Source organism: Occultella kanbiaonis (assembly GCF_009708215.1).
Lineage (GTDB): Bacteria > Actinomycetota > Actinomycetes > Actinomycetales > Beutenbergiaceae > Occultella > Occultella kanbiaonis.
In genome coordinates, this window is the sequence record NZ_CP046175.1 from 4,109,695 (window position 1) to 4,166,542 (window position 56,848).

Sequence of the window (56,848 nt, forward strand, 5' to 3'; positions counted from 1 at the left end):
CACGACGTCAGTGTCGGCGCCGAGCGCCCGACCGATCGCCACCGGTACCCGGACCGAGACGGCCGCGGTGAGCACCCCGACGGCGACCAGGAGCCAGGCGATCCGGATGGCGCGGGCCCGGCCAGCGCCCCGGAACAGGGCGAGGACCGCCGCCGCGAGCACTGTTCCGGACGCGATCAGCGGCAGCACGGTCGCGGCGGTGCCGTCCAGGAACGGCACACTGGTCGGCGACGCGGGCCAAGCGAGCAGGGTGAGCCACGCGGGCCCCGGGTCTGACGCGAACGCGACCCCGGGGTCGGCGAAGATGAGGCGCCATCCGCCGTCGCCGGCCGTGGCAAGCGCGTGGGAGAGCAACGGCCCGAGTACCACCAGGGCAGGCAGTGCCACGAACACCAGGCGCTTGCGGCCGACGGCGAGCCGCTTGCGGCGGCCCAGTGCGAGCGCGAGCAGGGCGAGCGCGAGGATACCTGCGGGCAGCAGCACCGGTGCGCCCGCGCACGCGACCGTGAATGCGAGCCCCGCCGCGGCGGCGGCGCCGAGCGACCCGATGTTGGAGGTCCGGGTGATCACCGTGGCGGCCTCGGGCTCGTCGTCCGGCACGTAGTCACCGCTGGTGTTCGACACGATCACCGGCAGGTCGTCGGAGTCCCAGTCGTCGAGCCGGGAACTCGAGGGCCGGGCGGGCCCGTCGGTGGACGACCCCGCCTCGCTCGTCACATCGGAGTCGTCCTCCGCCGTCGCCGATCGATCGGTCGGTCCGTCGGGGGCGGATGCCCTTTCCGTGGCCGTGCTGTCCTCGGCACCGTCGGCCTCGGTCGCGGGCCCGGCGTCCTCGGCGGGTTCGGCCCCCGGATCGGCGACCTCGGGATCCGCGAGGGCCGCTAGCCGGGCGCGCTTCGCCTCCCCGGACAGGACGCCGTCACGTTCGCTCGAGCGAGGCGACACCCGCTGCGCGCCGACCATGCCCGAGATGACCACGTCCCGGCGGTCCAGGCCGAGCGCCCGCATCACGCCGAGGGCAACGAACGGCAGGGCCAGGTGGGCGATCACCGCACCGAGGCGACCGTGGCCGAGCGCGAGCAGCAACGGCGGTCCGAGCGCCCACGCGAGCGCGGCCCAGGCCCGCAGCAGCACCGAGCGGGAGGCGGTACCGGCGGCGAACCAGCCGCCGAGCGCGGCCAGCGGCATCGCCGCCACAAGCAGCGCGGCGATGCTGATCCGCATCGGCGTGCCGAGTGGTCCGCCGGTCACGAGCGAGAGCAGGCCGAGGAGCCCCAGGAACGGGTCCGGCGGACCCGGGTGGCCGTCGCCGGTGCCGATCCACGGTGCCAGTGCGGCGTCCCAGACCTGCGCGAACGTCCCGTCGACGGGCAACAGCGCGCCTCCGGTGAGCGCGCCGGAGAAGGCGACCGGCGCCATGGTCAGCAGGCTGAGCGCAACCACCACCACGAGCACCGTGCCGAGCGTGAGCCGGCGTCGCAGCGCCACGGCGGCGCGTTCGGCCATCTCCAACTCGCTGGGGGCGCGGGCCGCGCGTCGCTCGGCCACGGCCTGTCGTCGACGGTCCCGGCGCAGTCGCCAGACGTCCCACCAGGAGGCCTGCAGCGGTCGCAGGCGCCGGTACGGGAGCTTTCGGGTCGCGCCGCCCCGACGGCGCGCGGCGGAGACCGCACGCGTGTGGGCGAGCACGCCGAGGGCGAGGAACTCCTCCCCGGCCAGCTCGAGCTCCTTCGTCGCGACCCTCCAGATCGCCCGCACCGGTGCGGCGACGATCGCGGCGATCGCCACGAGCGGCACCAGCACAGCCGGGACCTGGGTGAGGCGGACGTGCAGGATCGCCCGCCGTCGGGCACGGAACGAACGCCGCGGCTCCTGGGCGCGTGGCTCCTCGGTGCGCGATCCGTCGACCTCCCGGAGCCCGAAGTATCCGGATCGGGCATGCCGCACGACCGCTCGCGGCACCACGACAACCCGGTGGCCGGCGAGGCGGGCCCGGCGGGACAGGTCCCGCCCGTCCAGGAACGGTCCGAGAGCCGGGTCCGGGCCTCGCAGTGCTCGCCACAGCGTCGCATCGATCAGCATGCCCGCCGTGCCGACGGCGTAGACGTCCTCGCGTCCGTCATGCTGACCCTGGTCGATCTCGCCGTCCTCGATGCCGGTGAACCGCTGGCCGTCGAACGTGGCGCTGACGCCCACCGAGATCAGCCGGTCCGGTTCGTCCCAGTCGACCTGCTTGGCGCCGGCGATCGCGATCGCCCGGCTCCCTTCGACGGCGCCGAGGAGCTCGGCCAGCGCGACGGGCTCGGGCGCCGAGTCGTCGTGCAGCAGCCAGAGCCAGCGTCTGGTCCGCCCGTCGGATGCGTCGTCGGCGACCGGGTCGAACCCGCCCTCCGTCAGAGCGCGGCGCACCGCCGCACCGAAGGTCCGTGCCCCGGGCACCGGGACGACGGTGACGTCCTCGGGTGGCAGTCCGGCATCCGTCGCGAGCTGGCGCAGTTCGCTCTCCCGCGGCTTCTGCCCGAGTGCGGCGATCAGGAGGTGCTCGGGCGCAGTCGTCTGGGCGGCGAGCGCTGCGAGCGTGGTGGGTAGGTAGGGCGAGTCTGCCGCGCCCACCACCACGGCGAGCGTGTTCCAGGTGTGGGCGGAGTGAGTCTCAGCGGCGGTTGCCTTCATACGGCTTTCACTCGGCGAGCGCCGAGGCCCGCTCAAATCGCTCGGCGCTTGAGCTTGCGACGCTCACGCTCGGACAGGCCACCCCAGATGCCGAACCGCTCGTCATGCTCGAGGGCGTACTCCAAGCATTCCACCCGGACCTCGCATGACACGCAGACCCGCTTGGCCTCACGGGTGGACCCGCCCTTCTCGGGAAAGAATGCTTCCGGGTCGGTCTGCGCGCAGAGCGCCCGCTCCTGCCAGGACAGCGCGCCGTCATCGTCGACGTAGCCATCCACCGGGAACGCGAGCTCCATGCGTGGGGCCGGGACCGGCTGCGGAATTCCGTTGGTGAGAGGTCCCTCTCCCAGAATGTTCCACACGGCTTACCCCAATCGTCGTACATGCCCCTTGCTCGGACACCCCGGGAACGAGGCGCTTGCAATGAATTACACGCGTGTAACCCGCCTGAGTCAAGCCGAGAGCGGATTTTGATGGCGGTCACCGGCGTGTCGTGCACGGCCTACCCTCGCAGGTATGGCGCACGATACCCCCCTCGACTCCGTCCGCGATCTGGTCGCGTTCTGGCAGGCCACCGACCCGACCTCGCCGCGGCTGACTTGGTACGGCCCGGACTCCGATCGGGTGGAACTCTCGGGGCGGGTCCTCGCCAACTGGGTCATCAAGGCGACGAATCTGCTCACCGAGGAGGCGGACGCCGGGCCGCGTGTCCTCGTCGGGGTTGACCTGCCCGTGCACTGGCGCGGGATCATCTGGTCCCTGGCGGCCCTGCATGCCGGTGCGTCCGTGCATCTCACGGTTGGCGACGCCGCCGGTCCACTCCCCCGCTCCAAGGGCGCCCCGCCGGTGCTCGACGCGGTGGTCACCGCCGACCCGGAACGCGCCCGTGAACGAGTTCGCGCAGGTGGGAGCGTCATCGCGGTCGCTCTGCCGGCGCTGGCGAGGTCCTTCGACGGACCGCTCGGTCCCGGTGTGATCGACGGTGCCGCGGACCTGATGACGTACCCGGACGTGCTCACGCAGCCCGCGGAGTCCGATCCCGAGGGTCCCGCCATCGACGGCGCGAGCCACGCCGACCTGCTCACCTGGGCGAGGCGAGCAGCAGCCGACGTCACCGGTCCCGGAGCCGTCCGTCCGCCGTCGGAGGCTCCCATCGTTTCGACGGCGACCGGTCCGCGTGCGCTGGTGGCATCGTCCGACCCACGAGGGGCTCTGGCCACGTCGTTGGCCGCGTGGGCGGAACACGGCTCGGTCGTGCTCGTCGGGGACCCTCGCTCCGCGGCCGACCTCGCGCACCTCGCACAGGTCGAGGGCACCACCTCCTGACGCGTGCAGGCCGGGCGTGTCGCTCAGGGCACCCCGGCCTGGGCGACGCGCCCGGTGCCCGAGAGCCGTACCGTGCCCTCGTCCGCGGCCACGAACACGCACTGCCCACGAGCGACCGTCACGCCGTCGGGATCGGCGTCGGACGTCACGGAGAGCTCGCCGTCCAGGCCGAGCAGCAGGCGTGGCCCACGGCCCGGGAACCGGCGCTCGTGCTGACCGTCGAGGGTGGCCACAGAGAGTTCGAAGTCGTCGACCGGCGCGTAGTACACGCCGGTGCACTCGTCGAACATCTCGGGGGCGATCCGGATCGGTGGAGCGGCGACCCAGTCGATGGTCTCGAGGACCTCGGGGATGTCGACGCGCTTGGTGGTCAGGCCCGCCCGCAGCACGTTGTCGGAGTTCGCCATGAGCTCGACGGCGAAGCCGCTGAGATAGGCGTGCACGCCGCCGGCCGGTACGAACATCGCCTCGCCCGGGTGCAGCGTCACGGGGTTGAGCAGCAGGGCCGCCACGGTGCCCGGGTCCCCGGGATAGGCGGAGGCGAGGTGGGTCACGATGGTGTCGGTGCGCGCGGACGGCGACCGCCCGCTGCGCAGGCGGGCGGCACACGCGGCCGCAGCCGCCTCGACGGCCGACGCGCCGCCGTCGGCGCCGCTGACGAGCAGGTGCGTGAACGCGGCCCGCACGCCGGACGCCGTCGGGCTGGCCTGGAGATGGCCGAGCATCTCGCGGGCGAGCGGGGCGTCCAGACCGTCGAGGAGTTCCGCGGCCCGGCGCGGTGCCCGGAACCCGCTGACCGCCTCGAAGTTCGTGAGCGCGTAGACGAGTTCGGGCTTGTGGTTCGCGTCGGTGTAGTTGCGCAGCAGCGGGTCGACGCCGGCGGACTCCTCCCGTTCGTGGCCCGCCCGTGCCTGGCGCAGATCGGGGTGCACCTGGAGCGAGAGGGGGCGCACCGGTGCGATCAGCTTGAGCAGGTACGGCAGGGTCGGGCCGAACCGGGCGACGACGTCGGCCCCGAGGAGTCGCTCGGGGTCACCGGCCAGGTAGGTCGGTAGTTCGCCGTCGTCGTCGAGCATCGACGGCGCGGACGGGTGGGCGCCGAACCAGTGCTCGGCGACCGGCTGCTCGGTGGGCGTGGAGCCCAGGAACCTCGGGATCACCATGGCCGAGCCCCAGGCATAGTCGCGAGGCGACCCGACGAGCACCCTCACGCGGGGCGCTCGGCGACGACCACCAGCCCGGTGCCCGTGGTCGGACGGAGCCGCTGCAGCCAGCGGAACGGGGCGGTGGCGGTCTGGATCGCGAGCCCGATCAGTCGCTTGCGCGGCTGGTTCGTGCGCCCGCTGGCGGCGGTCAGGTCCTCGACGGAGGCGTCCTTGTATTCGCCGGCGAGCTTCTTGGAGTCCATTCGGTTGCGCACCGCCTCGAGCGCGTATCCGAGCGGCCAGGCGTACACCGTGACCTGCGGCCGGACCATGCCGACCTTCGTGAGCAGCGCGCTCATCTCCTCGGGCGAGTAGCGGCGGAAGTGTCCGGACATGGTGTCCATCGGCCCGAACCGGTCCTGGAACGCCGGCACCGAGAGCATGATCCGCCCACCGGGCTTGACGTGCTCCACCCAGGTGCGCAGCGCGGCCTCGTCCTCGTCGATGTGCTCGAGCACCTCGAACGCGCATACCAGGTCGTAGGTCTGCCCGGCCGGGGCGGACTGGTCCGTCCCGTTGATGACCGTGCCACCGCGCGGGCTGATGACACCGTTGGCGCTCGCGTAGGAGGTGGCATCGGGCTCCACCGCGACGTACGTCGTCAGCGGTGCGATCCGGGCGCCGAAGGCGCCGAGACCGCAGCCGATCTCAAGGACGGTCCGGGGCTTGAGGTCGCGCAGCAGTCGCGAGACGACGTCCCAGCGCAGCAGCGCACGGGGCGCCAGGGGCGGATCCCCCTGCACATCGGATCGGGTCGAAGGGTTCTGCGTCACGGAGCCTCCAGGTTGGTCGTGGTCGCGTCCACGGACGCGGTCCGCAGTGCTGGGGAACACGGTAGCGCCCGGGGCTGGATGCGACCGCACGTCGGCGTCACCGACGCGCCGGACCCGCGATCCCCTGGATCAGCCGAAGTGGCTCTCGCAGGCGATGCCGTCGTTGTCACCGTCCAGTCGGTGCACATCCCCGAGGCCGAGGCGAATGTAGTGGTTGAACGTGGTCTGGGCGTCGGCGCGGCTGGCGAAGTCGGGGCAGTCCAGGTCCGGGGTACGGGGCCGGACCGGGTAGCCGGTCGACGGCGGCGGGGTCGGCGCCGGTGCGGGGGCGGGCGCCCGGCGCACGCCGAGGGTGTCCCGACCGTCGGCGTTCCAGTCCCCGACCAGGACGGCGTCGCCGGTCCTGCCGTAGGTGAAGACGCGGTTGGCGGTGGCGCTGCTGAGGCTGTCCGAGAGGTAGTAGGCGTTCGCCCGGCGCACGGCGAGGGTGTCGCGACCGTCGCCGTTCCAGTCCCCGACCAGAACGGCATCGGCGGTCCGGCCGTAGGCGAGCACCCGATCGGCGGCGCCGCCGCTCAGTGTGTCCTTGAAGTGGTAGATGTTCCCGCGTCGGACGGCGAGCGTGTCGACGCCGTCTCCGTTCCAGTCCCCGACGAGCACGACGTCGTTCGGCCGGCCGTAGGCGACGACACGGTCCGCCGGACCGCTGCTCAGGGAGTCCTTGAAGAAGTAGAGGTTCCCGCGACGCACCGCGAGCGTGTCGACGCCGTCTCCGTTCCAGTCCCCGACGAGCACCACGTCGTTCGGCCGGCCGTAACCGACCACACGGTCGGCGTTCCCCGAGGAGAGCGAGTTCCGGAAGTAGTACAGGTTCCCGCGGCGCAGCACGAGTGAGTCGCGGGAGTCTCCGTTCCAGTCCCCGACGTACGTGCGGTCGCCGACCGCGCCGTATCCGAACGCGATGTTCGCGGTTCCGGAGAACGAGTCGTTGAGGTAGTAGAGGTTCCCGCGTCCGCCCACCTCGAGGCCCTTGGCCCACGCGGACGGCGTGAGCGCGGCCTGGCCGACCAGCAGGATCGAGAGTGCGGTGAGGACAGCGAGGAACCTGCGCATCGTGGGACTCCGGGCGGTGGACGGCGGCGGTGCCGCAGAAGTGGGGGGACGATTGCCGACGCTAGTTCCCGGTCACCCTGTGCGTCGGCGTTCGATCAGTGATCCACGTCACTTCAGTCGCTGCTCCGGCCATCGCCGACGACGATGCGGTCCACGCCCACCCAGGCCTCGGGCTCGGTGATCCTTCGGCCATCGACGAGGACCCGGATCCCGGGCAGGTCCGCCGGCGTCAGGTCGGCGTACTCGCGGTGGTCCGCCTGGATGATCGCCGCGTCCACGGGCGTGCCGAACTCGTAGGCCGTGAACCCGTGACCGGCGAGTTCGGCGGCCGTGTAGAGCGGGTCATGGACCAGCACCGTCGCGCCGGCCTCGGTCAGTGCGGTCACCGTCGGGAACACCCCGGAGAACGCGGTCTCCTTCACCCCGCCCCGGTACGCCGCGCCCAGCACGGCGACCGTGCGGCCCTCGAGCCCGCCGAGCGCACCGCCGGCCAGTCCGACCGTGTACGCCGGCATGGCCGTGTTCGCCTCCCGCGCCGCGCGGACCACGGTGGCGTCGGGGTCCGTCCACAGGTAGAGCCGCGGGTAGACCGGGATGCAGTGTCCGCCGACCGCGATCCCGGGCCGGTGGATGTGGGAGTAGGGCTGCGAGTTCGACGCTTCGATCACCGAGTAGATGTCGATGCCGTGGGCGGCGGCGAACCGGCCGAACTGGTTGGCGAGCCCGATATTGACGTCCCGATAGGTGGTCTCGGCGAGCTTCGCGAGTTCCGCGGCCTCCACGCTGCCGAGGTCCCACACCCCGTTCGGCCGGTCGAGGTCGGGACGCTCGTCGAACTCGAGCACCGCCTCGTAGAACTCGCGCGCGGCCGCGGCACCCGCCTCCGACAGCCCGCCGATCAGCTTCGGGTACTTGCGCAGATCGGCGAAGACCCGCCCGGTGAGGACACGTTCGGGCGAGAACACGAGGTGGAAGTCCGTTCCCTCGGTGAGGCCGGAGATGCGCTCGAGCATCGGCTTCCACCTGGTCCGGGTCGTGCCGACCGGCAGCGTCGTCTCGTAGGACACCAGGGTTGCGGCGGTGAGATGCTCACCGATCGAGGTGGTCGCGGAGTCCATCCAGCCGAAGTCCGGCTCAGCACTCGCCTCGTCGACGAACAGCGGCACGACGACGACGACGGCGTCCGCCCCCGGCACGGCGTCCGCGTAGTCCGTGGTCGCCCGGAGCCGCCCGGCCGGGACGAGCTCGGCGAGCTTCTCGGCCAGGTGTGCCTCCCCGGGGAACGGCTCCTCGCCACGGTTCACGGTCGCCACGACGTCCGCGTTCACGTCGACGCCGACCACCTCGTGGCCGGTCTCGGCGAACTGCACGGCGAGCGGGAGGCCGATCTTGCCGAGTGCCACAACTGCGATCTTCACGGCGGTCCTTCGGGTGTCTTGACGGGGTGGGTGCTGCGGATCCGACGGTACACGCGCGCCGGGGAGCTCAGCGCAGCAGGACCGAGGCGGCCATGAGGCGCAGCGGCGCCTCCGTCGCCAGGAGCTGGGCGAGGTCGCGTGTGATCAGCGTGTCCGGGCGTCCGTGCCGGCGGCGCGCCCTGGCCAGCCCGATCAGCGTGGCCGGCTCCGTGTCCGGCGCCAGGATCGCGTCCAGGAGTCGCCGGTCGGCGAGCGAGAGGACGCTCTCCGCACCGGGTGCGGCGATCAGCAGCTTGCGCGCCACCTTGGCGAGCGAGCGGCGTTCCTTGTCGGTCCAGAAGCTCGGATCCGGCCGGTTGTGCACGGCGCCGAAGAGGTGGATACGCACGAACTTCACGCACGCCGAGCGGCGCCGTTCGAGGGAGAGGTTCTCGAACCAGGGCAACGCGAGAAGGTGGCGCAGGAATCGCAGCTCGGTCGCGATCGGCCGGGCCGCGTAGGTGACCCGGTCCTCGGCGTCCTCACCGATCCGGTACGCCGGCCCGGCGCGGTCGAAGACGATCCGGCCCTCGAACCACAGCCGGGTCACGAAGGCGACGTCGCCGCCGACCTGTGCGCCCTCCTCGAGGCGTAGGCCGAGCCGGCCGAGCGCCTCGGTACGGACGACGCCGAGCGGCGCGCTGCGGTAGCAGAGCCGGTCCTTGATCGGGTCGAGCGGTCCGCGCCCCAGGGGCGGGTGGGCGGGGTGCGCACGAGCCTACGGTCGCCACCCAGTTCAAGGCGCGCCATCACCGCGTCCGCGCCGGACCGTTCCGCCCGCCAGAACCAGGACGAGAGGGCCCCGGGCATGAGCGTGTCGTCCGAGCCCATGATGCAGACGTAGGGAGCCGTCGCGGCATCCATGCCTGCGTTGAACGGTCCCGAGGCGCTCCGGAACTCGTCGTGGTGCTCGAGGAACCGGACCTGGTCGCGGGTGTCTGGCGTCCAGCAGCGGGCGGATCTCCGCGGCGGAGATGTTGTGACAGACCACCGTGACCCGGGCACCCTCGGCGTTGTGCTCGAGGACCGAACGCACGGCCCGCGCGATAGGGCGTTCGGTGTTGTGCACGGCGATGACGACGTCGACCCCGGGGCGCGCCTCCGGCTCGTGCTGCGCCTCGCCCGCAGTCTCGGGAGCACCCTCAGCCACGGCCGAGGTCCCGGGCCTGGCGGTAGGTGGCGACGTACGCCGCGCCGACCCGTTCGGGGGCGAACCGGTCTCCGACCGTCGCCGCGACGTCGGAGGCGTTGAGGTGTCGGGTTGCCCGCTCGGTCGCGATGACCGCGTCCGCATACGCCCCGGCGCTCTGATCGGCCACCACCGCACCGACACCGTCCTGGATGTACTCGGCCTGTCCCCCGTTCGCGCCGACCACGACCGGGCGGCCGTGCACCAGTGCCTCCGCGGCCGAGACGCAGAAGTTCTCCGCCCGGGTCGGCAGGAAGAACAGATCCGCGGCGTCCAGCGCCGCCGAGACCCCGGCGGTGTCGGTGCCGCCGGCGAGCGTGAGCAGGTGCGCCACCTTCTTCTTCCGGGCGTGCTTCGCCACCGCCTCGCGGAGTTCGCCGTCGCCGACCCAGGTCAGGTGGGCCGGGTGTGACCGCCGGGCAAGCTCGGCCAGAACCTCGACTGCGAGGAGCGGGTCCTTGCGCTCGACGAGCCCGCCGACCGCGACCAGGCGCATCGGAGTTCGTGGCCGCATCGGACGGGCGGTGAGGTGCGCACGTGGCGGCACGATGCACGGCACCACCTCTGTGGGTCGGCCCGCGCCCCGGGTCCTTCGGATCGGGGCGGCGAGGAACTCGCACACGGCAGTGACGACGTCGGGCAGGCCGAGCATCGGCCGCAGCGCCGGCAGCGCCGCACGGGCGGCGAGCGGCAGCGTCTCCGGCGAGGTCAGCGCGGACCAGTGCTCGGTGTGCACCCAGGGCGCGTCCGGTCGGGTCCCCACCAGGGGTGGGAATGCCGCGAACGGCAGCAGGGTCGAGAACGCCATGGTGTGGACCACGTCGGCGCCCTCCAGCAGCACCGGCAGGGAACGCGCCACCGTGGCGATGTCCAGCGGGGACGTCGTGCTCATCGGGACCCGGCGGATCCGGATGCCGTCCCGGACAAGGGTGCGGACGCCGTCGTCCTGGTGCCGCGGCACCAGGTGGACCACGTCCACCGCGTCGACCTCCGGTCGGGCGGCGATCGCCCGCACGTCCTTCTCCACGAAGGTGCCGCTGCTCGGGGCGACCTCCGTGGGGTACCAGGTCGTGAGCACCACTGTCCGCATGAGGAGAAGTTATCCGATCCCCCGCGGATCGCCCGGTCGGCAGCCCGCGCACGAGCGCGGCTCGAGCGTTCGTCCGCCGAGCACGGCACCGCACCTAGACTCGGGATTCATGAGGATCCTGAGCGTCGTGGGCGCCCGGCCGCAGTTCGTGAAGCTGGCGCCGATCGCTGCGGAGTGTGCTCGGCGTGGTGAGGATCACGTGATCGTGCACACCGGTCAGCACTACGACCCGATGCTCTCGGACGTGTTCTTCAGCGAGCTCGGCATCCCCGCTCCGGAGGTGCACCTCGGGATCGGCAGCGGCAGCCACGGCGCGCAGACCGCGGCGATGCTGGCCGGCCTTGAGACCGTGATCGGCGAGCACTCCCCCGACTGGGTGCTCGTCTACGGCGACACGAACTCCACCCTTGCCGGGGCCCTCGCCGCGGTGAAGCAGCACGTGCGGGTGGCCCACCTCGAGGCCGGACTCCGCTCGTTCAACAGGGTGATGCCCGAGGAGCACAACCGGGTCCTGACCGATCACGCCGCGGACCTCCTGCTCGCCCCGACCGAGGTCGCCGCCGAGCACCTGGCGGCCGAAGGGCTGGCCGGGCGCACCGTGGTCGTGGGGGACGTGATGACCGACGTCCTGCTCACGATCGCGCAGGCGGTGCGGGGCGAGCGCCCACGCGTCCTCGACGAACTCGGACTCGTGCCCGGTGGCTATTCCGTCGCAACGATCCACCGTGCGGAGAACACCGACGATCCGATGCGGTTGGCTGCGATCGTCGAGGGACTCGCCGCGGTGGACCACCCGGTCGTCCTGCTCGCCCATCCACGCCTGCGCGCCCGAGCGGACGCCGCCGGGCTGGACCTCGACGCCAGCGGCCTGCTGGTGCGCACACCGCTGTCCTACCGGGAGCTGGTGACGGCGGTGCTGTCCGCGCGCGGTGTCATCACGGACTCCGGTGGGCTGCAGAAGGAGGCGTTCGAGCTGCGGGTGCCGTGCACCACCGTGCGGACCGAGACTGAGTGGGTCGAGACGGTCCAGCTGGGCTGGAACGTCCTGGTCGGCCCGGAGGGCATCGCCGCTGCCGCGAGCCGTCGCCGGCCCGCGCCCACCGATGCGCGGCCGTACGGGGACGGGCACGCGGCGAAGGAGGTCCTGGACGCACTCAGCCGCGCTCGAGCAGAGCGCTGACCGGCCCGCTCCAGCCGGTCATCCCCACGTCCGCGGAGAGGTCCCGGGCCACCGCGTGCGAGGCGAGCTTCCATCGCCGTACCCGGGCCGCGTCGAGCGCGTCCAGGGTCTCGGTCAGCGCCTGGGCGGTGAAGTCGGAGGTCACCTCGCCGACTCCGTGCCGGCGGACCAGGGCGGCCATCTCCGGTGACGGCCCGATGATGACACCGAGCCGCCCCTGGATGAAGTCGAAGAGCTTGTTCGGCAGCGTCCAGAGGTAGTTGAACGTGATCGGCGGCAGGACGAACACGCCGACGTCGTAGTCGGTCAGCGTCCGCACCAGGCGTTCGTAGGGCACCGGGTCATGGATGCGGACGCGTTCGGTCCGCGCCGCCTGTTCGCGCAGTTCGGCGAGGTAGGCGGGGTCGTTGGGCATCAGATACAGGTCGAGGGTGACCGACACGGACGTGTTCACGACGGCGTCGATCATGAGGCCGAGGTTCCGGTTCCGACGGGCGTTCCCCGAGTGCACGAGCCGGATCGGCTCGTGCACCTTCGTGGGCTCGGTGTCCAGGAACGGGGTCGCGTTCGGCACCACGCCCACCTCGAGGCCGAACTCGCGGCGGTACTCCTCGGCGAGGCCCGCACCCACCGTGGTCAGGCTTGCGCACCGCGGCAGGAAGGTCCGGCAGATCCAGCGGTAGTACGGGGCCACGAACGTGCGCCAGCGCCGCGACTCCTCGTTCTCGCGGGGCGCGTACTCGTGCAGGTCCGCGTGCACCCCGGCGCGTGGGCGTAGCCACAGGGCCAGTGGGACCGTGTCCGCGTCGTCGGCCAGGATCGCGTCGAAGGCGTGCACCGGCAGCACCGCGCGCAGGTGCGCGACGACGGCGTTGCCCCAGTACACGCTGGAATAGCGGCGCACGATCAGCCCGAGGCGGTCCTTGTGCCAGGCGATCAGGTCCGCGGGGATCTCGTGGTGGGCCACCACACCGTCCGGCGCCGGGCCGTAGCCGACGGTGGTCACGTCGTAGTCGGGGGCGAACAGCGCCACCTGCTTGCGCACCCGGGCGTCCTGCGCGATCGGGGAGAACGCCAGGATGAGCAGGCTCGGCCGGCTCGGCCCGGTTCCCCCGCTCATCGCACCCTCGCCAGGATCTGCCGGTACAACCCGAGCAGCCGCGCGGCCTCGTGCTCCCAAGTCAGCTCGGCGGCGGCGGCCCGGGCGGCGGCCCGGTAGGACTCGGGGTCGGCGAGCACCTCGGTCATCGTGGCGGCGAGATCACGGCCGTCCTCGGTCGCGAAGACCCGTCCGACGCCGTACCGCAGCACGATCTCTCGGGTGTCCGGCAGGTCCGCAGCCGCGATGGGGAGTCCCGCGTGGATCGACTCGAAGAGCTTGTTCGGCAGCGAGTAGTAGTAGCTGAGGCAGCTCGGGCGCACGTACACCACGGACAGGTCCGCGTCGGCCAGCGTCGCCGCCACGTCCGCGGAATCGACCCTGCCGACGAAGTGGACCCGCTCGGTCAGGCCGGCGGCGTCGACCCGCGCGCGCAGCGGTTCGACGTAGTTCGGCTCACCGTAGCCGAGCAGCACCAGGTGCACGTCGGAGGCCATGTGGGTCAGGGCGTCCACGGTCTCCTCGATGCCACGGTTCGTGGTCAGCCGACCCCCGTAGGCGATCACCTTCGCCGCTGCGGTGAGGCCAGCGAGCTGCCGGAGCCGCCCGGTGCCGGTGCTGATCGGCGCGGTCGCGGCCGGTGGGATGTTCCGGACCAGGGTGGGCGGGGTGAGCAGGCCGTAGGTGCGCTGCAGCCATCTGGCGATGTTCGGCGAGACGGTGATCACCCCTGCTGCCCGGCGGATGCCGCACCGCTCGATCAGGTGCTCGACGTAGGGCGCGACCGGGCGGGGCCGCACGTTGCGATGGCGCCACAGCTCGTGCGCGTCGTAGACGATCCGCGCACCGGTGCGGGACCGAACGGCCAGCGCGGGCGCGAGGGTGTTGCCGTCGTTGGCGTGGACCAGGTCCGGGCGCCAGTGCGAGGCGGCCCGCACCGCGCCCGCCCAGTACACGGCCAGGCTGACCGTCCGGTACGTGCGCAGCCACAGGTCGAACAGCCCGGAGACGGCGCGGGCCCGGACGCTCCCACCCGACGCCGCACCCTCGGCCGGACCGCCCGGGGTGACCGGACCGCCCGGGGTGACCGAGGCGGCCGACCCGGCCCCCGCCGTCGGCGCCGTCCCTGCGGACCTGGGGTCTGCCGTCGGGCGTGCCGGTGCCGACCCGGCGCCCGCTCGCGACCCGACGGCCGCGACCCGGCGCCGCACCCACCGATACGCCGACGCGAGCCATGGGGCGGACCTGGCCAGTTCGAACTCGGGGAGGCGCTCCAGGTAGACGCCGGAGTCGAGCCGCTGCGTCCCGACCGGGAACCCGGACCGGGCGCGGGCGACGGCGAAGATCCGGACCTGCGCACCCGCAGCGCTCAGCGTGGCCGCGGTCTTGAGCACCCGGGTGTCCGCGTGCGCGTCGTTGTAGACGAGCACGGCGACGCGGGCCGGGCGCCCACCCACGCGCAGGTCGATGCCGGGCTCGCTCACTCCGGCAGCTCCCCGGTCAGGCCCGCGAGTGCCGCCTGCTCGGCGAAGTCGGGCTCGGCCGCCACCACCTGACCGAACGTGCCGTGGGCCACGAGGCGCCCGTCCCGCATGAAGCACACCTGGTCGCTGTGCCGGATCGTGGCGAGCCGGTGGGCCACGACGACCATGGTGACGTCCCCGCGGAGCTCGGCGATCGCTGATGTCACGGCGGCCTCCGTTGAGGTGTCCAGGGCGCTCGTGGCCTCGTCCATGATCAGCACGAGCGGGTCGTTGTAGAGCGCGCGGGCGATGCCGATGCGTTGACGCTGCCCACCGGACAGGTTCAGCCCACGCTCCCCGATGCGGGCGTCGATGCCGCCGTCGCGGGCCTCGATCGTCTCGAGCATCTGCGCCCGTTCCAGGGCCCGGCGCACCCGCTCGCGGTCCACCTGCTCCGGCACCCAGGTCAGGGCCACGTTCTGCGCCACCGTGGAGTCGAACAGGGACACCTCCTGGGGCACGTAGCCGACTCGCGAGCGCCACTCGTCGAGGACGTCCGGCATCGGCGCGTCCCCCACGAGCAACCGCCCGGCACTCGGCTCGAGCAGCCCGAGGATCAGGTCCACGAGGGTGGACTTCCCGGATCCGGAGGCCCCCACCAGCGCGAGCGAGGTGCCGAACGGCAACCGCAGGTCCACCTCGCGGACCGCCTCGGTGCCACCGGGGTAGGTGAAGGACACCCCCTCGAGCGTCAGCGCCCGGGCGTCGGCCGGGATCGGGCCGGCGGCGGCCGCCGCGGGACGGTCCCGGCGCCTGGCGGCACCCTTGCGGATCTCGTCGAGGACCTGCTGCGCGAACGGCATCGAGGCCCCGGTCTGGGCCATGATCGACTGGAACCGCGTCAGCGACGGCACGATCCGGAACCCGGCGACGCCGAACAGTGCCACGGCGCCGAGGGCCCCGTTGACGCCGCCCTGCAGGTAGCCGACGCCCGCCCCGATGGCGAGACCACCGATGAGCCCGGCCTCGAGCACGTACCGCGGGACCACCCCGAGGAAGGACATGTTCGCGCGGGCCTGCGAGCTCTTCAGCCGCACGCCGCGCACGACCTCGGCGACCTCGGGACCCTTGCCGCGCAGGGTGATCTCCTTGAGCGAGTGCACCATCTCGCTGACCAGGCGCACCGAGCGCGTCGAGTAGGAGCGGTTCACCCGGCCGGCCTCGACCGCCTTGCGCAGCACCCACAGGTACAGGAACGCGCCGATGACTCCGAAGTAGGCGATCGCGACGGCGGCGATCAGCGGTTCGGCGACGATCAGCACGATCAGCACGGCGGCGAACGTGAAGATCTCACCGGACAGCATCGCGGCCGGGATCAGCACCCCGGAGACCGTGGTGGCCACCCCGACGTCGGTCGAGCGCACCAGGTCGGTGGAGTTGCGGCCGAGCCGCTCGGTCCACGGGGACTCGAAGAACGCGTTCAGGAGTTGGCTGCCGAGGTCCTGCTCGAACCTGGCGAACCGCCGCGTCGCGAACCACTGCAGCGTGATCGCGAGCACGCTCTTGGTGATGATCAGCGCGCCGACCACGATCAGCATGTTCCGGAAGTCCGCCGGTTCGCTGAGCGTCCCGAGGACCGGCAGCGTGAGCGGTGCCCCGGAGAGCATCGGGGCCATGGTGAGCGCGAGCAGCCCGAGGGCCAGGACGTCCAGGATCGACAGGGCGGCCGAGAGCACCGCGAAGGTGACCACGAACCGGCCGCTGCCGGCGGGTAGCACGGCGAGCAGGGCGCGCACCATGCGCCACAACGCACTCATCGCGCGCGCTCCCTCCCGTGTGTGCCGTGCGCCGGCGGTCGACCGGGCCACCCGTGGCCGGGTGCGCTCAGCCTAGTCACGGGGCGGCCGCCGCCAGCACGACGGCGGCGCCGCGCCGGCCGGCCGCGTCGAGCGAGCGGTTCTCGAGCACCCACTCGTGCAGGCGGCGCTCCTGCGCGGCGTCCCGGTCGGTGGTCAGCGCCGCCACCATCGCCGCGGCGACCGGACCCGGGGCGTACTCCGCGACCCGGCCCATCCGGTGGTCGGTGAGGATCGCGCCCGCCGGGCCGGGCCCGGTGTACACGACCGGGGTGCCGCACGCGAGCGCCGCGAAGACCTTGGTGGGGATCGCGAAGTCGTAGCCCTGGCCGGGCCGCAGGCTCACGACGGCGGAGCGCGCCCCGCGTAGCCACGTCGCCGTCTCCGCCGGGCTCGCCGGGGGCACGAACAGCACCGGCGCGTCCTCGCCGGCATCGCCGCCGGGCAGTGCGGCCGCGAGCTCGCGCAGCCTCGGCCAGGCGCTGCCCTGGCCGAGGAACACCAGCCGGGCACCGGGGACCTGTTCGCGGACCCGGGTCATCGCGCGCACGAAGATGTCGGCGCCCTGCCACTCCGACGCGGTACCGGCGTACAGCAGGTACGGGGCGCCGTCGGGTTCGCTGTGCCGGGGACCGGCCGGGGTGAACGTGTCGGTGTCCACCCCGTTGCCCGTGGTCACCACGCTCCGAGCGCCGAGGGCACGGACCCGCTCGGTGACGCCGTCGGAGACCGAGAGCACGGCCGCGGCACCGGCGAGCGCGAACGACTCCAGCCGACGGACCACGGCGACCACGGGCGCGGGTGCGCCGGTGGAGGCTGCCGCGTCGGACCAGACGTCCGCGCCGTTGTAGACATAGGGCAATCGCCGCAGCGCGCACACCAGCCGCACCACGGCGCCGGTCGTGGGCGGCGGCTCGACCACGACGACGTCCGGCCGTCGGGTCAGCAGCAGCCGCACCGCCAACGGCACATCGAAGCTCAGGTACTGGAGGTAGCCGCGCACGTACCCGTCACCGTCCCGCAGCACGGGGCGGCGGGAGATCCGGATCGAGGGGTGCGTCGTCGGCGGCGCCCCGGTCGGCTCGGAGACCGTCAGGACGTCCACCCGGGCGCCGGCCGCGTGCAGGGCGTTCGCGAGCGCCGCGAGCCGGAACGAGGCGGCTGCCGCCTCGGGACTGAAGATCCGGGACACCATCGTGACCCGCCTCGGTCGCGGCGTGGGTGATCCGGGCGCGCGGTCGTCCTCCACCGGCTCAGCCGAGGGTCACGGTCCGGCCGGTGCGGGCCGATTCGAGGGCGGCCTCCGCGACCGCGACGGTCGCCAGTCCCTGCCTCATGGTGACGATGTCCGCCGGCTTGCCGAGGATCGCGTCGCGGAACGCCTCGTGCTCGGTCCGCAGAGGCTCCGGCTTGTCGATCGCGTACCGGATCACGTCACCCTCGGACACCCCACGGAACTGGGCCACATCGGCCCAGCGCGTCGGGATGTTCCCGTTCGCGTGGAAGGTGAGGTCGGCCAGCAGCGTGTCGGCCACGAACGTCCCCTTGTCCCCGGTGACGACGGTCAGCCGTTCCTTCATCGGCGAGAGCCAGTTCACCAGGTGGTTCGTCACGGTCCCGTCCGCCAGCAGCCCTGTGATCGCGACCAGGTCCTCGTGCTCGCGGCCGCTCTTGAACGCCGTCCGCGCCGCCACCGACGTGTACGCCTGCTGCGCCACCCAGGCCGTCAGGTCGATGTCGTGGGTGCCGAGGTCCTTGACCACGCCGACGTCGGCGATCCGGGCCGGGAACGGCCCCTGCCGTCGGGTCGCGATCTGATAGACGTCGCCCAGCTCGCCCGCCTCGAGGCGCGCACGCAGCGACTGCAGCGCCGGGTTGTACCGCTCGATGTGCCCGACCGCACCCACCAGGCCCGCACCCTCGAACGCGTCTGCCAGCGCCCGGGCACCCTCGGTGTCCTTGGCGAGCGGCTTCTCGATCAGCGCGTGCACGCCGGCCCCGGCCAGCGCCAGGCCGGCCTCGGTGTGGAACTGCGTGGGCACCGCCACCATCGCGTAGTCGATGCCGGCGTCGATCAGCGCTTGGACGTCAGGCAGGACCGGCAGTGCACCGGCGACATTGTGCGGGTCGCCGCCCGGATCGGCGACGGCCACCAGGTCGACGCCGTCGAGGGAACGCAGCACCCGGGCGTGGTGCCGGCCCATCATGCCGAGGCCGATGAGGCCAGCGCGCAGGTTCGCCATCACGCGCCCGCCTTCGCGACGGTGTTCACAGCGGTGACGATCCGGTCCAGGTCCTGCCGGGAGAGCGAGGGGTGCACCGGGAGCGAGATGACCTCGCGCGCCGCCCTCTCCGTCTCCGGCAGGTCGAGGCCGGGGGCGTAGCCCCGGAGGGACTCGAGGCGGTGGTTCGGGATCGGGTAGTAGACGCCGCAGCCGACGGCGTGCTCCTCGCGCAGCGCGGTGGCGAACGCGTCCCGGTCACCGGGCACCCGGATCGTGTACTGGTGGTAGACGTGCGTGGCACCCTCGGCCACGGCCGGGGTCAGCACGCCCTCGAGGTTCTCGTCCAGGAACGCGGCATTGGCCTGGCGCGCCCTCGTCCAGCCGCCGACCTTCGTCAGCTGCACCCGTCCGATGGCGGCGTGGATGTCCGTCATCCGGGCGTTGAACCCGATGACCTCGTTCGCGTACTGCTTCTGCATGCCCTGGTTGCGCAGCAGCCGGACGTTGCGGGCGATCTCGTCCGTGGCGCACGAGACCATGCCGCCCTCGCCGGAGGTCATGTTCTTCGTCGGGTACAGGGAGAACATCCCGAAGTCGCCGAACGAGCCGACCGGGGCTCCGTTCAGGGTGGCGCCGTGGGCCTGCGCGGCGTCCTCGAAGAGGCGCAGGCCGCGGGAGTCGGCGATCGCGCGCAGCTCGGTCATCGCGGCCGGGTGGCCGTACAGGTGGACCGGCATGATGCCCTTGGTCCGCTCGGTGATCGCGGCCCGGACGCCGGCCGGGTCGAGATTGAAGTACGTGCCCTCGATGTCGGCGAACACGGGGGTGGCCCCGGTGAGCGCCACCGAGTTCCCGGTTGCGGCGAAGGTGAACGAGGGCACGATGACCTCGTCGCCCGGCCCGACCCCGGCGGCCAGCAGACCCAGGTGCAGGCCGGACGTGCCGGAGTTGACGGCCACGCAGGTGCGACCGGCGACGAGCTCGGCCGCGAACTCCGCCTCGAAGGCGGCCACCTCGGGGCCCTGCGCGATCATGCCGCTGCGCAGCACACGGTCCACCGCGGCCCGTTCCTCGTCGCCGATGATCGGTCGTGCGGCAGGGATCAGGTCTTCGGTCACGGGGTCTCCTCAGCATCGTGGTCACGTTCGAGGGCCAGCCCACCGTCGGTCTCGACATAGGTCTCACCCGAACTCGGGCAGCGCCAGTGGCCGCCACCCTCGTCCTCCAGCGGCACCCCGGCACGGCCGACCCATCTCAGCCACCGGGCCGGGACGCCGGCCACCAGGGCGAAGTCCGGCACGTCCCTGGTCACGACGGCGCCCGCGGCCACGGTGGCCCATCGGCCAACCGTCACCGGGGCGATGCACACCGCGCGCGCACCCACCGAGCTCCCCTGCCGCAGCGTGACTCCGACGGCCTCCCAGTCCGCACCGGTCTTCAGGGACCCGTCGGGGTTCACGGCGCGCGGGAACTCGTCATTGGTGAGCACCGCGGCCGGGCCGACGAAGACGCCGTCCTCGAGCACGGCCGGCTCGTAGACGAGCGCGTAGTTCTGGAGCTTGCAGTTGTTGCCGAGGCTCACCCCCGGGCCGACGTACGCGCCGCGCCCGACGACGCAGCCGGTGCCCAGCACGGCGCCCTCGCGAACCTGCGCGAGGTGCCACACGGACGTGCCCTCCCCCAGGAACGCACGCGGGTCGACGTCGGCGGTGTCGCTGATGCGCACTCCCATGCCCGGCTCCTCGCGCTCTCGTCGTCGCCGCGGCCCTGCGCCGCTGGAGGCAGGTTATCGCCCCGTCACCACGGTTGGATCCTCCTCACGCCGTGGCACGCTGCCCCAGCCGGCACTGCCACAATGTGCGCATGACCACGAACGACGACGCCTGGCTCGTGGTGCCGTTGTACAACGAGGCCACCGTGATCGGCGACGTGATCAGGGCGGCCCTGCCCACGTTCGCCAACATCGTCTGTGTGGACGACGGCTCCACGGACTCCTCCGCGGCCGCGGCCCGCGCGGCCGGCGCGCTCGTGGTCCATCACGCCACGAACCTCGGCCAGGGTGCCGCCCTGCAGACCGGCATCGCCTACGTGGTCACGCAGACCGACGCCTCCTATCTGGTCACCTTCGACGCGGATGGCCAGCACCAGGTCTCCGACGCCGAGGCGATGGTGGCGATGGCCCGCGAGGAGGACCTCGCGATCGTGTTCGGCTCCCGGTTCCTCGACGATCGCACGAAGGCCGGCCTCCTGAAGAAGGTCATCCTCAAGACGGCCGTGTGGGTGACGAACCAGAGCACCGGGCTGCGCCTGACCGACGCCCACAACGGCCTGCGGGTGATCCGCCGGGACGCGGCCGCGCGGGTGAACCTCGTCCAGAACCGGATGGCGCACGCCAGCGAGATCGTGCTGCAACTGGGCCGGACGAGGCTGCCCTGGCGCGAGTACCCCGTGCACGTGCTGTACACGGAATACTCCAAGGGCAAGGGCCAGTCGGTGCTGAACTCGGTCAACATCCTCGTCGACCTGGTCTTCAAGTGAGGAGGTGGGCGCCATGGAGAAGATCTGGATCCAGCTGATCCTGCTCGTCGGCATCGCCGCGGTCGCGGTGACCCTCACCCGATCCACGGCGGACGCCCGGCATCAGGCGGTCCGGCGGGTGCTGCTCGTCGGCTTCGTGCTGGCCACTGCCGCGGCGATCATCTACCCGTCGTTCCTGAGCCAGCTGGCCCGGCTGGTCGGGGTCGGCCGGGGCACCGACCTCGTGCTCTACGCCCTCGTCATCGCGTTCCTGTCCTATGTGGCCACGATGTACCGGCGGATGAAGCTGATGGACCGGCAGATCACGGCGCTGACCCGCGAGATCGCCCTCGCCGAGGTCCGCCTCGAACAGGCCGGCTACCCGACCAACCGGCCGCCCGCCAAGGAAGCAGGGTCGGCGCCCGCCGAGACCGACCCCTCCGAGCGGCGGCCCTGAGCGCGTGCCCACCACCAACGCACTCCTCGCGCTGGCAGTGTTCGGATTCGGGATCCTGCTGCTGTACGCGCCCGGCGTCCTCACCCTGCGCCTGGTCGGGCTGCGTGGCCTTGCCCTGGCCGCCCTCGCGCCCCCGGTCACGATCGCGGCCCTGTCCCTGACGGCGATCCTGACCCGGTTCGCCGGCAAGGAGTGGGGCTTGGTCCCGGCCGCGATCGGCCTCGCCGCCACCTTCGGCGCAGCCCTGGTGCTGCGTGCGCTCGGCGTCGTGCTCACCCCCGAGCCGGTGCCCGCCGCTCGGCGGTTCCAGACCATCCTGGTCGTCTGCCTGGCGGCCGGCCTGGTCCTCGCGGTGGTGCCGGTGGCCGTCGGCGCGGGCGGGGTGGACTCGCTGCTGCAGCGGTGGGACGCCGTCTATCACCTGAGCGCGCTGCGGCTCATCGACGAGTCCGGGTCGGCGTCGTCGCTGACCGTCGGCGCCCTCTCCTACGGGACCGGCCAGGCGCATCTCTACCCCGCCGGGTGGCACGCCTTCGCCTCCCTGCTGCCGCTGTCCAGCCCGACGGCGGTGCTGAACCTGGCGGGGACTCTCACCGCTGGTCCGGCGTGGGTGTTGGGCTGCGCGGCGCTGGCGCGCCGCGTGTGGCCGCAACTGCCGCCGGCGCCGGCGTTGGCGGGGCTCGCCGCCGGGCTGATCACGGCCACCCCGATGAGCCTGTGGGTCGGGTGGGGGCACCTGCCGAACGCGGCCGCGCTGGCCATGACCCCGGGTGTGCTCGCGTTCGGGATCGGGGTACTGGAGCGCGCCGGAGCTTCGGCCACGGCGCGTCTCGGCGCCGGCGACGGTCCGGCCGGTCCGCCAAGTGCCGCCGGCGGCTGGCAGCAGCACGCGGCCGGCGTGGTGGTCCTCGCGGCCTGCGCCGTCGGCCTGGGGCTGACCCACCCGAACGCCTTCCTCGCACTCGCGGTCCTGGCGCTGCCGGTGGCCGTGGTCGTCGTGGCGCGGATCTCCCGGTTGGCCTGGGCCGCCGGCCGGCGCCCGTTCGCCGTCGGGCTGCCCGTGGTGGTGGCGGTGCTCGTCGTGGGTGGCGCGGTCGCGTTCGTGAACTCGCCGCTGGCCGGTGCGGTGACAGGCTACGTGGGTGACGAGCCCGACGGCGCGGGCGCCGCCGTCGGGGCCGTCCTGGTGGGCTGGTACGAGCTGTGGCCGCACGTGGTGACCGCGGCGGTGGTGATCGCGGCACCCTACGGCGCGGTGCTCGCGTGGCGTCGCGGCGCCCCGTGGGCGGCGGGCTCGCTCGCCGTGGTGTGGCTGCTGTACGTCGACGCGGCCATGGGCGGACCGACCGGGATCTCCTCACTCTGGTACACCAGCCCGGCGCGCCTGAGCGTGGTCACGGCGATGGTGACCGTGGTGCTGGCCGTCGGCGCCCTCGTGCGTGCGGGCGCGGCGGCTGCCCGCCGATGGCCGGCCGGACGCGGCCGGGCCGTCGCGGCCGCTGCCCTCGTCGTGCTGCTCGCCGTGGCCATGGTCGCCTCGTCCGTCTACAAGGCCGAGCGCACCGCGAAGCTGTACGACCCGGCCGCCACCGGCGCGCCCCGGTTCGTGACCGCCGCCGAGCTCCAGATGCTCGCCGACCTGGACCTGGAGCCGGGTGGGGCCGTGCTCGGCAGCCCGTTCTCCGGTGCCCCGCTGCTGTACGGGCTGCGCGGGGTGCCGGTGGTGTTCCCGATCGCCGGGCAGGTGTGGTCCCCGGCCCAGCAGACGCTCATGGACGGCCTCGACGACCTCTCCGACCCGGAGGTCTGCGCGGCGATGCAGGAGCTCGGCGTGCGGTACCTGTACCAGGACTCCCGCCCCTATCAGGCGTCGGGCGACTACCGGGCGCTGGACGACCTCGAGGTGCCCGGCGCGGAGGTGGTCGCGGAGGCGGACACCGCCCGGATCCTGCGACTGCCGGACTGCAACGACATGTGACCCAGGTCTCCGGCCTGCACAAAACCTCCCCCGGAACGGCGCGGCCGGTCCGCCGGTCCGGCGCCGGGAATCCGTACGATCGTTGATCGATGCCAACCACCGAGAACTCCCCGCGCCCTGCTCACGGCCGACGCCGCGCGCCGCGCCACAGCCGCCGCCTGCAGCGGACCCACGTCCTTCGTGGTGTGCTGCTCACGCTCATCGGCGTGGTCGCGTTCACCGGCACCGGAGCGGCCCTGGCCTACAACTCGCTGCAGCGCAACATCGACCAGCACGACCTCGACGAGATCCTCGGCGAGGACCGCGAGAGCCCGACGGCGGCGGAGCCGGGTGACCCGGCCGAGGGCCAGGCGTACAATCTGCTGGTGCTCGGCTCGGACACCCGCACGGGCGACAACGCCGACTACGGAGAGGCGGAGGGGCAGCGCTCCGACACCACGCTCGTGGTACACATCTCCGCGGACCGGTCCCGGGTGGACGTGGTCTCCATCCCGCGTGACATGATCGTGGATGTCCCGAGCTGCCCGCTCCCGGACGGCTCCGAGTCCGCTGCCGCCGACGACGCCCGCTTCAACTCCGCGTTCGCCTACGGCGGTCAGACCGGTGACACCGCGTACGCCGCCGCGTGCGCGATCCTGACCGTGGAGGAGATGACCGGCCTGTTCATCGACGACTTCGTCGTGGTGGACATGGAGGGCTTCAAGGACATGGTGGACGCCATCGGTGGCGTCGACATGTGCTTCGAGGAGGACATCGTCTCCCCGGAGGCCGGCCTGGACCTGACCGCCGGGTGCCACACCCTCGACGGCGAGACGGCGCTCGCCGTGGCCCGGGCTCGCAAGGGCGTCGACGACGGCAGCGACATCAGCCGGATCGGCCGCCAGCAGGAACTCCTGACAGCCATGGTCGAGCAGGTGATGGCGAAGAACCTGCTCACCGACTCCAGCGGCCTGTTCCAGTTCCTGCAGGCCGCCACCGCGTCGCTGAGCACCAGTGACGGCATCGGCAACATCACCTCGATGGCCGGCCTCGCGTACTCGCTGAACGGCGTCGGCATCGACAACTTCACGTTCGCCACCGTGCCGTTCGACTGGTCCGGGAACGTGGTGCTGCAGAACGCCGACTCCGAGGCGCTCTGGGAGTCGGTGGTGGCCGACCAGCCGCTGGTGCTGCCGCCCGACCCCGAGGCGACCGACGGCACCGAGACCGACGGCACCGAGACCGACGGCACCGAGACCGACGGTGCCACCGGGAACGGGGTCGACGACGGCGAGCCCGACCCCGGTCAGGGCTGACCGTACGTCCATCCCGGAGCACCGGATCGGGACCCGCGAGTTCCGGCACGCCCACCGCGCCCTCCCGATGAGACGATGGAAGCGATGAATCGGCAGACCAGCAGGCCTCGCGCCCGGCACGCCGCGCCACCGGATCGGCGCCGCACCGACCTCGGCCCTGCCCGGAGCCCGGCCGGCGCCCGGACCGCGGCCCGTGCCGGCGGGACCGAGCACCACGACCTCGCCGGGGTGCGCCATGCCCGCAGGCGCCGGCGGCCGCGCCGGCACATCGCGCCCCTGGCCGGCCTCGCAGTGGCGCTGTTCGCCGTCAGCGGCGCGGGCCTGGCGTATCAGGACCTGGACCGCAACATCGGTGGGACGGACATCGAGCCGCTGCTGGGCACCGACCGACCGGAACCGGCACCCCCGGTCGACGGCTCGGCCGGCACCGCCGTCAATCTGCTCCTGATCGGCTCGGACGACCGGTCCGGGGAGAACACGGCGATCGGTGGCCCGAACGTCGAGTCCGGGATCCGTTCGGACACCGTGATCGTCGCGCACATCTCCGCGGACCGGTCCCGGGTGGAGCTGATCTCGATCCCTCGGGACTCCTGGGTGGACATCCCCTCCTGTGACCTTCCCGATGGTTCGACGACCGCGCCGACCACCGGGAAGTTCAACAAGGCCTTCCACCAGGGTGGGCAGACCGGCGACGTCGGCTACGCCGCCGCCTGCACGATCCGGACCATCGAGTCCCTCACCGACGTCCGCATCGACGGCTTCATCGCCGTGGACTTCGGCGGGTTCGTGGACATGGTCGACGCCATCGGCGGCGTCCCGATGTGCATCCCCGAGGACATGGACGACCCGTACGCCCAGCTCGAGCTCAGCGCCGGCGAGCAGGTGCTCAACGGGACGCAGGCGCTCGGGTACGCCCGCGCACGCAAGACGATCGGCGACGGCAGCGACATCGGGCGGATCGCCCGGCAACAGGCCCTGCTTGGTGCCACGGTCCGCCAGGTCCTGAACCAGAACGTGCTGACCGACGCACCGCGGTTGTACGGGTTCCTCGACGCGGCGACGGCGTCCCTGACCACCAGCTCGAACTACGCGTCCATCTCCGCCATGTCCGGACTCGCGTACTCGCTGCGTGACCTGGGCAGCGAGGACATCGCGTTCGTGACCGTGCCGAACGTGGACCGCGGTGACGGGGCGAACGTGCTCTGGACCGACGCGGCCGACGAGATGTGGGCAGCGATCGCCGCCGACCAACCGCTGACCGTCACGGGAGCCGACGACGACACCGCCGACGCCGGTGGCGCCCCCGAGCCGGCCGACCCGCCCGCCAACGGCGCGGCGACGGATCCGACCGAACCTGCGACCGACGCCGCGTCCTCCCCGGCGGCGGCCGACCCCGGCCCTACCCTCGATGGAACCACCGCCGACGACGGGAGTACCCAGTGCGGGTGAGCCGAGACGAGCCGTTCGACAACGAACGCGAGCCCGAGCCGGCCTCCGTCGACCCGTTCGCCGACGCGCCGAGGCGCCCCGCCCCGGGCCGCAAGCCGGCCCGCGGGTCGAGCCGGGCCCGTACCGGCGGTTCGGCGCAGGCCGTGCCTGCGACCGGCGGACCGGAGCGCACGAGCGCACGGTCCACAGCTACGTCGGCCCCCGAGCGCACCGTCCGCCGCACGCCGTCGGGCGCCGCGAGGCCGGCCGCCGTGCGGCCGGCCGTCAAAGCCCCCGCCGAGGAGGCCGGCGCGCCGCCGAGCTTCGCGCCCGGCTCCGGCGAGCGCACGGACCGGGCCCGCGGCACCGGGCCTCGCCCGGCCGCGAACGCGACCCGCGTGATGCCGGCGCAGGGCGAGCAGGCCACGCCCCCGGCGCGTCGTCCGCAGCGCCCGGCCGGCGACCAACCCCGTCGCCCGCCGGGCAGCACCCGTCCTCCGGACGGACCGACGGCCCGGACGGAGCCCAGGGCCCGCAGGCCGAGACGGCGTGGCCGCCGCATCGCGGCCCTGCTCGCGGTCCTGCTCATCCTCGTGCTGGCCTGGCCCGTCGGCCTGCTGGTCTGGGCGAACGGGAAGATCCAGCACACCGACGCCCTCGGTTCCAGCACCCTGACCACCGCCGGCACCACCTACCTCCTGGCCGGCTCGGACTCCCGCGCCGACGGTCAGGTCGCGGACGCGACCGAAGGTCAGCGCGCCGACACGATGATCCTGATCACGGTGCCGCCGAGCGGCGCGACCTCGATGATCTCGCTCCCGCGGGACACCTACGTCGAGATCCCCGGCTACGGCGCGAACAAGCTCAATGCGGCATTCTCCTTCGGCGGCCCGGAACTGCTGGTCGCCACCGTGGAGGGCCTGACCGGCATCGAGGTCGACCACTACGTGGAGATCGGGATGGGCGGGGTCGCGAACATCGTGGACGCCGTCGGCGGCGTCGAGCTGTGCCTCGACTACGACGTGAGCGACGCGGACAGCGGCCTGGAGTGGACCGCCGGCTGCCACGTCGTCGACGGCGCGACCGCGCTCGCGTTCGCCCGGATGCGCAAGGCGGACCCGCTCGGCGACATCGGCCGGACCCAGCGCCAACAGCAGGTGATCCAGGCCGTGACCTCCGCCGTCGCACAGCCCTCGCTGGTGTTCCAGCCCGGCGAACAGGTGCGCCTGGCCGACGAGGGCCTCGCCGCCCTAGTCGTGGACGAGGACACCGGCATCATCGACATGGCCCGGATGGCGCTCGCGTTCCGGGCGGCGACCGGCCCCGACGGCGTCCGCGGCGCGCCGCCGATCTCCGACCTCGCATACCGGCCGGGCGGGATCGGCGAGGCCGTCCTGCTCGACCCGGACCGGGTGGACGCGTTCTTCACCGCGGTCGCCGACGGCACGGTCACCACGGCGGACCTGAACCAATAGCGAGCCGGACCGGCGCGCCGGGACGCACGCACTGTGGTTCGCTGGTCGCCATGACGCACGTGAACGATCCCGCCGTCGTGCGGCGGTTGCTGACCACTCCCGGCCGCTGGGCGGTCGTCGGACTGTCCTCCAACACCACGCGCGCCGCATACGGCGTCGCCCGCTATCTCCAGCAGAACCTCGGGCAGCAGATCGTGCCCGTGCACCCGAAGGCGGAGACCGTTCACGGCGAGCGCGGCTACGCCACGCTCGCGGAGGTACCGGGCGACCTCGACGTCGTCGACGTGTTCGTGAATGCCACGCTCGCCGGTGAGGTGGTGGACCAGGCCATCGCCCGCGGGGCCAAGGCGGTCTGGCTGCAGCTGGACGTCATCGACCAGGCCGCGGCGCATCGTGCCGCCGAGGTCGGGCTGGACGTCGTGATGGACACCTGCCCGGCGATCGAGGGTCCGCTGCTCGGGTTGGGCTGACGGCCTGATCTGCCAGCACTGCACGAGGTCTCGACCAGACCCTGGTGGTCCGGGACTCCAGCGCACCACCACCGGCCTGACCGGATCCTCCGCGGCGGGCCGGGTGTGCGTCCCGCAGCAGGCACCTCGCTATCGTGGAGCCATGTCCCACACCACACCCCGGTCCCGGATCGCCGCCCTGCTGCTCGCACTGCTCGCGGCGGTCGGAACCGGCGTGCTCAGCGGCTGCGACGCGATCTCGGGTGCCGCCGGGGACGCCGTCGAGCGTGCCATCGAGGAGGCCGTTGACGGCCTCGACCTCAGCGACGGCCTTCCCGAGGGCTTCCCCGCGGAGGTCGCCGTGGTCGAGGGCCCGACCCGCGGCGCCGCCAGCACCGACGCCGACGGCGTGACCACCTGGGTGGCCCTGGTGACGGCGGCCGAGTCCGGCACGATCGCGCGCAGCACGCTGGAGGACGCGGGCTTCGAGGTCGACAACGTGGTCACCCACGACGCCGGGCTCATCGCCCAGCTCAGCTCGGACGCCTACGACGTGAAGCTGATCGCCTCGGACACCCGGGTCGTCTACGTGGTGACGCCGGTCGCCTGATCGCGTCAGCCTCGCGCGAGTTCGAGCAGGACCAAGCCCTCGATGACGGGCCCCGCGACCGCGAGGTACATCAGCCCCAGGAACAGCGTGTACAGCACGACGAACGCCGCGCTGCTGCGCAGCCGGCCGGGCTCGCGCAGGTGCGTGGCCACCTTGCGCACCAGTGACGGCGGGTGCCGCACGTCCCAGCTGTTGAGCCGCACGTACCGCCCGAGGTACATCCCGAACGAGACCGCGAGCAGGATCGCCACCACGATCAGCCTTGGCGCGGCGGCCTGCAGTGGCGCCGCCACGTCCCCGTAGACGAGCAGCACGAACAGCAGCTGGGCCAGGAACACGTTGAGCACCGTGTTCAGCACCCCGGACATGGCGAGCGTGATCACCTGCACCACGTCGAACCACATCGGCACGCTCTCCTGCTCGCGTCGGTGGGACATGTTCAGCTCGGTGATGAGGTAGCCGGCGTTCGGCAGCAGGAGCAGCCAGACCACTCCGAGGATCACACCGACGGTCAGCGCGAGCCAGACCTGCGCCAGCGCCAGGACCGGCACCACGAACACGAGCACGCCCATCAGCAGCACCGGTGCGACCGAGAGCATCACGTTCCACAGCATCGGCGTGTAGAGCCGCGCCCGGAACATCGGGCCGCGCAGGAGGATCAGGGCGAGCGCGAACGCGTTCATGCCCGCGACCCCGATGAGCAGGCTGGTCAGCACGGGCGCCCTGTTCCTCTGACCGGGCCGGCCGGCTCAGGCCCCGAATCCGGTGCGCTGCGTGCGCGAGGCGCGCAGCCGCGCACCCTTGTCCAGGGCGGCCTGACGCAACCCCTCCTGGAAGGTGACCATCTTCTCGCGGAGCGCGGCGGCGCCGTCGTCGGCGCCCGCGGCGAGGATCCGGACGGCGAGCAGCCCGGCGTTGCGGGCCCCGCCGACGGACACGGTCGCCACCGGCACGCCGGCCGGCATCTGCACGATGGACAGCAGCGAGTCCATCCCGTCCAGGTGCTTGAGCGGCACCGGCACCCCGATCACGGGCAACGGCGTGACGGAGGCGAGCATGCCCGGCAGGTGGGCCGCTCCCCCGGCGCCGGCGATGATCACGCCGACCCCGCGCCCGGCGGCCTCCTGGCCGAACGCGATCATGTCCTGCGGCATCCGGTGCGCGGAGATCACGTCCACCTCGGGTTCGAGGCCGAACTCCGCGAGCGCGTCGGCGGCGTCCTTCATCACGGGCCAGTCCGAATCGGAGCCCATCACCACGGCGACGGTGTTCATGCGGGGGTCCCTCCCAGGATCGTGGTTGCGGCGCGGGCCCGACGGCGGACCTCGGCCAGGTCCGTGCCGGTCACCGTCACGTGGCCCAGTTTGCGGCCCGGGCGGACCGACTTGCCGTAGAGGTGGACCTTGGCGTCCGGGAAGGCAGCCATCAGGTCCGGGTAGGCCGAGGCCGGGTCCGCGAGTTCGGAGCCGAGCAGGTTCACCATGACCGACCACGGCGCGGTGGCGCTGGTGTCCCCGAGGGGCAGGTCGAGCACGGCCCGCAGGTGCTGCTCGAACTGGCTGGTCACGGAGCCGTCGAGGCTGAAGTGGCCGCTGTTGTGCGGGCGCATCGCGAGCTCGTTGACGAGCAGCACGCCGTCGGCGGCCTCGAACATCTCGACGGCGAGTACCCCGGTCACGTCCAGGCCGTCGGCGATCGTGCGGGCGATGTCCAGCGCATCCTCGGCCACGTGCACGGGCAGATCCGGTGCCGGGGCGATCACCTCGGCGCACACCCCGTTCGCCTGGACGGTCTCGACCACCGGCCAGGCGGCCACCTGCCCGCTCGGCCGCCGCGCGACGAGCGCGGCCAGCTCCCGGCGGAAGGCGACGCGCTCCTCGACGAGGATCTGCCCGTGGTCGGAGTCGAACCAGTGCGCGGCCTCGGCGGCGTCGTGCACCACCAGCACGCCCTTGCCGTCGTAGCCGCCGACCGGGACCTTCGCGATCACGGGCCAGCCGACGCGGTCTCCGAACGCGGTCAGCTCCTCCGGCGTGGCCACCGCCGCCCACCGCGGGCACGGCACCCCGAGCTCGGTGAGCCGGGTGCGCATCACGATCTTGTCCTGGGCGTGCCGGAGCGCACCGGGGCCGGGCTGGACGTTCACGCCGTCGGCGATCAGGCGGGTGAGGAGGTCCTGCGGCACGTGCTCGTGCTCGAACGTCAGCACGTCGGCGCCCGCGGCGACCGCGGCGACCGCCTCGAGGTCCCCCGCCGCGCCCACCGGAGCGTCCGGGATGACCTGCGCCGCCGCGCCGTCGGCCGCCTCGACGAGCGCGCGCAGATGGATCTGCAGCGCCCCGGCCGGCTCGGCCATCATGCGTGCCAACTGCCCGCCCCCGACGACGGCTACCACTGGTCCCATGGGGGTCCAGCGTAATGGCGGGTATCCTCGACTCGTGACCCCGTCCCCATCCGTGGCTCCGAACGAGACGCCCCGAGCCGTGCCGATGTGGCGCGACCGGGCTCGTCTGTGGGCCTGGTTCACGGAGATGATGCGGTTCGGGACCGTCGGGCTGGTCGCCTTCGTGGTCGACACCGGGCTGTTCAACCTGCTCCGGTTCGGCCCCGGCGAGCTGCTCGGGCACAAGCCCCTGACGGCGAAGGTCATCTCCGTCACGGTCGCGGTGCTGGTCGCGTGGCTGGGCAACCGGTACTGGACGTTCGCCGCCAAGCGCAGCCGCGAGACCGCCGCGGCGCGCAGCCGCGAGCTCATGCAGTTCGCCCTCGTGAACGTGGCCGGGATGGCCATCGGCGTCGGCTGCCTGGCCGTCTCGCACTACTTGCTCGGCTTCACCTCGCCGCTCGCGGACAACATCTCCGCGAACGGGGTCGGCCTCGTGCTCGGCACGATCTTCCGGTACCTCGCCTACCGGTACTGGGTGTTCACGAGCGTGACGGACACGGGCGCTCCGGAGGCCCCCGTGGACGCGCGCACCGGGTCCGCGCAAGCCGACCTCCCGCGCTGACACGGACCCTCACCCGTGAGCCAGAACCTCCCACGCCGAGACAGAGGTTCACGTCTGAGACAGAGGGGTACAACGTTCTGACTCGGGCATGACCTTCTGTCTCGCCGGCCGCGGATACCGGGCGTCAGCGCCGGCGGCGCCGGCGGCCGACCACCACGAGCGCGCCAGGCGGCAGCACGACGTCCGGGTCGAGCCGCGGCGGCACCGCGTTCAGGAAGATCGCGAAGATCGGCGGGCGCCGCTGGGCGAGCTCGAGCCGGCCGCCGTCGGCGGTGACGAGCGTGCGGGCCAGCCCGAGCCCGAGGCCGGTGCCCTTGCCGGAGGTGACGTGCCGGTCGAAGATCTTCGGCGCCAACTCGTCGCTGACCCCCGGGCCGTCGTCGGCCACCTCGATCACCACCCCGGTCTCGGAGCCGTCCCGGGTCGGGCGGACCCGGACCTCGGTGGTGCCGGCACCGTACTTGAGCGAGTTCTCCAGCAGGGTCGAGAGCACCTGGGCGAGCGCGCCCGGGGTGGCGAGCACGGCAGCCGCGCCCGGGTCGCCGAACGTGAGCGGGCGCCTGGCCCGCTTGAAGGTCGGCCCCCACTCCTCCTGCTGTTGGGCGAAGACGTCGGCGACGTGCAGGGCCTCGGTGGTGCCGCCGTCGGCCTTGCGGGCGGACTTGAGCAGGTCGTCCACGACGTGAACCAAGCGCTCCACCTGGTCGAGCGAGATCCGCGCCTCCTCCCGCACCTCCTCGTCCTCGGAGAGCATCTGGATCTCCTCGAGGCGCATCGAGAGCGCGGTGAGCGGCGTCCGCAACTGGTGACTGACGTTCGCGGCGAACTGGCGCTCGGCGGCGATCCGGCCGGCGAGCCGGTCGCTGGTGCGGCTGAGCTCGGCGGCGACCAGGTCGATCTCCTCGACGCCGGACGTCTCCATCCGGGGGCGCACCTGCCCGGACCCGATCTGCTCGGCGGAGGCGGCCAGGTAGATCAGCGGAGCGGCGAGCCGGCGGGCCGACCACACCGCCACGAGCGCGGCCACGCCGAACGCGATCACGGAGGCGGCGAGCACCAGCATCACCACCTGAGCGCCGCGCCAGAACAACGAAGAGGCGGCGATCGCGATCTCCACCTGAGCGCCCGAGGGGGTGTTCTGCGAGACCGAGTACGTGTTGCCGTCGATCTCCGGGCCGGCGCTGAAGACGGTACCGTCCACGTCCGTGACCGTGATCCGCACGGCCGGGATCCCGGATTCGTCGTCCACGACGACCCAGCGCTCCAGCATCTCGTCGTCGAGCGGGGTCTCGAACGCGATCCGGGTCTCCACCGCACGCGAGACCGACTGGGTCCGCAGCCTCATATTCTGGTCGATGCTCTCTCGGACCATCAGGACCCCGAAGATCGACATCGGGACACCGAGGAGGAGCACCGCGACGGTGACCGCCGCGATGGTCGCGGTCAGGACACGTCTTCGCAGGTCAGTGCTCCCCGTTCTCGAATCGGAAGCCCATGCCCCGCACGGTGGAGATGTACCGGGGGGCGTTGGCGTCGTCGCCGAGCTTGCGGCGCAGCCAGGACACGTGCATGTCCAGGGTCTTCGTGGAACCGGTCGGGTCCGAGGCCCAGACCTCGCGCATCAGCGAGTCCCGGGAGACCACCGCGCCGGCCTCCCGCACGAGCACCCGGAGCAGCTCGAACTCCTTGGCCGTCAGCTGGAGCTCCCGCTCGCCCTGGAAGGCCCGGTGCGCGGCGATGTCGACCCGGACGTCCTGGGAGGCGATCTCGTCCTCCTCGCCGCCCTCGCTCCCGGCCCGGCGCAGCAGCGCCCGCACCCGGGCGAGCAGCTCGGCCAGCCGGAACGGCTTGGTCACGTAGTCGTCGGCACCGGCATCGAGGCCCACCACCAGGTCGACCTCGTCGGCGCGCGCGGTGAGCACCAGGATCGGTGTCGTCAGACCCTGGTTGCGGACCCACCGGGCCACGTCGAGTCCGTCCATGTCGGGCAGGCCGAGGTCGAGGACGAACAGGTCGGCCTGGGCCGCCTCGTCGATCGCTCCGCGTCCGGTGCCGTGCACGGAGACCGTGTAGCCCTCGCGAGTCAGAGCCCTCGCCAACGGCTCGGCAATGGCCGGGTCATCTTCTGCTAATAGAACTCGGGTCACTCGCCCATGCTAATGCCACGAACTGGCGAAGCGCTCATTGTGCCTCCTCGGATGTGGCGTGCCGTGCCAGCCGGACCGGCCTGACCTCACCCAGCCCGTGCACGTCCACGGGCTGCAACTCCTCGAACGAGAACATCGACGCGCCGTCCATGCCCTCCAACAGCGCGGCGCTGACGTCATCCATCAGGATCGAGGCGGGCCCGGCGAGGTCGCTGAGCCGGGAGGCGAGGTTCACGACCGGGCCGAACACGTCCCCGGACCGGGACAGCACCCGACCCCACACCACCGAGCCCCGGATCGGCAGGCCGCGCGCGTCCATCACGTCGATCAGGCCGGTCGCGACCATCGCGCCGGTCTCGAGGTCGTCGGCGACGAACAGCACGGCGTCCCCGATCGTCTTGACCACCCGCGCCCCGTGCGCCGCGATGACGTCGCGGGCCCCGGACTCGAACACCTGCATCAGCGACGAGAGCTCGGTGGGCGCGAGCCGGGCCGCGCGGGAGGTGTAGGAGATGATGTCGATGAAGCCGATCGCGCGCTCCAGTGGGAGCCGGTCGGTGGTGGCGGTGTCCTTGCTGAGGGCGACGTCCTTGTCCATCCGGGCCAGCAGCGCCGCGAGCTGACGGCGCCACACGTAGCCCAGCTGGTCGCGTAGCACCGGGCCGATCACCGCCAGCCGGTCGAGCACCACGAGGCGGGCACTGGTGTCGTCGAGGTGGTACCGGTGCCGGGCATCGGCGACGAGCGACTCGACCTGCCACAGCACCAGGCGGTCCATCGAGTGGCCCTGCGCCCGGACCAGGTCCTGCGCGGTGTCCAGGTTCACGGCGTCGGTGAGGACCAGGTTCACGATCGCCTTGAGACCGTCGACGTCCACCTGGGTGAAGTGCTTGACGCCCTCCGGCACGTCGGCGAATCCGAGGGAGCGCCAGTAGACCCGCAGCACCTGGGTGGGGATCCCGACGGCTGCCGCCATCTCCTCGACGTCCAGCGTCGGCGGACCGCCCAGCAGCCGTTCCTCCTGGTCGCGGATCGTCGATCGCTCCGCGCGCGGCTCGGTGGACTCAGTCACGACTCGAGGTTATCGCCTCACCCCAGGCGTACATGCGCGACGTCCCCGGCGTGCACGTGCCGCGCTCCGGCGTCGGTGCGCACCACGAGCGCGCCGTCGTCCGCGAGGCCGGTCGCCTCGCCGTGGATGGCCGGCCCGGTGGGCAGGTCCACGCGCACCTCGGCGCCGAGGCTGACCACGTGAGGCCCGACGGCGGAGCGTGGGTCCGCGGTGATCGCCGGGTCGGCGAGCACGCGCGCGAGCGACGCGACGATCCGCGCGGCGAGCGTCTGCGCGTCGGTCTCGATGCCGACCTCGGCGAGGGTCCCGGCCCAGGGCACCGGTAGCGACGCACCGGCGAGGTTCACACCGATGCCGAGCACCACGCCGGAGCCGTCCGGGAGTACCTCCGCGAGCAGCCCCCCGACCTTGCGGAGCCGGTGCCAGTCAGGCAGGTCCTGCCCGCCTCCCGTATGCACCAGGTCGTTCGGCCACTTCAGGGCGAGTCGGGCATCGGGCGGGCCGCCGGCCGCCGGCTCGCCGGCCACTGGCTCCGCCGCCGGCACCGCCCGCAGCACCGCGACACCGGCGAGCAGCGGCAGCCACGACCACTGCTCACGGGGCCGGTCCGGGCGCAGCACCACCGAGAACGTGAGCGCCGTGTGGGCATCGGTGTCCCAGCTCCGGCCGGTCCGGCCACGGCCGCCACGCTGGTGCCGGGCCAGGATCCCGGACAGGTGCGGCCAGGCGTCCGGCTCGGCCGTCGCGGCGCGGAGCAGGTCGGCGTTCGTGGAACCGGTCGACTCGACGACCATCAGTCGCGGTGCACTCATGCCTGCAGCCTGCCAGTCCGGGTGCTTGGACGCAGGGGCGGCCGATCCAGCACCGCGCGCGGCCCACTTGCTCGGCTCGCGGCGCCGACCGCGTACCTCGAGCCGTGACCGAGGACCCGCGGATGTGCGAGGTCATTGCGGCAGGTCCGATCTCACCGCGCGAGTGCGATCCGATGGTGCTAGACCCGATCCATGAGCGCACATTCGACGCTCGAGGACGTCCACCCGCTGGACGCAGGGCCCAGATCCGTGCTGATGCGCCGGATCGGCACGGCGGCACTGACGCTGGTCCTGCTCGCCGCACTGGGTGGGTTCCTCGGCGACCGCGAGTCGACCACGTCCGCACAGGCACGGGGCTACACGCTCACGGTGACCACCGCAGCGGCCGCGCGGCCGGGTCAGGACGTGCCGTGGCGCGTCCAGGTGCACAGTCCCGAGGGCTTCGGCCCGGAGCTCACCATCGCCGTGACGGCTGCCTACCTCGAGATCTACGAGACGCAGGGGTTCCACCCCGAGCCCGGCGCGACCACGCGGGACGGTGAGTGGCTCTACCTGACCTTCGATTCGCCGTCGGGCACGACATTCGTGCTCGACTACGACGCCTACATCCAGCCGAACGCGACCGTCGGCCGCAGCGGCGCGGTAGCGCTCGTCACCGGCGACGCCCGCGTCGCCGAGGTGCCGATCCGCACCGTCCTGTTCCCCTGAAGCCTCGTTCCGCTCTCTCACCCCAAGGAGCCGCCCGAGATGGACATCGTGATCCGCGCCGCCGTCGTCTTCCTGTTCCTGTGGTTCATCACCCGGGTGGTGGGTCGCTCGACGCTCGGCGAGTTGAGCTCGTTCCAGCTCATCGTGTTCATCACCATGGGCGACCTCGTACAGCAGGCCGTGACCCAGCAGGACTACTCGGTGACCGCAGCGGTGCTCGCCGTGGGGACATTCGCGATTCTCACGATCGCGATCTCCTGGGCGAACGCACGCTGGCGGCCGGCCGCACGCCTGACCCACGGGCTCCCCGTCGTGGTGTTCGCCGACGGTGAGCCAGCGCTGCCGGTGATGCGGCGGGAGCGACTCAGCCTCGACGACTTCATGGCCGCCGCGCGCGGCCAGGGCATCACGTCGTTCGCGCAGATCCGGCTCGCCGTTCTCGAGACGAACGGCCAGCTCTCGTTCATCACGACTCAGGGACCCGAGGCCGGCGCACCAGAGGAGCCGAAGCCAGGCTGAGGCCGTCCACCCGCGCCCGGCTTGTAGGAAAGCCACAACCAACCCGGCACCCGCCACGTCGACTCCCCGAACCGCATTGGCGAACTGCGACAACTACAGTGCCTGATGTGACTTCTTCCGACGCCCCCGATCTGACCACCACCGCCGGCAAGATCGCCGATCTCGACGCACGCAACGAGCAGGGACCGCGATCCCTGGCGGCAGTCGCGTCCGACAAGCAGGCGGCCCGGGGCAAACGGTCCGCGCGGGAACGCATCGAGGGCCTGCTCGACGAGGGCAGCTTCGTCGAGCTGGACGCCTTCGCGACCCACCGCTCCAGCAACTTCGGACTCGACAAGAAGAAGATCCCGGGCGACGGCGTCGTGGTCGGGTACGGCACCATCGACGGCCGGCAGGTGTGCATCTACTCCCAGGACTTCTCCGTCTTCGGCGGGTCCCTCGGCGAGGTGCACGGACAGAAGATCACGAAGGTGATGGACCTCGCCCTGCGCACCGGGGTACCGCTGATCGGGATCTCCGACGGCGGTGGCGCCCGGATCCAGGAGGGCGTCGCCGCGCTGACCCAGTTCGCCGAGATCTTCCGCCGCAACGTCGCGGCATCCGGGGTGATCCCACAGATCTCCCTGATCCTCGGCCCGAGTGCCGGCGGCGCCGTGTACTCCCCCGCGCTCACCGACTTCATCGTGATGGCGGACCAGACCTCGAACATGTTCATCACCGGCCCGGACGTGATCCGTGCGGTCACCGGCGAGGACGTCGGCTTCGAGGAGCTCGGCGGCGCACACACCCACAACGAGCGGTCCGGGGTGGCCCACTACCTCGCCGCCGACGAGGACGACGCCTACGACTACGTCAAGGCGCTGCTGCACTACCTGCCCGCGAACAACCTGACCGACCCCGAGACGTATCCGATCGAGGCGGACCTCGAGATCAGCGACGCCGACCTCGAGCTGGACACGCTGATCCCGGACTCGGACAACCAGCCCTACGACATGCGCACCGTCATCGAGCACGTGCTCGACGACGAGGAGTTCCTCGAGGTCCAGGCCCTCTACGCGCGCAACGTGATCATCGGGTTCGGGCACGTCGAGGGACACCCCGTCGGGATCGTGGCGAACCAGCCGCAGACCATGGCCGGCACGCTGGACATCAACGCCGCCGAGAAGGCCGCCCGGTTCGTGCGCACCTGCGACGCGTTCAACATCCCGGTCCTCACGTTCGTGGACGTGCCCGGGTTCCTGCCCGGCACCGACCAGGAATGGAACGGCATCATCCGCCGCGGCGCGAAGCTGATCTTCGCCTACGCCGAGGCCACCGTCCCGCTGATCACCGTGATCACCCGCAAGGCGTACGGCGGCGCGTACATCGTGATGGGGTCCAAGCAGCTCGGCGCGGACATCAACCTGGCCTGGCCGACGTCGCAGATCGCCGTCATGGGCGCCAGCGGCGCCGTGAACATCCTTCAGCGCGGCGCGCTGAAGAAGGTGGCCGAGAGCGGCGGCGACGTCGAGGCCGAACGCGCCCGGCTCGTCGCCGAGTACGAGGAGGCGATCGTGAACCCGTGGGACGCCGCGCAGCGCGGCTACGTCGACGCCGTCATCGAGCCGTCCCAGACCCGCACGCAGATCGTGCGCGGACTTCGGGCGCTGCGGACGAAACGGGCATCGCTGCCCGCCAAGAAGCACGGGAACATCCCGCTATGAGCACGCCGAACGGGAACGGGAACGGGAACGGCACCTACGCCGCCGTCGGCGAGGTGCCCGACGACGTGGTCCGGGTCATGCGCGGCGAGCCCGACGACGTCGAGCTGGCCGCCCTGGTCGCCGGGATCCTGGCCGCCCGCGCGGGTACACCGGACGACATCGACGACGGCACCCACACCTCGGTGTGGCACGACCCGGGTCATCGCCTCGGCCTACCGGTCCGACCCGGCCGCGCAGCCTGGCGGTGGAGTTCACACCGGGCCTGACCGAGCCAGTCCGGGTCGACGCCGCTCAGGCCCCGAACGCGGCGAGGAACGACTGCGCCAGGCCGATCCGGCGGGCCCGGTCGTCCGGCCCCGTGCCGTCCGGCGCGGAGACCACCACGCGGGTGCCGTCGGAGGCCACCGTCACCGGGGCGTCCACGTGCCCGACCAGCTCACCGAGCAGGAACGCCACCACGGGCGTGACCACCGGGAGGTCCGCCGGCGCCCCCATCAGGGTCACCTTCGCGGGTAGTCCCGGACCCGAGTGCAGCGTCATGCCCCGGCCACCGACGATGCCCGGGAACGGCTCCCAGCGATCGAACCCGCGATCGGCGTTCACCCCGGCCGCGAAGGCGGGCAGCGGCGCTCGGGCGGCCAGCACCACGAGCTCGCGCCTCGCCTGCCCGTAGGCGTTGACCCGGTGCAGCGGCTCCTCGCTGCGCCAGGACTCGACGTGCGCGTCGCGCCCGTCGACCCGGCCGGCCATCGCCCGACGCGGCCCCACCAGCCGGTGACCACGCGGAAGCGCGAGCGGCACGAGCAGTGGATCGACCGTCTCTGGCGTCTGCACACGCCAACCGTTCGCCTGCGCCCAGGCCGACCACTCGCCGTCGTACGCCTGCTCCTCCGCGGCGGCCCGTGTCTCGGCCACCCGGGCGTACAGCATGGCGCCGGCGCCGAACGCGACGAGCAGCAGCACCACGACGATGATCGTGGTCCAGGGCTGCCCGAGCCGGCCCAGCACGCCCGTGGCGGCCAGCAGCGCCAGGATCAGGACCGGTGCCACGACGGCGCCCAGCACGATCGGCAGACCGCGCCGGGTCCGGTCGTGCTGTGGGCGCCCCGAGGGCGTGGGCGCAGGGGCCTGGGGCCGGCTCATTCGGATGCGTCGTCGAAGACCCGCTGCGGCAGCCCGTTCCGGTACGTGCTCCGCAGCGATGCCCGCAGCTCCGGGGAGTCTGCGAGCTCGTCCTCGGCGATGTCCTCGACCTGGGCCGCGAGAGCACGCAGGGCGTCGTCGTGCGCCCGCATCAGGCCACGGTTCAGGGCCAGCGGCGAGGACCGGGTCGCGGCCTCGGTGAACTCGACGTCCTGGATCAGACCTGTCGAGTCGATCACGACCTTGACGTCGCGCTGCGGCGACCACGACTCGATCCGCACACCGCTCAGGCGCGCGTTGGCGCCCTGCATGGCGCCGGCCCGTGTGGTCGCGATCTCCGTGAGCGCCTTCAGCGTGTTCAGCGACTCCTCGTATCCGGCTTGCCAGGACATCAGTTCGTCGCTCCTTGGTAGCCGGCGTTGCCCAGCCCAGCGATGCCGGGGATGGCGTCGCCGAACTGCGGACCGCCAGGCAGGTTGAGGATCCCCTCGAGCTTCTTCAGCGACGGGACCAGTTCGGTGAGGGCGCCGTCGAGCTTCTGGACGAGCCCGGCGAACTTCTCGATGGCCTCGGTGACCTTCTCGATCCAGTCCGCGGCCTTGGTGCTCCACTTCGCGATCGCCGCCGAGGCCTGCGCCCCGATCCAGGCCAGGCCGATGCCGACCGTGGCCAGGCACTCGACCACCCAGGAGATGAGCTTGCCGACCAGGTCCGCGATCAGGTCCCGCACGATCGCGCGGACGGCGGCGACGATGCCGCTCGCGATGGCGAACCCGACGCTCAGCCCGGTCGCGACGCCCGCCATCGAGGAGATGGTGCCGCTGGTGACGTTCGCCACCTCCCGGTAGGTGTCGGCGGTCAGGCCGACCCACGGGGCCAGTGCGGCATCGACCGCGCCGTCGAAGTCCGCGGCGACCGTGGTGAGGTGACCCGAGATGTTCGACCACGTGTCAGCGATCGCCGTGACCTCGGCCGGGTCGCCGGCCAGGCTGTCGAGGAACTCCGGAAGCGGCGGCATGTAGTCGAGGAGGAAGCCGGCGACGCTCGAGACGAGCGTGGCGATCGGGTCGAGGACCGCATCCGCGAGGTCCGTGACGCCGCCGGCGAGACCGAACAGGGCACCCGCCCAGTTCCCGTTCTGGACCGACGTCACGGTCTGGTCGATCGGACCGACGATCTTGAGGCTCTTGTACCACTCGCTCAGCTCGGGCCGGTCGGTGACGACGGGCGCTACCAGCTCGCTCACAGCGACTCGATGAACTTCGTCAGGCGGCCGGCCGTGGCCTGGTCGACGGCGTCGTAGTTGTCTGCGATGGACGTCAGTGTGTTGCCGAGCCCGCCGACGACGGCCTGGCTCCCCGCGATCCCTACCAGCCCGAGACCCTGCACGGCGTTCGCGGGGAGCGTCAGGAAGCTGCACAGGATCCCGAACGCATGGGGCCCCATGGTCAACGCCTCCCCGGCCGCCGAGGTGGCGTCCCCGATCCGTGCGGCGATCCCGCTCACGTCCGCCGCGTGCGCACGCACCGCGTCCGTGTCGACCTCGAGGTCGAATCCCATCTCTCACAGCCTCCCGTTGATGATGTCGTCCAGCGCATCGATCGTGGAGGTGTCCGCCAGCATGCTCGGGTCCGGCCGGCGGGGCGTCACCCCACCGGTGAGGTCGCGGCGCGCGGCAGCCAGGGCGCTCAGCAGGTTCTCGCGCAGTTCCTCGGGGCTGAGATCGACGATCTGCGGTCCGAACTGCGCATCGACCAGCAAACCCTGGCGATCGACCGTCGCCTGCACGATGCCGTCGTCCGACTCACCGATCCCGCGGTCCGGGAGATCCTCGCCGGCGAGGGCCGTTGCCTTCGCCTGCGCATCCTCGAGCTGGGCCCGGATCCGGGCGCGGACCGCTTCGAGCAGGTCGGACTGTGACTCCACCGTACGAGGATGCATGACCGGGCGGGGCACCTCCAAACGGCCGCCATGGGGAGAAGTGCCCCCTGCACATCCGCCGAGATTGCTGGATGCATCATCTAGATATACGCTTGTCCTTCTACATCATGGACGAATCGACCACACAGAGTTAGGGTGAACCCACGAGCATCGAAGCTCACCGCCCGAGGGAGGCGGCATCACACTCGGGGGTACCGCCATGCGCGTCCGTCCAGTCCTCACGTCGGCGACCACGTTCGCCCTGGTCCTTGCCACGCTCACGCTGACACCGGTGACCGACGTCGCCACCGCCGTCGGGCGTGACGATGCGGACCCACCACCGGTGGAACCGGCACCGCAGATCCCACCCGGCTACGCCCTCGCCTGGGCGGACGAGTTCGACGGTACCCAGGCCGATGGGACCGGGCTCGACACCTCGGCCTGGTACTACCGCGAGGGCGAGAAGGCCGAGTGCATGAACCGGCCCGAGAACGTCTCGGTCGCCGACGGGCTGATGCACATCGCCCTGGTGGCCGACGACACCTTCGGTCCCGACTACACCTGCGGCGGCGTGATCTCGCAGGAGTGGTTCGGCTACGGCTACTACGAGACCCGCGCGCAGCTCTGGGGCGATCAGGGCTTCCACTCCGCGTTCTGGACGACCGGGCTCTCCGACGCGATGCCGGACACCCCGGACTACCGCGGCCCGAACAACCGGATCAACGAGATCGACGGGTTCGAGATCGACTCGCACGCGCCCGAGGTGATCGCGCACCACTCGCACTGGTTCGTCCCGCATCACGTGGGCAACCAGGGTGGCCTGTACACCGGCCCGGACTCCTCAGACGGCTATCACACCTACGGCTTCGAGTGGCTGCCGGATCAGATCCGGTACTTCGTCGACGGCGAGCTGGCGCGGGTCCAGCCGTTCTCGGGTCCGCACGGGTTGCAGAGCGTCTGGCTCACCACGCTGGGGTACACCGCCCCGGTCGACGAGACGAACCTCCCGGGCGAGACCACCTGGGACTACTTCCGCTACTACGCGCCGACCGCGGACCCGAACGGTGCCACCCCGGGCAGCGTGGTCGTGGACAACGGCGACCCCGGCTACTCCGAGCAGGGCGACTGGGAGGACTCCGACACGGTCACCGGCGGGAACCAGGAGGCCTTCGGCTTCCAGGACCGCGAGACCCGCCGCGCCCTGTCCGCGGACGCCTCCGCCACCTGGGTCCCGGACCTGACCGAGGCCGGATCCCACGAGGTGCTGGCCTGGAACCCCAGCTTCCTGTCCACCGGCACCACCGCCGCGCACTTCTCCGTCACCCACGACGGCGGCACGTCCGACGTGGTCATCGATCAGTCCACCGCGGGACAGCAGTGGGTCAGCCTCGGCTCCTACACCTTCACCCCGGGCACGGGGCAGGGTGTTCAGGTGGCCGCGGAAACCGATGGAGTGGGCACGCTGCGCACGGACGCGGTCATGTTCACCCCGGCCGTCGTCGTCGACGACGGCGGCCCGGGCTACACCGAGACCGGCAACTGGGCCTCCTCCGCGGCCGTGACCGGATGGCTCGACTCGGCGACCAGGTTCGCCAGCGACTCGGCCTCCACCGCCCGCTGGACGCCGACCCTGCCGGACGGCGGGACGTACGCCGTCTACGCCTGGACGCCCTCGCACGACCTGAACACCGCCGTCGCCCGGTACACGGTCACGGACACCACGGGCGCCACCCCGGTCGAGGTGACCAGTGTCGACCGCTGGGTACCGCTCGGAAGCTACACGTTCGACGCCGGCACCAGCGGCTTCGTGGAACTGAGCAAGTCGTACGGAACGCCCGGATACGTTCGAGGCGACGCGGTGCGGTTCGTTCCGGTGCCCACTCCGGACACCACCGCCCCGAGTGCCCCACTTCGCCTCGACGGGGAGATCGAGGCGGAACCCGGCAACGGCGACCTCGCGCTCACGTGGCAGTGGCAGGCCAGTGCGGCAGCGGACGTGGTCGGCTACCACGTCTACCTCGACGGTCAGCGCGTGAACGGCAACCCGGTGCACCGGACCTCGTTCACGATGAATGAGATGCGGGCCGGCACGACCGTCATGCTCACCGTGACCGCCGTCGATGCCTCCGGCAACGAGTCGGCGCCGTCGCGGCCGGCCCGGGTCCGGATCCCCAGCGACTCCCTCGCCCCGGCGGCCCCTGCGGACCTCGTCGGCGAGGCGGCGAACGAGCGAGGCATCCTGTACTGGTCGCAGAACCACGAGGTCGATCTGCTCGGCTACAACGTCTACGTGGACGGCGCCCTTGCCAACCCGGACGGTCCGGTGGGCCACCCGGCGAACCCGGACTTCCCGCGGCTCGGGTACTCGCTCGACGAGCTCTCGAACAACGTCGAGCACGCCATCGAGGTGCGCGCCGTCGACCTGTCCGGCAACGAGTCCGCGGCCGCTACGGTCACGATCACGCCATTGCCGATGACGATCATCACCCCGTCGGATCCGGGCTACAGCGAGCAGGGCACCTGGACACCGTCGAGCGTGCCGGGATGGTTGAGTGCACGCACCCGGACCACGAACGTGACCAGCGCAACCGCGACGTGGACGCCGGACCTGACCGTGGCGGGTGAGTACGACGTGTGGGTGTGGGTGCCGAACCACGCCAACAGCACCGTCGGCGCCCGCTACACGGTCTCCTTCTCGGGCGGCACCGACGTCGTCGACATCGACCAGACCACCGGCGGCAGCCGCTGGATCCTGCTCGGACGGTACCCGTTCGAGGCGGGCACCGACGGGACCGTGGTGGTCTCCAACGGAGCCGTCGCGAACTACCTGCGCACCAGCGCGGCGAAGTTCATCCCGGTCGAGTAGGCGGGCGTCGCCGGCGAACGCAACCGGTCGCCGTCGGGCGGGCCTTCGAGTCAAGGCATGCCCGACGGCGGCCGCCGAGCGCGGGCGCCGGGTAGCGTGAGGCCTCATGACCGCTGCCCCCACCCCGCGCACCTCGACGCCGACCGACGCCATCGCAGACGCCTTCGTCGACACCATCGCCGGACTGAGCCCCATCGCCGCGACCTCGATGGGCATCACCGGCCACGACCACCTGCTCGACGACTTCTCCCCGGCCGGCGACCAGACCCGGGTGGCGGCCGCCCTGAAGGTCCTCGCCGATCTGGCGGACGTCGACCCGGTCGACGACATCGACCGCATCACCCAGTCCGCCATGCGGGAACGCCAAGGACTGCTCATCGAGCTCGCCGAGGCGGACGAGCACCTCGCGGACCTCAACGTGATCGCCTCGCCGGTGCAGGGGATCCGCGAGGTCTTCGACCTCATGCCCACCGACACGGCCGCGGACTGGGAGACCATCGCCGAGCGCATGCACGCCGTGCCCGCCGCCGTCGACGGGTACATCGAGTCGCTGCGACTGGCCGCGTCCCGAGGCGTGGTCGCCGCCATCCGGCAGTTCACCGAATGCATCAAGGAGACCGACGACCTCGCCGGGGACGCCTCGTTCTGGACCACCTTCGCGACCGGCGCCCAGCCCGACGGCGCCGCACCCGCGGGCGCACTCGCCGGCCACCTCGCCGACGGGGCCGAGCGGGCCCGGACCGCCTACGGCACGCTCGCCTCGGCCCTGCGTGAACTGTCCGCGCAGGCACCGGCGGACGACGCCGTCGGGCGGGAGCGCTACGCGCGCTTCTCGCGCCGCTTCCTCGGCGCGGCGATCGACCTCGACGAGACGTACGAGTGGGGCCTGGAGGAACTCGCCCGGATCGTCGCCGAACAGGAGCACGTGGCCGCCCAAATCGGCGGTCCGGGCACGGCCATCCGCGACGCCATGGCCGCGCTGAGCGCCGATCCCGCCCGCAAGCTGCACGGAACCGACGCACTGCGGGAGTGGATGCAGACCACCTCCGACGCCGCCCTCGACGCACTCGCCGACACCCAGTTCGACATCCCCGAGCCGGTTCGTCGGTTGGAGTGCCGCATCGCGCCGACGCAGTCCGGCGGCATCTACTACACCGGCCCCAGCGAGGACTTCTCCCGACCGGGCCGGATGTGGTGGTCCGTGCCCGCGGGCGTGACCGAGTTCGACACCTGGGTCGAGAAGACCACGGTCTACCACGAGGGCGTGCCCGGTCATCACCTGCAGGTCGGCCAGACCGTCTACCGCTCCGCCCTGCTGAACCGCTGGCGCCGGATGGCCTGCTGGGTCAGCGGACACGGCGAGGGCTGGGCCCTGTACGCCGAGCGGCTGATGGCCGACCTCGGCTTCCTCGACGACCCGGGCGACCGCATGGGCATGCTCGACGGGCAGCGGCTGCGGGCCGCACGCGTGGTCATCGACCTCGGCGTGCACCTCGGCAAGCCGTGCCCGGACGAGTGGGGCGGCGGCATCTGGAACGCCGAGAAGGCGTGGCCGTTCCTGACGGCGAACGCCAACATGGCCGAGGGCTTCCTGCGGTTCGAGCTCAACCGGTACCTCGGCTGGCCCGGACAGGCGCCCGCCTACAAGGTGGGCCAGCGGCTCTGGGAGCAGATCCGGGACGAGACGGCGGCCCGCGAGGGTGCCGACTTCGACCTGAAGGCGTTCCATCGGCGCGCCCTGGACGTCGGTTCCGTGGGGCTGGACACCCTGCGCGAGGCGCTCGCGTGACCCAGTCCGGCGGTGCGCCGGACCGGACGCCCGACGGCGGTGTGGCCCCGTCGGGCGGCGAGCCCGTCGTGATCGCGGTGTACTACCCGACGGCGGAGGGGTTCGACACACCGCCGGCGCCGGCCGACCTGCAGGACCCCGGCCCGGGCCCGTCGCGCTCGGCCCGGCTGACGTCGGGCGTGGTGTTCGGCGTTTCCGGGGGCCTGGCCGCGGGCGGCCTGGTGGGTGGGCTGAACCCGATGTTCGGGGACGGCCCGGCCGGCGCCCTGCTCCTCGTCGGGGCGGTCGGCGTCGTCGGCGTGACCATCGCCTTCCTGCTCAGGTCCCGCGGCGTGCTCGCCCGTCCCGGTTCATGGGCGTTGACGGCGCTCACCCTCACGCTGCTCGCCTTCGGCGCGATCCTGCTGCTGGTGCGGGACGGCAGCGGCTGGCTCGTGCTGGTCCTGGCCCTCCTTGCCGGGCTCCTGGCCCTGCGGTACCGGAGGGCCGAGCGCTCCGTGGCCGCACAGGAGGCGGCCTGGTTGGCGGGCTGGCCCCGCCTGGTGTCGGACCCGCAGTACGTGCTCGGCCGGGTCAATGACCTGACCCTGAAGCACCCGAACAACCAGAACTTCGCGATCGCCGGATCGGTGACCTACCGCGACGGCGCCGGCATCGAGCACGTCGTCACGATCCCCGGCGGAGTCGTGCCCCGTGCTGGCGGCGTGGAGCCGCCCGCCCTGTACGCACCCGTCGTGGTCTGGCACAGCCCCGACCACTCGGTGGTGCTGCTGCGGTTCTCGACGGCCCTGGCTGCCTGAGCAGGAGCAAGGCTCAGGCCCGCGCGCACAGCGGGCCGACCGCATCGAACTCGGCCGTGCCCGCACAGGTGCCCTGATCCCAGGTCCGTGGCCCGAACCTGTCCTGCGTCGCATCGGTGAAGATCTCGACACCGTCGATGCCGGCCCCGACGCGGTAGTAGGTGACGATCGGGTCACCCTCGGTCGTGGGGCCCTGGACCGCGACCTCGGCACCCGCACCGTCGGGGCCACCGGCCGCGTTGAGGCAGGCCACGACGCCGTCGGGCCAGTCGAAGGCGCCCTGTTCGAAGACCACGTCGCCGCAACTCGGCAGCGGTTCCCGCTCGCGGAACTCCGGGGGCGCGGCGTCCGAGGATCGCGACGCCTCGATCACGGACCCTTCGGGCGCCGGCGAGGGATCGGCGGAGTCGGTGGGCCCGGACGTCGCATACGGCGCGTCGATCGGCGACGGCCCGGACGACTCCACCCCGCAGCCGGCCAAGCCGATCCCCACGACGGCCGCGGCCAGCACGCCGAGAATCCGGGTGCCGGCCACCGGTCGCGTGTCGTCGTCCATCCCACCGCTCCCTGGTTCCGCGGGCCGGATCTCACCGTGATTGTGTCGCACCGACCGCCGCCGTTGCACCGGCACCCGAGATCCGCGCCTGCGCGGCCGCCACGATCGCGTCCACTGTCTGCGCCCACGGCGTCGGCGTGAGGCCGAAGGCCTCGGTGGTCTCCTCGTGCCCGGCGATGAACGGTTCGTCGAACTGGTAGAGCATCTCGACGATCTCCCGCAGCTGCGGTTGCACCATTCCCATCGCACGCAGCGCCGGCCGTGGGATCCGGGAGAGCCGTGCGCCGGGCGCACCGGCGGCCTTCGCGACGTCGTCGGCCAGCTGCCGGATCGATCGCGCGGGCGCGCTCGGCACGTGCCAGGCACGGCCCCAGGCACGTTCGTCCTGCGCGAGGGTCACGATGGTGCGGGCGATGTCGTCGACCGCGGTCCACGTGTGCGGGGCGTCCGGATCGCCGACGACGGAGGCGCGCTTGCCCTGCAGGACCGGGTCGACCAGGCGCGGGCCGGCGTGAGCACCCTCGGTGGAGACCACCTGCGCGCCGACGTAGTCCGAGGCACGAAGCTCCAGGGTCCGGATCCGGCCCGCCTCGTGCGCCTGGACCAGGTCCGCCCACATCCGGGCCCGAACGGCACCCTTGCGGGTGGGCGGGTCGATCGGGGTGCGGGCCGTCATCGTGCTCGAGCCCGCCGGATACAGGTAGAGGTTGCCGGCGACCGCCAGCACGGCGCCGCTGGACTCGGCGGCCGCCATGATCGCCCGGTGGATGGGCGGCCAGCCGGTCGCCCACTGGGCGTAGGGCAGGTTGACGGCGTTGACGATCACGGACGCGCCGGCCGCCACCTCGTCGAGCGAACCTGCGGAGATGACGATCGCGACGCGGTCGATCCCGGGGTGCCGCGGTCCGGTCCCCGACCGTGTGACGACGGTGACCCGATCACCCCGGTCGGCGAAGTGGCGGGCGGTGGTCGCACCGATGGGTCCGGCGCCGAGGACAACGTCTGAGCCATGATTCCTCCGTTTGGTGAACAGTGTTCTCTGTTGCGAACAGTGTTCACCTGGGTAGGGTGACGTGTCAAGAACACTGTTCACACTTTCGACCGGAAGCAGCCGACACCCATGCAGCACGCCCCGTCCGGCCCAGCAGAACCCACGCCTTCGGCCCCGGCGCCGCCTGCCGGCACCGACGCCCGCGGCACCACGGCGCGCGAGCGAGCCCGCGGCGCGATGATCGATGACGTCATCACCGTGGCTCGGCGTCAGCTCGGGGAGGTCGGTGCGGCCGGACTGTCGGTTCGGTCGGTCACCCGGGAACTTGGCATCTCGCCGTCCGCCGTGTACCGGTACTTCGCCAGCCGGGACCACATCCTCACCGCCCTGCTCGTCGAGGGCTACTCACGCCTCGGTGCGGCTGTCACCGAGGCCGATGACGCCCTCCCCCCGGACCGGGTCACCGCCCGCTGGCACCGGGTCTGGCACAGCACCAGGGACTGGGCGGTGGACCACCCGCACGAGTACGCGCTGCTGTACGGCACCCCCGTGATCGGGTACGCCGCACCGCCGGAGACGGTCGAGCCGGCCACCCGTGTGGTGGTCCGCCTCGCCGAGATCCTCTTCCACGCGGCCCGGCGGGGGCTGCTCACCGAGCGCGTCGACCTCAGCGACCCGTCGCCGACCGCCGGCCTGCAGGCGGACGCGCAGGCCCTCATGGTGACGATCCAGGAACTCGGCGTGGCCGTCCCGGACGGCCTGGACCCGGCCGACCCGCTGCGGGTGGTGAACGCCTGGAGCGAGTTGTTCGGGGCCATCTCCTTCGAGTTGTTCGGTCACTACGTGCGCAGCATCACCCGCCACGCCGAGCATCTCGACACGCTCGCCGCCGCCTCCGCCCGGCAGGTCGGCCTGCCCGAGCAGGACTGAGGCTCACGGTCGACGGCGTCGGCTCGCCCGGCGGCTACCCTCACCGGGTGAGCACGCTACTTCTTGCCTCCGCGTCACCGGCCCGCGCCGCGACCCTGCGCGCCGCCGGAGTCGAGCCCCTGATCCGCGTTGCCGACCTCGACGAGGACGCGATCCTGGCCGATCACGCCCGGTCCCGTCCGGCCGGCAGGCCCGCCGCCACCGTGGCCGAGGCCGTCCTGATCCTCGCCCGTGCGAAGGCCGAGCACATCGCGCGAGCGTCCGGCGCAACGACCACCACCGACCGGCCGGACGTGATCGTCGGCTGCGACTCCCTGCTCGAGCTCGACGGCCGAGCGCTGGGCAAGCCGGGCACGGCCGAGCGTGCGATGCGTCGCTGGCAGCTGATGCGCGGCCGCACCGGCGTGCTGCACACGGGCCACTGGCTGATCGGGGCGGACGGACGCAGCGTCGGGAGGGTCTCGAGCACCACCGTCCACTTCGCCGACATCACCGACGCCGAGATCGAGGCCTACGTGGGTACCGGCGAGCCGCTCCTGGTGGCCGGTGCCTTCACGATCGACGGGCGCGGGGCAGCCTTCATCACCGGGATCGAAGGCGACCACCACGGCGTCGTCGGGATCAGCCTGCCGCTGCTGCGGACGATGCTGGCCGAGCTCGGGCTGGCCTGGACGGACTTCTGGGCGTAGCGCCGGCTCCGGACCTGGAGTTTGTACCTCTTGCACTACGCCGTCCGCGAGCCGGACCACAACCTACGGCTCCGTTTGTAGGGACCATACAAACCAGTCGGAGGCGGGTTGCGTCGAAGGACAGACTTCGGGGCACCAGAGGGTCGCAATTGGGCACACGGCTGCAGCAGGACTAGCGTGAACCGACGCTGGTGCGCCCGAGGGCGGCGACCGGCGCGACCACAGGCGTAGCGACGGCGCGCCGATCGAGCGAGGAGAGTGCATGTCGACCAGCGCGGCGACCACCACCCAGATCCAACCGCTGCGCAAGGTGCTCATCGCCAACCGTGGTGAGATCGCGGTCCGCGTGGCCCGCGCATGTCGGGACGCCGGCATCGCGTCCGTCGGCGTGTACGCCGACTCCGACCGCGACGCCCAGCACGTCCTGCTCACCGACGAGGCGTTCGCGCTGCACGGGGTCCGCGCCGCCGAGACCTACCTCGACTCGGCCAAGATCCTCGACGTGGCCCGCCGGTCCGGCGCGGACGCGATCCACCCCGGGTACGGCTTCCTCTCCGAGAACCCCGACTTCGCCCGCGCGGTGATCGCCGCCGGACTGACCTGGATCGGCCCGCCCCCGGCCGCGATCGACGCCCTCGGGGACAAGGTCAGCGCACGCCACATCGCCCAGCGAGCCGGCGCACCGCTCGTGGCCGGCACCCCCGACCCGGTGGCCGACGCCAGCGAGGTGCACGCCTTCGCCGCCGAGCATGGCCTCCCGGTCGCGATCAAGGCGGCGTTCGGCGGCGGCGGCCGCGGCCTGAAGGTGGCCCGAACCGTCGAGGAGATCGACGAGCAGTTCGAGTCCGCGGTCCGTGAGGCCACCGCCGCGTTCGGCCGCGGCGAGTGCTTCGTCGAGCGGTTCCTCGACCGTCCCCGGCACGTCGAGACCCAGTGCCTGGCCGACGATCACGGCACCGTCGTCGTGGTCTCCACCCGGGACTGCACCCTCCAGCGCCGGCACCAGAAGCTCGTCGAGGAGGCCCCCGCGCCGTTCATCACGCCCGAGCAGGACGCCGAGCTCCGGCGGGCGTCCATCGACATCCTCCGCGAGGCCGGCTACCGCGGCGCCGGCACCTGCGAGTTCCTCATCGGCACCGACGGCACCATCTCGTTCCTTGAGGTGAACACGCGCCTGCAGGTGGAGCACTGCGTCACCGAGGAGATCTCCGGCATCGACCTCGTCCGCGAGCAGTTCCGGATCGCGGCCGGCGAGCCGCTGGGCTACACCGAGGTGAGCACCCGCGGGCACTCGTTCGAGTTCCGCATCAACGGCGAGGACCCGTTCGGGAACTTCCTGCCCTCCCCCGGCACCATCAACACGCTCCGCTGGCCCAGCGGCCCGGGCGTGCGGGTGGACTCCGGCGTGGTCGGTGGGGACGTCATCTCCGGCGCGTTCGACTCCATGCTGGCGAAGGTGATCGTCACCGGCGCGACGCGGACCGAGGCCCTGCAGCGGGCGCGCCGGGCCATCGCCGAGACCGAGGTCACCGGCATCCCCACGGTTCTGCCGTTCTTCCGCGCCGTGCTCGCCGATGGTGACTTCGTGGCGGACCGCGTCGAGGACTTCCGCGTCCACACCACCTGGATCGAGAGCGAGTTCGCCGAGCGCCTCACCTCGCAGACCGACGGCGACCGCCCGGCACCGGCGGCGCCGACCGCGCCCGCTCCGACCGAGGCAGCCACCGAGCGGGTGGTCGTCGAGGTGGGCGGCAAGCGGCTCGAGGTGGTGTTGCCGGCCGGCCTCAGCCTCGGCGGAGGCGGTCGTGCACGCACCCCGAAGCGTCCCCCGCGCCGCGCGTCGAGTCGCGCGAGCAGCGCGGTCGGTGCGGGCGGCAACGCCCTCGCCAGCCCGATGCAGGGCACGATCGTGAAGGTCGCGGTGGCCGACGGCGAGATCATCAACGAGGGCGACCTCGTCGTGGTCCTCGAGGCGATGAAGATGGAGCAGCCGCTGGTCGCCCACCGCGCCGGCCGGGTGCACGGTCTCACGGCCGCGGTCGGCCAGACCGTGGGTTCCGGCACCGTGATCTGCCAGATCGACACGCTCGACGACAGCGCCTGACCGGCCCCGGGAGCGCCGGTTGCCCGAGCGCTGAGACGCACGGGCGACCGCGGGCCATCGCCATAGGCTGGCCGGGTGACTCACGCGCTGAACCCTGACGGCCGCCGCGCCCACGGACCCGCCGACGCGTGGGTCGAGTGCGGCTGCGGGCAGCGCCACTGGGGCACGGCCGGCGCCGCCGGACTGCTCCTGGCCGACGGCGGTGCCTCCTCGGGCGGGCCGCCCACCCGCGTCGTCCTGCAGTTCCGGGCCGCCTGGTCCCACCACGGTGGCACCTGGGGCGTGCCGGGTGGAGCCCTTGACCCCGACGAGGACTCACTGACCGGGGCGCTGCGCGAGGCCGAGGAGGAGGCCGGGATAGCACCCGCCGCCGTCGCTCCCCTGGCCGCGTCGGTGCTCCGGCACCCGGACTGGTCCTACACCACCGTGCTTGGCCGGGCCATCGCCCCGGTCGACCCGGCGCCGACGGACGCCGAGAGTGCCGACGTCGCCTGGGTCGACCTCGACGACGTGACCGGCCGCGAGCTGCTGCCGGCCTTCGCGGACGCCTGGCCGAGCCTGGCGCCACTGCTCCGGGTCCGGCCGGTCCTCGTGGTGGACGCCGCGAACGTGGTCGGCTCCCGCCCGGACGGCTGGTGGCGGGACCGGGCCGGGGCCGCCGAGCGCCTCGCCCGGGAGTTGTCGGTGCTGGCCGCCCGCGGCGTGCCCGCCGACCTGCTCGGTCTACCGGCCGACCACTGGTGGCCCGACGTCATCATGGTGGTCGAGGGCGCAGCGCGTGGCATCGCGATCCCGACGGATCACGAGGGCACCTCGGCAACCGGCTCCGGCCCGAGGCTCCCGGCGGTACGGATCGTCGGCGCGCCCGGCTCGGGAGACGACGAGATCGTCCGTCGTGCCGAGGCGGCCCGGGCGACGTCGCCCGCCCTGCCCGGCACCCCTGCGGTGACGGTGGTCACCTCCGACCGCGAGCTGCGCGCACGGGTGAGCGCGGCCGGCGCACGATGGGTCGGCGTGTCCGCGCTGCGCGCGGTGCTCGACGCCGCCGAGTGAGCCCCGTCGAGGTGCCCTGAACCCAGGCGTCGACCGGGCACTCGCCGACGGCGCCACTCGAAAACCGATTCCGCCGACTGAGAGACTTCGTATCCCGGGGGCCGCTCCCCCGTAGGCTGACCCCATGAGTGCACGCACCGCCTGGGGAATCGGACTGGCCACCCTGACCGGAAGCGGCCAGGTGCTGGATGTCTGGTATCCGGCGCCGGGCCTCGGCCCGACGCCCGCGCAGAGCTCGGGCCCCTACGGGGTGCCGGCGAACCTCGCGGCGCTCGCGGTGATCGACCCGGACCGCGGCACCCGCCAGGTGATCCGGCACGTGACCACCGATCTGGACGCTCCGCCGTCGGACACCGCGGATGCCTACCTGCGCCTGCACCTGCTCTCGCACCGGCTCGTGGAGCCGAACACGATCAACCTGGACGGCATCTTCGGGGTCCTGCCGAACGTCGTCTGGACCTCGGCCGGCCCGTGCGCGGTCGACGACTTCGAACAGACCCGGCTCCGGCTGCGCGCGGCCACGAAGGGCGCGCACATCCAGGTCTACGGCGTGGACAAGTTCCCCCGAATGACCGACTACGTGCTGCCCACCGGCGTGCGGATCGCGGACGCGGACCGGGTCCGGCTCGGCGCCCACCTGGCCGCGGGCACCACGGTGATGCACGAGGGGTTCGTGAACTTCAACGCGGGCACCCTCGGCACCTCGATGGTCGAGGGGCGCATCTCCCAGGGCGTCGTGGTCGGCGAGGGAACGGACATCGGTGGCGGCGCCTCGATCATGGGCACCCTCTCCGGCGGCGGCTCCGTGCGGGTGTCCATCGGCGCCCGGTGCCTGCTCGGCGCGAACGCCGGGCTCGGGATCTCCCTCGGCGACGACTGCATCATCGAGGCCGGGCTGTACGTCACCGCGGGCACGAAGGTGACCCTGATCGATGAGACCGCCGACGCTGCCGGCTCCACCCGACGGATCGTCAGCGCCCGCGAGCTGTCCGGCACCTCCAACCTGCTGTTCCGGCGCAACTCCACCACCGGCGCGGTGGAGGCCTTCGAGCGCTCGGGCTCCGGCATCGCCCTCAACGCCGCCCTGCACACGCAGTAGGACCTGCGGTGCCCGAACGCCGTCGACGCCGCCCCTGGCGGGCCGCCGTGGTCGTCCTGGTCACCCTCGGGCTGACCATCGGCGCCGTGAACGTCGTGCAGACCCTGCTGCGTGCCCCGACACCGCCGCTGGTGCAGCGCTGCATCGCCACCGATGGGCAGGACTCGGTGGCACTCGACCCCGAGCAGGCGGCCTACGCGGCGCTGATCTCCGCGATCGCCACGGAACGTGGCCTGCCGGCCCGCGCCGTCACCATCGGGCTGGCCACCGCCATGCAGGAGTCCCGGCTCGCGAACCTCGACTACGGCGACCGGGACTCGCTCGGGCTCTTCCAGCAGCGTCCCTCCCAGGGCTGGGGCACGGTCGAGCAGGTGACCGACCCGGTCTACGCCACGAACGCCTTCTACGACGCGCTCGTGCGCGTGCCCGACTACGAGAACCTCGAGATCACGGTCGCCGCGCAGGAGGTACAGCGCTCGGGGTTCCCGGACGCGTACGCCCAGCACGAGCAGCTGGCGCGGCTGTTCGCGTCCTCGCTGACCGGGCAGTCCCCCGCCGCGCTGGTCTGCCGTCTTGCCGAGCCCGACGCAGCCACGACCGCGGCGCTGCCCGCGACGCTGACGACCCGGGTCGCACGGGATCTGCCCAGCGTCGTCATGGTCGCCGAGGGCACCGACCAGCTGCTCTCGGTCCAGGAGCTGGCGCCCGACGGCGGAGCGGACTCCCTGGACCTGCTCGCCTGGGCGGTGGCCCAGTGGGCCGTCGCAACCGCCCACGAGACCGGCGTCGGCGAGGTGGTCGTGGCCGGGCAGCACTGGGTCCGCGCGGACGGCGGTCGGGCCGCCTGGGCGCCGCTGCCCGACGGCGCCGTCGGCGTCGACGACCCGGTGGGTACCGTCCGCCTCCGCTAGCCCCGGCGCTCGCGGGCCCGTCGGCACGGCCCTCGCGTGCCCGGCCGAGCCCGGGGCGCCACCCGACCTGGGACCGGTAGCCGGTGCCCCGTCGCCAGGATCGGGGCATGAACCACATGCTGAAGAAGATCCTCATCCTCGGCGGCGTGATCGTGGCGCTCGCGCTGGCCCTCCTCGTCGTCATCGGCGTCTGGGGCGATCAGCTCTTCGAGGCCCTGCCCACGTCGGCCAGCGCCGGCCGACGGCTCGCCTGGGTCGCGATCCCGGTCGTGATCGCCCTGTTCGGCGTCGTGCTGAGCGGGCCACTGAAGCGCTGGCTGGAGCGGGACGAGAGCGGCACCGCCGGCCCGGGCATCACTGCGCTGGACGAGTACCTTGTGGCCAGGGGCCTCGTCACCGCTCGCGAGCTGGACGTCTCTCGCCGGGGCATGCGCACGTCCGCGCTGGTGACGGCTGCCACGCCCACCGGGCAGGTCCGTGACGGGCACACCCAGCTTCAGCTCGACGTCCTGGTCGCCCGTCCGGACGGCTCCCGGTACCCGGTCACGCAACGGCTCTTCGTGCCCGCGTCGCAACTGCCGCTGGTGCACGCCGGCTCCCGGGTGGCCACGTTCGTCCTGCCCGAGGACGAACAGCTGGTCAGCGTCGGACTGGCGGTCTGAGTCATGCGGATCCTCCGAGTCGTCGCGATCATCGCGATCGTCGTCGCCGTCGGCTGGTACGTCGCCGGTGCTCTGAGCGCCGGCGGAGGCCTCGACGCCTGGTTCGACGGGCCGATCGGCGTCGTCCTCACCGCGGTGATCGTGGCCGGCGTGTTCCTGAGCATCACCAGCAGCCGCGGCGTGGGCGGCCAGCTCCGCACCGCCCGGGGGCGCGCCACCCGTGACTTCGCGGACGCACCGGTCGCGATCGGCACCCTCGTGGACGCCGAGCACACCGGCTGGACCGTCAACGACATGCCCCAACTGGATCTCGTGCTCGACGTGGAGACGCCACAGGGCCAGCGTTTCCGCGCCGAGGCCAGGACCCTGGTCGCCCACCACGAGCTGGGCCAGCTCACCGTCGGTGCGCACTATCCGGTCCGGTACCGCGCCGAGGACCTGAGCACGGTGGAACTCGCCGTCGACGCCGACCCGGACCAGATCCAGACCGCGTTCAACGCGGTGATGG

56 protein-coding genes (2 of these 56 running past the window's edge) are annotated in these 56,848 nt (G+C 72.4%); 26 read left to right on the forward strand and 30 right to left on the reverse strand.

Annotated features, from left to right (window positions below; translation table 11 throughout):
* Both GKS42_RS18850 and GKS42_RS18855 read right to left on the reverse strand, forming a co-directional pair.
* Positions 1–2,673, reverse strand: partial view of a glycosyltransferase gene (locus GKS42_RS18850; RefSeq protein ID WP_154795222.1) — the 5' portion only. It extends 1,077 nt beyond the left edge of the window; 2,673 of the gene's 3,750 nt are visible here — the first part of the coding sequence; it begins with the start codon at positions 2,671–2,673; its stop codon lies beyond the left edge, outside the window.
* A 32-nt stretch (positions 2,674–2,705) separates the two neighbouring features.
* A complete protein-coding gene (locus tag GKS42_RS18855) occupies positions 2,706–2,969 on the reverse strand; it encodes a WhiB family transcriptional regulator (RefSeq protein ID WP_165962719.1) in 264 nt (87 codons plus the stop codon).
* Between the two features lie 220 nt (positions 2,970–3,189).
* Here GKS42_RS18855 and GKS42_RS18860 point away from each other — a divergent pair, with 220 nt between their 5' ends.
* Positions 3,190–3,999 (forward strand): TIGR03089 family protein, encoded by an 810-nt coding sequence (locus tag GKS42_RS18860; protein ID WP_154795223.1) that lies wholly within the window; start codon positions 3,190–3,192, stop codon positions 3,997–3,999.
* Positions 4,000–4,022: 23 nt separating this feature from the next.
* On the opposite strand, the gene manA is transcribed toward GKS42_RS18860, so the two are convergent.
* From manA to GKS42_RS18890, 7 genes are all read right to left on the reverse strand, one after another.
* A complete protein-coding gene (gene manA / locus GKS42_RS18865) occupies positions 4,023–5,210 on the reverse strand; it encodes a mannose-6-phosphate isomerase, class I (RefSeq protein ID WP_154795224.1) in 1,188 nt (395 codons plus the stop codon).
* Positions 5,207–5,977: a class I SAM-dependent methyltransferase gene (locus GKS42_RS18870; protein WP_168217896.1), complete on the reverse strand. Its 771-nt coding sequence runs from the start codon at positions 5,975–5,977 to the stop codon at positions 5,207–5,209. The genes manA and GKS42_RS18870 overlap by 4 nt, the downstream gene beginning before the upstream one ends.
* A gap of 129 nt (positions 5,978–6,106) precedes the next feature.
* Complete coding sequence (locus GKS42_RS18875) at positions 6,107–7,090, reverse strand: excalibur calcium-binding domain-containing protein (protein ID WP_154795226.1); 984 nt, start codon at positions 7,088–7,090, stop codon at positions 6,107–6,109.
* A 113-nt stretch (positions 7,091–7,203) separates the two neighbouring features.
* Positions 7,204–8,508, reverse strand: a complete 1,305-nt coding sequence (locus GKS42_RS18880) for a nucleotide sugar dehydrogenase (protein ID WP_154795227.1) — start codon at positions 8,506–8,508, stop codon at positions 7,204–7,206.
* A 67-nt stretch (positions 8,509–8,575) separates the two neighbouring features.
* Entirely contained in the window at positions 8,576–9,097 is a 522-nt protein-coding gene (locus GKS42_RS18885; protein WP_154795228.1) for a hypothetical protein, read from the reverse strand.
* Positions 9,094–9,687 carry a glycosyltransferase gene (locus tag GKS42_RS26960; RefSeq protein WP_354002670.1) on the reverse strand — a complete coding sequence of 198 codons (594 nt, stop codon included), beginning with the start codon at positions 9,685–9,687 and terminating at the stop codon, positions 9,094–9,096. Before GKS42_RS26960 ends, GKS42_RS18885 begins: the two co-directional genes overlap by 4 nt.
* Before the next feature lie 2 nt (positions 9,688–9,689).
* Positions 9,690–10,826 carry a glycosyltransferase gene (locus tag GKS42_RS18890; RefSeq protein WP_154795229.1) on the reverse strand — a complete coding sequence of 379 codons (1,137 nt, stop codon included), beginning with the start codon at positions 10,824–10,826 and terminating at the stop codon, positions 9,690–9,692.
* 109 nt (positions 10,827–10,935) lie between these two features.
* On the opposite strand from GKS42_RS18890, the gene wecB reads away from it, so the two are divergent.
* Positions 10,936–12,006: a non-hydrolyzing UDP-N-acetylglucosamine 2-epimerase gene (wecB, locus tag GKS42_RS18895; RefSeq protein WP_154795230.1), complete on the forward strand. Its 1,071-nt coding sequence runs from the start codon at positions 10,936–10,938 to the stop codon at positions 12,004–12,006.
* Here the strand turns inward: wecB and GKS42_RS18900 are convergent.
* The 7 genes from GKS42_RS18900 to GKS42_RS18930 form a co-directional block, all read right to left on the reverse strand.
* On the reverse strand, positions 11,981–13,126 hold the full coding sequence (locus GKS42_RS18900) for a glycosyltransferase family protein (RefSeq protein WP_154795231.1): 1,146 nt from the start codon (positions 13,124–13,126) through the stop codon (positions 11,981–11,983). The genes wecB and GKS42_RS18900 overlap by 26 nt on opposite strands.
* Entirely contained in the window at positions 13,123–14,589 is a 1,467-nt protein-coding gene (locus GKS42_RS18905) for a glycosyltransferase (RefSeq protein WP_168217897.1), read from the reverse strand. The genes GKS42_RS18900 and GKS42_RS18905 overlap by 4 nt, the downstream gene beginning before the upstream one ends.
* Positions 14,586–16,385 (reverse strand): ABC transporter ATP-binding protein, encoded by a 1,800-nt coding sequence (locus tag GKS42_RS18910; RefSeq protein WP_154795233.1) that lies wholly within the window; start codon positions 16,383–16,385, stop codon positions 14,586–14,588. The genes GKS42_RS18905 and GKS42_RS18910 overlap by 4 nt, the downstream gene beginning before the upstream one ends.
* 76 nt (positions 16,386–16,461) lie before the next feature.
* Positions 16,462–17,619 (reverse strand): glycosyltransferase, encoded by a 1,158-nt coding sequence (locus GKS42_RS18915; protein ID WP_154795234.1) that lies wholly within the window; start codon positions 17,617–17,619, stop codon positions 16,462–16,464.
* A gap of 58 nt (positions 17,620–17,677) precedes the next feature.
* A complete protein-coding gene (locus GKS42_RS18920; RefSeq protein ID WP_154795235.1) occupies positions 17,678–18,667 on the reverse strand; it encodes a Gfo/Idh/MocA family protein in 990 nt (329 codons plus the stop codon).
* Positions 18,667–19,767, reverse strand: coding sequence for a DegT/DnrJ/EryC1/StrS family aminotransferase (locus GKS42_RS18925; RefSeq protein WP_154795236.1), 1,101 nt, complete (start codon positions 19,765–19,767; stop codon positions 18,667–18,669). Before GKS42_RS18925 ends, GKS42_RS18920 begins: the two co-directional genes overlap by 1 nt.
* Entirely contained in the window at positions 19,764–20,381 is a 618-nt protein-coding gene (locus tag GKS42_RS18930; protein ID WP_154795237.1) for an acyltransferase, read from the reverse strand. The genes GKS42_RS18925 and GKS42_RS18930 overlap by 4 nt, the downstream gene beginning before the upstream one ends.
* Positions 20,382–20,512: 131 nt before the next feature.
* On the opposite strand from GKS42_RS18930, the gene GKS42_RS18935 reads away from it, so the two are divergent.
* From GKS42_RS18935 to GKS42_RS18970, 8 genes are all read left to right on the forward strand, one after another.
* Positions 20,513–21,187 carry a glycosyltransferase family 2 protein gene (locus tag GKS42_RS18935; RefSeq protein ID WP_154795238.1) on the forward strand — a complete coding sequence of 225 codons (675 nt, stop codon included), beginning with the start codon at positions 20,513–20,515 and terminating at the stop codon, positions 21,185–21,187.
* 13 nt (positions 21,188–21,200) lie between these two features.
* Positions 21,201–21,623, forward strand: a complete 423-nt coding sequence (locus GKS42_RS18940) for a DUF2304 domain-containing protein (RefSeq protein WP_232847744.1) — start codon at positions 21,201–21,203, stop codon at positions 21,621–21,623.
* 4 nt (positions 21,624–21,627) lie between these two features.
* Positions 21,628–23,601 carry a DUF6541 family protein gene (locus GKS42_RS18945; RefSeq protein WP_154795239.1) on the forward strand — a complete coding sequence of 658 codons (1,974 nt, stop codon included), beginning with the start codon at positions 21,628–21,630 and terminating at the stop codon, positions 23,599–23,601.
* An 89-nt stretch (positions 23,602–23,690) separates the two neighbouring features.
* Entirely contained in the window at positions 23,691–24,896 is a 1,206-nt protein-coding gene (locus GKS42_RS18950; protein ID WP_154795240.1) for an LCP family protein, read from the forward strand.
* A gap of 84 nt (positions 24,897–24,980) precedes the next feature.
* Positions 24,981–26,345 (forward strand): LCP family protein, encoded by a 1,365-nt coding sequence (locus GKS42_RS18955; protein WP_168217898.1) that lies wholly within the window; start codon positions 24,981–24,983, stop codon positions 26,343–26,345.
* Positions 26,342–27,799 carry an LCP family protein gene (locus GKS42_RS18960; protein WP_232847745.1) on the forward strand — a complete coding sequence of 486 codons (1,458 nt, stop codon included), beginning with the start codon at positions 26,342–26,344 and terminating at the stop codon, positions 27,797–27,799. Before GKS42_RS18955 ends, GKS42_RS18960 begins: the two co-directional genes overlap by 4 nt.
* 50 nt (positions 27,800–27,849) lie before the next feature.
* Positions 27,850–28,269, forward strand: coding sequence for a CoA-binding protein (locus GKS42_RS18965; RefSeq protein WP_154795242.1), 420 nt, complete (start codon positions 27,850–27,852; stop codon positions 28,267–28,269).
* 142 nt (positions 28,270–28,411) lie between these two features.
* Complete coding sequence (locus GKS42_RS18970; protein WP_154795243.1) at positions 28,412–28,858, forward strand: hypothetical protein; 447 nt, start codon at positions 28,412–28,414, stop codon at positions 28,856–28,858.
* 5 nt (positions 28,859–28,863) lie between these two features.
* Here the strand turns inward: GKS42_RS18970 and GKS42_RS18975 are convergent, their stop codons facing one another.
* Genes GKS42_RS18975 through GKS42_RS18985 form a run of 3 tightly spaced genes read right to left on the reverse strand, consistent with a single transcriptional unit; the run spans position 28,864 to position 31,262 of the window.
* Complete coding sequence (locus GKS42_RS18975; RefSeq protein ID WP_154795244.1) at positions 28,864–29,574, reverse strand: DUF1361 domain-containing protein; 711 nt, start codon at positions 29,572–29,574, stop codon at positions 28,864–28,866.
* Positions 29,575–29,607: 33 nt separating this feature from the next.
* Positions 29,608–30,132, reverse strand: a complete 525-nt coding sequence (purE, locus tag GKS42_RS18980) for a 5-(carboxyamino)imidazole ribonucleotide mutase (protein ID WP_154795245.1) — start codon at positions 30,130–30,132, stop codon at positions 29,608–29,610.
* Positions 30,129–31,262 (reverse strand): 5-(carboxyamino)imidazole ribonucleotide synthase, encoded by a 1,134-nt coding sequence (locus GKS42_RS18985; protein ID WP_154795246.1) that lies wholly within the window; start codon positions 31,260–31,262, stop codon positions 30,129–30,131. Before GKS42_RS18985 ends, purE begins: the two co-directional genes overlap by 4 nt.
* Before the next feature lie 34 nt (positions 31,263–31,296).
* On the opposite strand from GKS42_RS18985, the gene GKS42_RS18990 reads away from it, so the two are divergent.
* Positions 31,297–31,866: a GtrA family protein gene (locus GKS42_RS18990; protein WP_232847746.1), complete on the forward strand. Its 570-nt coding sequence runs from the start codon at positions 31,297–31,299 to the stop codon at positions 31,864–31,866.
* 124 nt (positions 31,867–31,990) lie between these two features.
* Here GKS42_RS18990 and GKS42_RS18995 read toward each other — a convergent pair whose 3' ends face one another.
* From GKS42_RS18995 to GKS42_RS19010, 4 genes are all read right to left on the reverse strand, one after another.
* Positions 31,991–33,259: an ATP-binding protein gene (locus GKS42_RS18995; protein WP_354002671.1), complete on the reverse strand. Its 1,269-nt coding sequence runs from the start codon at positions 33,257–33,259 to the stop codon at positions 31,991–31,993.
* Between the two features lie 70 nt (positions 33,260–33,329).
* The gene (locus GKS42_RS19000) at positions 33,330–34,013 is read right to left on the reverse strand and encodes a response regulator transcription factor (protein ID WP_154795249.1); all 684 of its coding nucleotides are present in this window, start codon (positions 34,011–34,013) and stop codon (positions 33,330–33,332) included.
* A gap of 34 nt (positions 34,014–34,047) precedes the next feature.
* Positions 34,048–35,085, reverse strand: coding sequence for an adenylate/guanylate cyclase domain-containing protein (locus GKS42_RS19005; RefSeq protein WP_154795250.1), 1,038 nt, complete (start codon positions 35,083–35,085; stop codon positions 34,048–34,050).
* A 17-nt stretch (positions 35,086–35,102) separates the two neighbouring features.
* Positions 35,103–35,897: a biotin--[acetyl-CoA-carboxylase] ligase gene (locus GKS42_RS19010; protein WP_154795251.1), complete on the reverse strand. Its 795-nt coding sequence runs from the start codon at positions 35,895–35,897 to the stop codon at positions 35,103–35,105.
* A gap of 192 nt (positions 35,898–36,089) precedes the next feature.
* Here GKS42_RS19010 and GKS42_RS19015 point away from each other — a divergent pair, with 192 nt between their 5' ends.
* The 4 genes from GKS42_RS19015 (at position 36,090) to GKS42_RS19030 (ending at position 39,093) form a co-directional block, all read left to right on the forward strand.
* The gene (locus GKS42_RS19015) at positions 36,090–36,605 is read left to right on the forward strand and encodes a hypothetical protein (protein ID WP_154795252.1); all 516 of its coding nucleotides are present in this window, start codon (positions 36,090–36,092) and stop codon (positions 36,603–36,605) included.
* Between the two features lie 39 nt (positions 36,606–36,644).
* Positions 36,645–37,124: a DUF421 domain-containing protein gene (locus tag GKS42_RS19020; protein ID WP_154795253.1), complete on the forward strand. Its 480-nt coding sequence runs from the start codon at positions 36,645–36,647 to the stop codon at positions 37,122–37,124.
* 107 nt (positions 37,125–37,231) lie between these two features.
* Positions 37,232–38,827, forward strand: a complete 1,596-nt coding sequence (locus tag GKS42_RS19025) for an acyl-CoA carboxylase subunit beta (protein WP_154795254.1) — start codon at positions 37,232–37,234, stop codon at positions 38,825–38,827.
* Positions 38,824–39,093 (forward strand): acyl-CoA carboxylase subunit epsilon, encoded by a 270-nt coding sequence (locus GKS42_RS19030; protein ID WP_154795255.1) that lies wholly within the window; start codon positions 38,824–38,826, stop codon positions 39,091–39,093. Before GKS42_RS19025 ends, GKS42_RS19030 begins: the two co-directional genes overlap by 4 nt.
* Positions 39,094–39,118: 25 nt before the next feature.
* On the opposite strand, the gene GKS42_RS19035 is transcribed toward GKS42_RS19030, so the two are convergent.
* The 5 genes from GKS42_RS19035 to GKS42_RS19055 are packed head-to-tail and all read right to left on the reverse strand — an operon-like array spanning position 39,119 to position 41,896.
* Positions 39,119–39,970 carry a hypothetical protein gene (locus GKS42_RS19035; RefSeq protein WP_154795256.1) on the reverse strand — a complete coding sequence of 284 codons (852 nt, stop codon included), beginning with the start codon at positions 39,968–39,970 and terminating at the stop codon, positions 39,119–39,121.
* Positions 39,967–40,362: a YbaB/EbfC family nucleoid-associated protein gene (locus GKS42_RS19040; RefSeq protein WP_154795257.1), complete on the reverse strand. Its 396-nt coding sequence runs from the start codon at positions 40,360–40,362 to the stop codon at positions 39,967–39,969. The genes GKS42_RS19035 and GKS42_RS19040 overlap by 4 nt, the downstream gene beginning before the upstream one ends.
* Positions 40,362–41,216: a WXG100 family type VII secretion target gene (locus GKS42_RS19045; protein ID WP_154795258.1), complete on the reverse strand. Its 855-nt coding sequence runs from the start codon at positions 41,214–41,216 to the stop codon at positions 40,362–40,364. The genes GKS42_RS19040 and GKS42_RS19045 overlap by 1 nt, the downstream gene beginning before the upstream one ends.
* Positions 41,213–41,530 carry a type VII secretion target gene (locus tag GKS42_RS19050; protein ID WP_154795259.1) on the reverse strand — a complete coding sequence of 106 codons (318 nt, stop codon included), beginning with the start codon at positions 41,528–41,530 and terminating at the stop codon, positions 41,213–41,215. The genes GKS42_RS19045 and GKS42_RS19050 overlap by 4 nt, the downstream gene beginning before the upstream one ends.
* 3 nt (positions 41,531–41,533) lie before the next feature.
* On the reverse strand, positions 41,534–41,896 hold the full coding sequence (locus GKS42_RS19055) for a YbaB/EbfC family nucleoid-associated protein (protein ID WP_154795260.1): 363 nt from the start codon (positions 41,894–41,896) through the stop codon (positions 41,534–41,536).
* Between the two features lie 214 nt (positions 41,897–42,110).
* Here GKS42_RS19055 and GKS42_RS19060 point away from each other — a divergent pair, with 214 nt between their 5' ends.
* The 3 genes from GKS42_RS19060 (at position 42,111) to GKS42_RS19070 (ending at position 47,345) form a co-directional block, all read left to right on the forward strand.
* Entirely contained in the window at positions 42,111–44,756 is a 2,646-nt protein-coding gene (locus tag GKS42_RS19060) for a golvesin C-terminal-like domain-containing protein (RefSeq protein WP_154795261.1), read from the forward strand.
* Between the two features lie 106 nt (positions 44,757–44,862).
* Entirely contained in the window at positions 44,863–46,545 is a 1,683-nt protein-coding gene (locus GKS42_RS19065) for a DUF885 domain-containing protein (RefSeq protein WP_154795262.1), read from the forward strand.
* Complete coding sequence (locus GKS42_RS19070) at positions 46,542–47,345, forward strand: hypothetical protein (protein ID WP_154795263.1); 804 nt, start codon at positions 46,542–46,544, stop codon at positions 47,343–47,345. The genes GKS42_RS19065 and GKS42_RS19070 overlap by 4 nt, the downstream gene beginning before the upstream one ends.
* 13 nt (positions 47,346–47,358) lie before the next feature.
* Here GKS42_RS19070 and GKS42_RS19075 read toward each other — a convergent pair whose 3' ends face one another.
* Both GKS42_RS19075 and GKS42_RS19080 read right to left on the reverse strand, forming a co-directional pair.
* Positions 47,359–47,901, reverse strand: a complete 543-nt coding sequence (locus GKS42_RS19075; protein WP_154795264.1) for a hypothetical protein — start codon at positions 47,899–47,901, stop codon at positions 47,359–47,361.
* 31 nt (positions 47,902–47,932) lie between these two features.
* A complete protein-coding gene (locus GKS42_RS19080; RefSeq protein WP_354002672.1) occupies positions 47,933–49,030 on the reverse strand; it encodes an NAD-dependent epimerase/dehydratase family protein in 1,098 nt (365 codons plus the stop codon).
* Here GKS42_RS19080 and GKS42_RS19085 point away from each other — a divergent pair.
* The 8 genes from GKS42_RS19085 to GKS42_RS19120 form a co-directional block, all read left to right on the forward strand.
* Entirely contained in the window at positions 49,022–49,822 is an 801-nt protein-coding gene (locus GKS42_RS19085) for a TetR/AcrR family transcriptional regulator (RefSeq protein WP_154795265.1), read from the forward strand. The two genes, GKS42_RS19080 and GKS42_RS19085, sit on opposite strands and share 9 nt — an antisense overlap.
* Positions 49,823–49,869: 47 nt before the next feature.
* The gene (locus tag GKS42_RS19090; RefSeq protein WP_154795266.1) at positions 49,870–50,511 is read left to right on the forward strand and encodes a Maf family protein; all 642 of its coding nucleotides are present in this window, start codon (positions 49,870–49,872) and stop codon (positions 50,509–50,511) included.
* Positions 50,512–50,773: 262 nt separating this feature from the next.
* On the forward strand, positions 50,774–52,615 hold the full coding sequence (locus GKS42_RS19095; RefSeq protein WP_154795267.1) for an acetyl/propionyl/methylcrotonyl-CoA carboxylase subunit alpha: 1,842 nt from the start codon (positions 50,774–50,776) through the stop codon (positions 52,613–52,615).
* A 75-nt stretch (positions 52,616–52,690) separates the two neighbouring features.
* Complete coding sequence (locus tag GKS42_RS19100) at positions 52,691–53,668, forward strand: NUDIX hydrolase (protein ID WP_210769220.1); 978 nt, start codon at positions 52,691–52,693, stop codon at positions 53,666–53,668.
* 124 nt (positions 53,669–53,792) lie between these two features.
* Positions 53,793–54,767, forward strand: a complete 975-nt coding sequence (dapD, locus tag GKS42_RS19105; RefSeq protein ID WP_154795268.1) for a 2,3,4,5-tetrahydropyridine-2,6-dicarboxylate N-succinyltransferase — start codon at positions 53,793–53,795, stop codon at positions 54,765–54,767.
* A gap of 8 nt (positions 54,768–54,775) precedes the next feature.
* Positions 54,776–55,678 carry a hypothetical protein gene (locus GKS42_RS19110; protein WP_154795269.1) on the forward strand — a complete coding sequence of 301 codons (903 nt, stop codon included), beginning with the start codon at positions 54,776–54,778 and terminating at the stop codon, positions 55,676–55,678.
* Between the two features lie 107 nt (positions 55,679–55,785).
* Entirely contained in the window at positions 55,786–56,340 is a 555-nt protein-coding gene (locus GKS42_RS19115) for a hypothetical protein (protein ID WP_154795270.1), read from the forward strand.
* 3 nt (positions 56,341–56,343) lie between these two features.
* Positions 56,344–56,848: the 5' portion of a hypothetical protein gene (locus tag GKS42_RS19120; RefSeq protein WP_154795271.1), read on the forward strand. Its footprint extends 287 nt past the window's final position; only the first 505 of its 792 coding nucleotides appear in the window; the start codon lies at positions 56,344–56,346; its stop codon lies beyond the right edge, outside the window.

Bases quoted from the DNA above. Each gene is read 5' to 3' on its own strand.
- GKS42_RS18855 (WP_165962719.1), bottom strand. From the start codon at position 2,969: ATGGAGCTCGCGTTCCCGGTGGATGGCTACGTCGACGATGACGGCGCG.
- GKS42_RS18860 (WP_154795223.1), top strand. From the start codon at position 3,190: ATGGCGCACGATACCCCCCTCGACTCCGTCCGCGATCTGGTCGCGTTC.
- GKS42_RS18875 (WP_154795226.1), bottom strand. From the start codon at position 7,090: ATGCGCAGGTTCCTCGCTGTCCTCACCGCACTCTCGATCCTGCTGGTC.
- GKS42_RS18890 (WP_154795229.1), bottom strand. From the start codon at position 10,826: ATGCGGACAGTGGTGCTCACGACCTGGTACCCCACGGAGGTCGCCCCG.
- wecB (WP_154795230.1), top strand. From the start codon at position 10,936: ATGAGGATCCTGAGCGTCGTGGGCGCCCGGCCGCAGTTCGTGAAGCTG.
- GKS42_RS18900 (WP_154795231.1), bottom strand. From the start codon at position 13,126: ATGAGCGGGGGAACCGGGCCGAGCCGGCCGAGCCTGCTCATCCTGGCG.
- GKS42_RS18910 (WP_154795233.1), bottom strand. From the start codon at position 16,385: ATGAGTGCGTTGTGGCGCATGGTGCGCGCCCTGCTCGCCGTGCTACCC.
- GKS42_RS18915 (WP_154795234.1), bottom strand. From the start codon at position 17,619: ATGGTGTCCCGGATCTTCAGTCCCGAGGCGGCAGCCGCCTCGTTCCGG.
- GKS42_RS18920 (WP_154795235.1), bottom strand. From the start codon at position 18,667: ATGGCGAACCTGCGCGCTGGCCTCATCGGCCTCGGCATGATGGGCCGG.
- GKS42_RS18930 (WP_154795237.1), bottom strand. From the start codon at position 20,381: ATGGGAGTGCGCATCAGCGACACCGCCGACGTCGACCCGCGTGCGTTC.
- GKS42_RS18935 (WP_154795238.1), top strand. From the start codon at position 20,513: ATGACCACGAACGACGACGCCTGGCTCGTGGTGCCGTTGTACAACGAG.
- GKS42_RS18940 (WP_232847744.1), top strand. From the start codon at position 21,201: ATGGAGAAGATCTGGATCCAGCTGATCCTGCTCGTCGGCATCGCCGCG.
- GKS42_RS18950 (WP_154795240.1), top strand. From the start codon at position 23,691: ATGCCAACCACCGAGAACTCCCCGCGCCCTGCTCACGGCCGACGCCGC.
- GKS42_RS18955 (WP_168217898.1), top strand. From the start codon at position 24,981: ATGAATCGGCAGACCAGCAGGCCTCGCGCCCGGCACGCCGCGCCACCG.
- GKS42_RS18965 (WP_154795242.1), top strand. From the start codon at position 27,850: ATGACGCACGTGAACGATCCCGCCGTCGTGCGGCGGTTGCTGACCACT.
- GKS42_RS18970 (WP_154795243.1), top strand. From the start codon at position 28,412: ATGTCCCACACCACACCCCGGTCCCGGATCGCCGCCCTGCTGCTCGCA.
- purE (WP_154795245.1), bottom strand. From the start codon at position 30,132: ATGAACACCGTCGCCGTGGTGATGGGCTCCGATTCGGACTGGCCCGTG.
- GKS42_RS18985 (WP_154795246.1), bottom strand. From the start codon at position 31,262: ATGGGACCAGTGGTAGCCGTCGTCGGGGGCGGGCAGTTGGCACGCATG.
- GKS42_RS18995 (WP_354002671.1), bottom strand. From the start codon at position 33,259: ATGTCGATCTTCGGGGTCCTGATGGTCCGAGAGAGCATCGACCAGAAT.
- GKS42_RS19010 (WP_154795251.1), bottom strand. From the start codon at position 35,897: ATGAGTGCACCGCGACTGATGGTCGTCGAGTCGACCGGTTCCACGAAC.
- GKS42_RS19015 (WP_154795252.1), top strand. From the start codon at position 36,090: ATGAGCGCACATTCGACGCTCGAGGACGTCCACCCGCTGGACGCAGGG.
- GKS42_RS19020 (WP_154795253.1), top strand. From the start codon at position 36,645: ATGGACATCGTGATCCGCGCCGCCGTCGTCTTCCTGTTCCTGTGGTTC.
- GKS42_RS19030 (WP_154795255.1), top strand. From the start codon at position 38,824: ATGAGCACGCCGAACGGGAACGGGAACGGGAACGGCACCTACGCCGCC.
- GKS42_RS19035 (WP_154795256.1), bottom strand. From the start codon at position 39,970: ATGAGCCGGCCCCAGGCCCCTGCGCCCACGCCCTCGGGGCGCCCACAG.
- GKS42_RS19040 (WP_154795257.1), bottom strand. From the start codon at position 40,362: ATGTCCTGGCAAGCCGGATACGAGGAGTCGCTGAACACGCTGAAGGCG.
- GKS42_RS19050 (WP_154795259.1), bottom strand. From the start codon at position 41,530: ATGGGATTCGACCTCGAGGTCGACACGGACGCGGTGCGTGCGCACGCG.
- GKS42_RS19060 (WP_154795261.1), top strand. From the start codon at position 42,111: ATGCGCGTCCGTCCAGTCCTCACGTCGGCGACCACGTTCGCCCTGGTC.
- GKS42_RS19065 (WP_154795262.1), top strand. From the start codon at position 44,863: ATGACCGCTGCCCCCACCCCGCGCACCTCGACGCCGACCGACGCCATC.
- GKS42_RS19075 (WP_154795264.1), bottom strand. From the start codon at position 47,901: ATGGACGACGACACGCGACCGGTGGCCGGCACCCGGATTCTCGGCGTG.
- GKS42_RS19085 (WP_154795265.1), top strand. From the start codon at position 49,022: ATGCAGCACGCCCCGTCCGGCCCAGCAGAACCCACGCCTTCGGCCCCG.
- GKS42_RS19095 (WP_154795267.1), top strand. From the start codon at position 50,774: ATGTCGACCAGCGCGGCGACCACCACCCAGATCCAACCGCTGCGCAAG.
- dapD (WP_154795268.1), top strand. From the start codon at position 53,793: ATGAGTGCACGCACCGCCTGGGGAATCGGACTGGCCACCCTGACCGGA.
- GKS42_RS19115 (WP_154795270.1), top strand. From the start codon at position 55,786: ATGAACCACATGCTGAAGAAGATCCTCATCCTCGGCGGCGTGATCGTG.